Source organism: Arenibacter nanhaiticus, from assembly GCF_900141935.1.
Taxonomy (GTDB): domain Bacteria; phylum Bacteroidota; class Bacteroidia; order Flavobacteriales; family Flavobacteriaceae; genus Arenibacter; species Arenibacter nanhaiticus.
Genome location: NZ_FQYX01000001.1, coordinates 62,457 through 119,824 on the forward strand (window position 1 = coordinate 62,457; position 57,368 = coordinate 119,824).

60 protein-coding genes and 1 pseudogene (2 of these 61 cut by a window edge) are annotated in these 57,368 nt (G+C 39.0%); 42 read left to right on the plus strand and 19 right to left on the minus strand.

Translation table 11 applies throughout. The features are described 5' to 3' along the window. From BUA16_RS00215 to purD, 8 genes are all read left to right on the plus strand, one after another. Positions 1-261 carry the final stretch of a hypothetical protein gene (locus BUA16_RS00215; RefSeq protein WP_072762630.1) on the plus strand. Its footprint begins 717 nt before the window's first position, so the window shows 261 of its 978 coding nt (coding positions 718-978); the start codon falls outside the window, past its left edge; it ends in the stop codon at positions 259-261. 5 nt (positions 262-266) lie between these two features. Further along, on the plus strand, positions 267-1,535 hold the full coding sequence (locus BUA16_RS18310) for a hypothetical protein (RefSeq protein WP_143150418.1): 1,269 nt from the start codon (positions 267-269) through the stop codon (positions 1,533-1,535). Then, the gene (locus tag BUA16_RS00230) at positions 1,528-2,835 is read left to right on the plus strand and encodes an O-antigen ligase family protein (protein ID WP_072762633.1); all 1,308 of its coding nucleotides are present in this window, start codon (positions 1,528-1,530) and stop codon (positions 2,833-2,835) included. The genes BUA16_RS18310 and BUA16_RS00230 overlap by 8 nt, the downstream gene beginning before the upstream one ends. A gap of 7 nt (positions 2,836-2,842) precedes the next feature. Continuing rightward, positions 2,843-3,901, plus strand: coding sequence for a glycosyltransferase (locus BUA16_RS00235; protein WP_072762634.1), 1,059 nt, complete (start codon positions 2,843-2,845; stop codon positions 3,899-3,901). Then, entirely contained in the window at positions 3,888-4,658 is a 771-nt protein-coding gene (locus BUA16_RS00240; protein ID WP_072762635.1) for a glycosyltransferase, read from the plus strand. The genes BUA16_RS00235 and BUA16_RS00240 overlap by 14 nt, the downstream gene beginning before the upstream one ends. Positions 4,659-4,701: 43 nt before the next feature. After that, a complete protein-coding gene (locus tag BUA16_RS00245; protein WP_072762636.1) occupies positions 4,702-6,054 on the plus strand; it encodes an exopolysaccharide biosynthesis polyprenyl glycosylphosphotransferase in 1,353 nt (450 codons plus the stop codon). 133 nt (positions 6,055-6,187) lie between these two features. Next, positions 6,188-7,165: a UDP-glucuronic acid decarboxylase family protein gene (locus tag BUA16_RS00250; protein WP_072762637.1), complete on the plus strand. Its 978-nt coding sequence runs from the start codon at positions 6,188-6,190 to the stop codon at positions 7,163-7,165. A 46-nt stretch (positions 7,166-7,211) separates the two neighbouring features. Then, positions 7,212-8,483, plus strand: a complete 1,272-nt coding sequence (purD, locus tag BUA16_RS00255) for a phosphoribosylamine--glycine ligase (protein WP_072762638.1) — start codon at positions 7,212-7,214, stop codon at positions 8,481-8,483. A gap of 196 nt (positions 8,484-8,679) precedes the next feature. Here purD and BUA16_RS00260 read toward each other — a convergent pair whose 3' ends face one another. The 8 genes from BUA16_RS00260 to BUA16_RS00295 are packed head-to-tail and all read right to left on the minus strand — an operon-like array spanning position 8,680 to position 16,160. Next, entirely contained in the window at positions 8,680-9,495 is an 816-nt protein-coding gene (locus BUA16_RS00260) for a TauD/TfdA family dioxygenase (protein ID WP_072762639.1), read from the minus strand. Between the two features lie 4 nt (positions 9,496-9,499). Then, a complete protein-coding gene (locus tag BUA16_RS00265) occupies positions 9,500-10,504 on the minus strand; it encodes a glycosyltransferase family 2 protein (RefSeq protein WP_072762640.1) in 1,005 nt (334 codons plus the stop codon). Position 10,505: 1 nt separating this feature from the next. Continuing rightward, positions 10,506-11,387, minus strand: a complete 882-nt coding sequence (locus BUA16_RS00270; RefSeq protein ID WP_072762641.1) for a phytanoyl-CoA dioxygenase family protein — start codon at positions 11,385-11,387, stop codon at positions 10,506-10,508. A 5-nt stretch (positions 11,388-11,392) separates the two neighbouring features. Beyond that, a complete protein-coding gene (locus tag BUA16_RS00275) occupies positions 11,393-12,607 on the minus strand; it encodes a hypothetical protein (RefSeq protein WP_218616746.1) in 1,215 nt (404 codons plus the stop codon). Beyond that, positions 12,607-13,341: a WbqC family protein gene (locus BUA16_RS00280; protein ID WP_072762643.1), complete on the minus strand. Its 735-nt coding sequence runs from the start codon at positions 13,339-13,341 to the stop codon at positions 12,607-12,609. Before BUA16_RS00280 ends, BUA16_RS00275 begins: the two co-directional genes overlap by 1 nt. 2 nt (positions 13,342-13,343) lie before the next feature. Beyond that, positions 13,344-14,792, minus strand: coding sequence for a lipopolysaccharide biosynthesis protein (locus BUA16_RS00285; RefSeq protein ID WP_072762644.1), 1,449 nt, complete (start codon positions 14,790-14,792; stop codon positions 13,344-13,346). 2 nt (positions 14,793-14,794) lie between these two features. Then, the gene (locus tag BUA16_RS00290) at positions 14,795-15,892 is read right to left on the minus strand and encodes a DegT/DnrJ/EryC1/StrS family aminotransferase (protein ID WP_072762645.1); all 1,098 of its coding nucleotides are present in this window, start codon (positions 15,890-15,892) and stop codon (positions 14,795-14,797) included. A gap of 10 nt (positions 15,893-15,902) precedes the next feature. Further along, positions 15,903-16,160 carry a hypothetical protein gene (locus BUA16_RS00295; RefSeq protein ID WP_072762646.1) on the minus strand — a complete coding sequence of 86 codons (258 nt, stop codon included), beginning with the start codon at positions 16,158-16,160 and terminating at the stop codon, positions 15,903-15,905. 419 nt (positions 16,161-16,579) lie between these two features. Here BUA16_RS00295 and BUA16_RS18315 point away from each other — a divergent pair, with 419 nt between their 5' ends. From BUA16_RS18315 to BUA16_RS00330, 7 genes are all read left to right on the plus strand, one after another. Then, positions 16,580-16,846, plus strand: coding sequence for an ISAon1 family transposase N-terminal region protein (locus BUA16_RS18315; protein WP_143150419.1), 267 nt, complete (start codon positions 16,580-16,582; stop codon positions 16,844-16,846). A gap of 558 nt (positions 16,847-17,404) precedes the next feature. Continuing rightward, positions 17,405-17,659, plus strand: a complete 255-nt coding sequence (locus BUA16_RS00305; protein ID WP_072762647.1) for a type II toxin-antitoxin system Phd/YefM family antitoxin — start codon at positions 17,405-17,407, stop codon at positions 17,657-17,659. 2 nt (positions 17,660-17,661) lie between these two features. Then, a complete protein-coding gene (locus BUA16_RS00310) occupies positions 17,662-17,919 on the plus strand; it encodes a Txe/YoeB family addiction module toxin (RefSeq protein ID WP_072762648.1) in 258 nt (85 codons plus the stop codon). Positions 17,920-18,475: 556 nt separating this feature from the next. After that, complete coding sequence (locus BUA16_RS00315) at positions 18,476-19,177, plus strand: TIGR04282 family arsenosugar biosynthesis glycosyltransferase (RefSeq protein WP_072762649.1); 702 nt, start codon at positions 18,476-18,478, stop codon at positions 19,175-19,177. A 193-nt stretch (positions 19,178-19,370) separates the two neighbouring features. Further along, entirely contained in the window at positions 19,371-19,706 is a 336-nt protein-coding gene (locus tag BUA16_RS00320; protein WP_072762650.1) for an arsenosugar biosynthesis-associated peroxidase-like protein, read from the plus strand. A 131-nt stretch (positions 19,707-19,837) separates the two neighbouring features. Then, a complete protein-coding gene (arsS, locus tag BUA16_RS00325; RefSeq protein WP_072762651.1) occupies positions 19,838-20,893 on the plus strand; it encodes an arsenosugar biosynthesis radical SAM (seleno)protein ArsS in 1,056 nt (351 codons plus the stop codon). Between the two features lie 428 nt (positions 20,894-21,321). Next, the gene (locus BUA16_RS00330; RefSeq protein ID WP_072762652.1) at positions 21,322-21,936 is read left to right on the plus strand and encodes a TetR/AcrR family transcriptional regulator; all 615 of its coding nucleotides are present in this window, start codon (positions 21,322-21,324) and stop codon (positions 21,934-21,936) included. 12 nt (positions 21,937-21,948) lie between these two features. Here the strand turns inward: BUA16_RS00330 and BUA16_RS00335 are convergent, their stop codons facing one another. The 3 genes from BUA16_RS00335 to BUA16_RS00345 are packed head-to-tail and all read right to left on the minus strand — an operon-like array spanning position 21,949 to position 24,574. Next, on the minus strand, positions 21,949-22,950 hold the full coding sequence (locus BUA16_RS00335) for a glycosyltransferase family 9 protein (protein WP_072762828.1): 1,002 nt from the start codon (positions 22,948-22,950) through the stop codon (positions 21,949-21,951). Between the two features lie 49 nt (positions 22,951-22,999). Then, a complete protein-coding gene (locus tag BUA16_RS00340; RefSeq protein ID WP_072762653.1) occupies positions 23,000-23,602 on the minus strand; it encodes a DUF4254 domain-containing protein in 603 nt (200 codons plus the stop codon). Between the two features lie 39 nt (positions 23,603-23,641). After that, a complete protein-coding gene (locus BUA16_RS00345) occupies positions 23,642-24,574 on the minus strand; it encodes a DUF6427 family protein (RefSeq protein ID WP_072762654.1) in 933 nt (310 codons plus the stop codon). A gap of 39 nt (positions 24,575-24,613) precedes the next feature. On the opposite strand from BUA16_RS00345, the gene BUA16_RS00350 reads away from it, so the two are divergent. The 6 genes from BUA16_RS00350 (at position 24,614) to BUA16_RS00375 (ending at position 29,979) form a co-directional block, all read left to right on the plus strand. Further along, the gene (locus BUA16_RS00350; protein WP_072762655.1) at positions 24,614-24,835 is read left to right on the plus strand and encodes a DUF6341 family protein; all 222 of its coding nucleotides are present in this window, start codon (positions 24,614-24,616) and stop codon (positions 24,833-24,835) included. Positions 24,836-25,332: 497 nt separating this feature from the next. Next, entirely contained in the window at positions 25,333-25,911 is a 579-nt protein-coding gene (locus BUA16_RS00355; RefSeq protein ID WP_072762656.1) for a TetR/AcrR family transcriptional regulator, read from the plus strand. Positions 25,912-25,968: 57 nt separating this feature from the next. After that, positions 25,969-26,964 (plus strand): NADP-dependent oxidoreductase, encoded by a 996-nt coding sequence (locus BUA16_RS00360; RefSeq protein ID WP_072762657.1) that lies wholly within the window; start codon positions 25,969-25,971, stop codon positions 26,962-26,964. A 25-nt stretch (positions 26,965-26,989) separates the two neighbouring features. Then, on the plus strand, positions 26,990-28,150 hold the full coding sequence (locus BUA16_RS00365; protein WP_072762658.1) for an iron-containing alcohol dehydrogenase: 1,161 nt from the start codon (positions 26,990-26,992) through the stop codon (positions 28,148-28,150). A gap of 58 nt (positions 28,151-28,208) precedes the next feature. Beyond that, a complete protein-coding gene (locus BUA16_RS00370; protein ID WP_072762659.1) occupies positions 28,209-28,892 on the plus strand; it encodes a type 1 glutamine amidotransferase domain-containing protein in 684 nt (227 codons plus the stop codon). Positions 28,893-29,193: 301 nt separating this feature from the next. After that, a complete protein-coding gene (locus tag BUA16_RS00375) occupies positions 29,194-29,979 on the plus strand; it encodes a patatin-like phospholipase family protein (RefSeq protein ID WP_072762660.1) in 786 nt (261 codons plus the stop codon). A gap of 57 nt (positions 29,980-30,036) precedes the next feature. Here BUA16_RS00375 and BUA16_RS00380 read toward each other — a convergent pair whose 3' ends face one another. Beyond that, positions 30,037-31,086: a ferredoxin--NADP reductase gene (locus tag BUA16_RS00380; protein ID WP_072762661.1), complete on the minus strand. Its 1,050-nt coding sequence runs from the start codon at positions 31,084-31,086 to the stop codon at positions 30,037-30,039. A 222-nt stretch (positions 31,087-31,308) separates the two neighbouring features. Between BUA16_RS00380 and BUA16_RS00385 the strand changes: the two genes are divergently transcribed. Both BUA16_RS00385 and BUA16_RS00390 read left to right on the plus strand, forming a co-directional pair. Beyond that, positions 31,309-32,781 (plus strand): DUF5687 family protein, encoded by a 1,473-nt coding sequence (locus BUA16_RS00385; protein ID WP_072762662.1) that lies wholly within the window; start codon positions 31,309-31,311, stop codon positions 32,779-32,781. Positions 32,782-32,801: 20 nt separating this feature from the next. Beyond that, on the plus strand, positions 32,802-33,497 hold the full coding sequence (locus tag BUA16_RS00390; RefSeq protein WP_072762663.1) for an ABC transporter ATP-binding protein: 696 nt from the start codon (positions 32,802-32,804) through the stop codon (positions 33,495-33,497). A gap of 321 nt (positions 33,498-33,818) precedes the next feature. Here BUA16_RS00390 and BUA16_RS00395 read toward each other — a convergent pair whose 3' ends face one another. The 3 genes from BUA16_RS00395 to BUA16_RS00405 form a co-directional block, all read right to left on the minus strand. Beyond that, positions 33,819-34,175: a transposase gene (locus BUA16_RS00395; RefSeq protein WP_245795490.1), complete on the minus strand. Its 357-nt coding sequence runs from the start codon at positions 34,173-34,175 to the stop codon at positions 33,819-33,821. 85 nt (positions 34,176-34,260) lie between these two features. Continuing rightward, complete coding sequence (locus tag BUA16_RS00400; protein ID WP_072762664.1) at positions 34,261-34,740, minus strand: helix-turn-helix domain-containing protein; 480 nt, start codon at positions 34,738-34,740, stop codon at positions 34,261-34,263. 99 nt (positions 34,741-34,839) lie between these two features. Next, positions 34,840-36,690 carry a hypothetical protein gene (locus BUA16_RS00405; RefSeq protein ID WP_072762665.1) on the minus strand — a complete coding sequence of 617 codons (1,851 nt, stop codon included), beginning with the start codon at positions 36,688-36,690 and terminating at the stop codon, positions 34,840-34,842. A gap of 176 nt (positions 36,691-36,866) precedes the next feature. On the opposite strand from BUA16_RS00405, the pseudogene BUA16_RS18320 reads away from it, so the two are divergent. The 17 genes and pseudogenes from BUA16_RS18320 to BUA16_RS00485 form a co-directional block, all read left to right on the plus strand. Further along, positions 36,867-37,028: pseudogene (locus BUA16_RS18320) on the plus strand (ABC transporter ATP-binding protein); the annotation flags it as partial. Between the two features lie 442 nt (positions 37,029-37,470). After that, complete coding sequence (porW, locus tag BUA16_RS00410) at positions 37,471-40,005, plus strand: type IX secretion system periplasmic lipoprotein PorW/SprE (RefSeq protein ID WP_072762666.1); 2,535 nt, start codon at positions 37,471-37,473, stop codon at positions 40,003-40,005. Positions 40,006-40,024: 19 nt separating this feature from the next. Continuing rightward, the gene (locus BUA16_RS00415; protein ID WP_072762667.1) at positions 40,025-40,444 is read left to right on the plus strand and encodes a bactofilin family protein; all 420 of its coding nucleotides are present in this window, start codon (positions 40,025-40,027) and stop codon (positions 40,442-40,444) included. After that, the gene (locus tag BUA16_RS00420; RefSeq protein WP_072762668.1) at positions 40,422-40,661 is read left to right on the plus strand and encodes an AtpZ/AtpI family protein; all 240 of its coding nucleotides are present in this window, start codon (positions 40,422-40,424) and stop codon (positions 40,659-40,661) included. Before BUA16_RS00415 ends, BUA16_RS00420 begins: the two co-directional genes overlap by 23 nt. Then, positions 40,661-41,041: a DUF6168 family protein gene (locus tag BUA16_RS00425; RefSeq protein WP_084668377.1), complete on the plus strand. Its 381-nt coding sequence runs from the start codon at positions 40,661-40,663 to the stop codon at positions 41,039-41,041. The genes BUA16_RS00420 and BUA16_RS00425 overlap by 1 nt, the downstream gene beginning before the upstream one ends. A 94-nt stretch (positions 41,042-41,135) precedes the next feature. Further along, a complete protein-coding gene (atpB, locus tag BUA16_RS00430; protein ID WP_072762669.1) occupies positions 41,136-42,245 on the plus strand; it encodes a F0F1 ATP synthase subunit A in 1,110 nt (369 codons plus the stop codon). Between the two features lie 50 nt (positions 42,246-42,295). Further along, positions 42,296-42,490 carry an ATP synthase F0 subunit C gene (atpE, locus tag BUA16_RS00435; RefSeq protein WP_072762670.1) on the plus strand — a complete coding sequence of 65 codons (195 nt, stop codon included), beginning with the start codon at positions 42,296-42,298 and terminating at the stop codon, positions 42,488-42,490. Between the two features lie 91 nt (positions 42,491-42,581). Continuing rightward, positions 42,582-43,082, plus strand: a complete 501-nt coding sequence (locus BUA16_RS00440; RefSeq protein WP_072762671.1) for a F0F1 ATP synthase subunit B — start codon at positions 42,582-42,584, stop codon at positions 43,080-43,082. 9 nt (positions 43,083-43,091) lie between these two features. After that, on the plus strand, positions 43,092-43,631 hold the full coding sequence (gene atpH, locus BUA16_RS00445; RefSeq protein WP_072762672.1) for an ATP synthase F1 subunit delta: 540 nt from the start codon (positions 43,092-43,094) through the stop codon (positions 43,629-43,631). Positions 43,632-43,690: 59 nt separating this feature from the next. Beyond that, positions 43,691-45,268, plus strand: a complete 1,578-nt coding sequence (atpA, locus tag BUA16_RS00450; protein WP_072762673.1) for a F0F1 ATP synthase subunit alpha — start codon at positions 43,691-43,693, stop codon at positions 45,266-45,268. 105 nt (positions 45,269-45,373) lie between these two features. Further along, entirely contained in the window at positions 45,374-46,234 is an 861-nt protein-coding gene (gene atpG, locus BUA16_RS00455) for an ATP synthase F1 subunit gamma (RefSeq protein ID WP_072762674.1), read from the plus strand. A 237-nt stretch (positions 46,235-46,471) separates the two neighbouring features. Beyond that, a complete protein-coding gene (locus BUA16_RS00460) occupies positions 46,472-47,932 on the plus strand; it encodes a lipopolysaccharide biosynthesis protein (RefSeq protein WP_072762675.1) in 1,461 nt (486 codons plus the stop codon). Positions 47,933-48,038: 106 nt separating this feature from the next. Beyond that, on the plus strand, positions 48,039-48,473 hold the full coding sequence (gene dut / locus BUA16_RS00465) for a dUTP diphosphatase (protein ID WP_072762676.1): 435 nt from the start codon (positions 48,039-48,041) through the stop codon (positions 48,471-48,473). A 99-nt stretch (positions 48,474-48,572) separates the two neighbouring features. Further along, positions 48,573-49,505: a tetratricopeptide repeat protein gene (locus tag BUA16_RS00470; protein WP_143150420.1), complete on the plus strand. Its 933-nt coding sequence runs from the start codon at positions 48,573-48,575 to the stop codon at positions 49,503-49,505. A gap of 4 nt (positions 49,506-49,509) precedes the next feature. Further along, positions 49,510-50,295 (plus strand): lipoprotein insertase outer membrane protein LolB1, encoded by a 786-nt coding sequence (locus BUA16_RS00475; RefSeq protein ID WP_072762678.1) that lies wholly within the window; start codon positions 49,510-49,512, stop codon positions 50,293-50,295. Position 50,296: 1 nt separating this feature from the next. Continuing rightward, positions 50,297-51,550 carry a murein hydrolase activator EnvC family protein gene (locus tag BUA16_RS00480; RefSeq protein ID WP_072762679.1) on the plus strand — a complete coding sequence of 418 codons (1,254 nt, stop codon included), beginning with the start codon at positions 50,297-50,299 and terminating at the stop codon, positions 51,548-51,550. A gap of 20 nt (positions 51,551-51,570) precedes the next feature. Further along, on the plus strand, positions 51,571-52,407 hold the full coding sequence (locus BUA16_RS00485; protein ID WP_072762680.1) for an aldo/keto reductase: 837 nt from the start codon (positions 51,571-51,573) through the stop codon (positions 52,405-52,407). A gap of 32 nt (positions 52,408-52,439) precedes the next feature. Here BUA16_RS00485 and BUA16_RS00490 read toward each other — a convergent pair whose 3' ends face one another. Then, complete coding sequence (locus BUA16_RS00490; protein ID WP_072762681.1) at positions 52,440-52,952, minus strand: acyl-CoA thioesterase; 513 nt, start codon at positions 52,950-52,952, stop codon at positions 52,440-52,442. Between the two features lie 58 nt (positions 52,953-53,010). Continuing rightward, a complete protein-coding gene (locus tag BUA16_RS00495; protein WP_072762682.1) occupies positions 53,011-53,958 on the minus strand; it encodes an HU domain-containing protein in 948 nt (315 codons plus the stop codon). A 103-nt stretch (positions 53,959-54,061) separates the two neighbouring features. On the opposite strand from BUA16_RS00495, the gene dprA reads away from it, so the two are divergent. Further along, positions 54,062-55,165 carry a DNA-processing protein DprA gene (gene dprA / locus BUA16_RS00500; protein WP_072762683.1) on the plus strand — a complete coding sequence of 368 codons (1,104 nt, stop codon included), beginning with the start codon at positions 54,062-54,064 and terminating at the stop codon, positions 55,163-55,165. Positions 55,166-55,381: 216 nt separating this feature from the next. Here dprA and trpS read toward each other — a convergent pair whose 3' ends face one another. Continuing rightward, the gene (gene trpS, locus BUA16_RS00505) at positions 55,382-56,350 is read right to left on the minus strand and encodes a tryptophan--tRNA ligase (RefSeq protein WP_072762830.1); all 969 of its coding nucleotides are present in this window, start codon (positions 56,348-56,350) and stop codon (positions 55,382-55,384) included. 73 nt (positions 56,351-56,423) lie between these two features. Between trpS and BUA16_RS00510 the strand changes: the two genes are divergently transcribed. Next, entirely contained in the window at positions 56,424-57,188 is a 765-nt protein-coding gene (locus BUA16_RS00510) for a lysophospholipid acyltransferase family protein (RefSeq protein ID WP_072762684.1), read from the plus strand. A gap of 38 nt (positions 57,189-57,226) precedes the next feature. On the opposite strand, the gene BUA16_RS00515 is transcribed toward BUA16_RS00510, so the two are convergent. Further along, on the minus strand, positions 57,227-57,368 hold the 3' portion of the coding sequence (locus BUA16_RS00515; protein ID WP_072762685.1) for a hypothetical protein. Its footprint extends 1,322 nt past the window's final position; the window shows 142 of its 1,464 coding nt (coding positions 1,323-1,464); its start codon lies beyond the right edge, outside the window; its stop codon occupies positions 57,227-57,229.

Genomic DNA, 57,368 nt, shown 5'->3' on the forward strand with positions numbered 1-57,368 from the left:
GAATCGTATCCACCAACAAAGGATTATATTAAATTAAACAAGCTTAGAAACAAATATAATCAAGTAAAGAATGACTTTAAAGGTAATTTGCATCCCACAATGAATGCCCAATTAATGAAAGAAAGAGGGAGTGTTTCAATGGATGAGTACTTTAGAGTATACCAGAAAAATATAGTTAATACAAACAACGTTAAATTATATGTAAATAGTGATAAATCAATTTTATCTGAATTTATAGAAGTATTTGATTTTAAGAAATAAGAAATATGCTTTTAAACATAAAACTAAAAGATGTTGATTTTATATTTATTTTGTTTCTTTTATTAGTAACACAATCGAATATTCAGTTAAAATTAGTGGGAATATTTCTTATTTTAATTCTCAGAATAAATGCAATTCAAAAGATTAATTTCTTCGGTATATTTTATTTAGTATTATTGTTATTCCATTTAAGTTTTGGGTTGATTACTCTACTGAGTACGGGCATAGATTACTTAGCTTCTTACATTTTAGTTTTTTTATTTTGGTCCCTTTCCTTAATTATTTATACACAGTTAGCGTATTTTGTCAAGAATAATTCACTAAAAAAAATTAGTCTTACCCTTAATGTGTTTTTTTTAATTTGTGTTTTCGTTATTGTTCTTCAATATATCTTTACAGCAATTAATTTACAATCCATCAATCCATACAGTGTATCTCCTGCTGCAGGAGATAAAATGATGTCTATTTTTAGCAACTCTTCGGTGAGCATGATTATAATGTCATTCTTTTTTCTAAAGTATCTTTTTGAAAATAAATGGTTTTTAGGATCAATTTCATTTATATGTTTGATAATGGCTACATATATGAGTGGAACAGTGTTGTTTTTAGGATCAATATTTTTAGGAATATTTTTCTTTTCAAAGATTGATATAAAATACAAGCTATATTTTATTATAATAACTTTTTTATTTATTGCAACCTTCTCTTTTATTTCTCCAGCAAACATAGATTATGCCATGGGATATATAAATAGAATATGGAATAATGGAAATGATACACCATTTAAAATAAAATCGTTTTTCCAAACATTTGAATATTGGACTTCATCCATTAGATCTTTTGTTTTTGGGGCGGGAGGCGGTAACTTTTCTTCTAGAGTTGCATTTATAACATCAGGAGATTATGTTGGTTGGTTCCCAGACATATTAAGTTATATATCCGAAGAATTTAAACAATATCATTTAGGGATTTGGACTCATGATTTTAACAATCCATGGGATAATCGTAATAATACGGCAAATCAACCATTTTCATTTTATAATCAGATAATCGGTGAATATGGTTTAATTGGTGTCTTAATCTTTATTTGTTTCTATTTAGGGTTTATCCTCAAAAAATGGCCTATTCTAACTTATTCTAAATTTTTACTATTAGCTCTAACTGGATATTTTCTATTAGATTACTGGTTTGAATACTTTTCAGTTATCATAATTTTTGAATTGTTTTTATTGATAGATATAAAACATAACACTAAAAACTCTTATAATGAGTGATTTTCGAACCATTAATTTTAAAAATCTTCTGAAGTCAAATTCAGTGTTAGAGAATATTAATTACGGAAAAATACTATTGTATTCGTTTGCGGTATCAATATACTTGCCCATGATTTTTACTAATATTATTTCTATAATATTAGTGGTCTATTGCTTTTTTAAGTTTAATAAGGTTGGTTTAAAAACTGTTATTAAGGATAAATTTGTCACGTTATTTCTTTTGTTCTTTTTGATTCTTGCGTTCGGTTTTTTATACAATATTCCGGTAGTTGGCGTTTTTAAAGGCATGGAAAAGAAGTTGTCATTTCTTGTGCTGCCAATTACCATTGGTTTGATAGGCATTAAAAGAAAAGATATAGAAATAATTTTTATGTTGTTTTTTTACGCAGGTATCCTCGTTACCACCTTCGCTTTTTTCAAAGTTTTTCTATCCCCTTTGGAACCGTTAGAATTTAAAAACTTTATTAATCATGAATTGTCGAATAAAGTGGGTCTTCATGCAACATATTTAAGCATGTTTTTAGTACTCTCTTTGGCTTATCCTTTATTATATTTAAAATCTCTTAAAAATAATAATATTAAAATTTCAATATATTGTTTATCAATTGTATGTGTTGTTTATATATTGTTTCTTGGGGTTAGAATAGTTTGGCTGACACTAGTTTTACTTTTAATTTTAAGTGGATTCTATTTAATTAGAAAGTCAGTATTTTCTAAAAAAAATATTTTTATAGCTTCCATCACTGTAATTATTATTCCATTATTAATTTTTATGGTCAACCCGTTGAGAGAAAGGTTAAAAGAAATGGTTAATTACAATAATGAATATAATACCAAAGAAGTTTGGGGAGGAAGAGGAATACGTATTATGATTTGGGAGAGCGGTTTTCAATTATTCAAAAAGCAACCTTTATTGGGTTACGGATCTTCTAATGCAGTTCAGACTGAATTAGAAACTGTTTATAAAGAAAATAATCTCGGCCCATTATTATATATGATGGAAAAAAATGGCAAAACCTTTAATCCACATAACCAATTTTTGTCAGAGGTTTTAAAGCATGGGATTCTGATAGGCTTCTATTATCCATTTGTCCTAATTTTTCTGGGAAAAGGGTATTATGAGAACAACTCTATAGTTGGATTCTTATTTTTATTAATAACCTTTGGTGTTTCTTTAACTGAAACAATTTTGGAACTAAATAAAGGAATAGTGTTTTTCTCATTTTTTGCTTCTATTCTTTACTTTAGCTATAAACACAATCTTAATCCAAAGAGCTCAAGCAGAGTAGGCCTTGAATAATAGTAGTATGAAAAATTTATATTTTATATTTCCCATAACTGGCCCAAATAACGGTGTTAAGGTTATTTCCAATCATATTAAACGCTCAATTTTTAATAATAATCCAATTTCGGTTCGTACCATAAATACCGCCCAAGCAGAAGATTTTTCAAATTTTGGAAAATTTAGTACTAAAAAGGTTTTTCATTTCTTTAAACTTTTTAAAAGTCTTTTTATAATTGAGAGGGAGGATATGGTTTATGTTAATGTAACCCCAAGTGGGTTTGCCTTTTACCGGGATCTTATAATTCTTTTCTTATGTAGCTTTAGAACTACTAATATAACGGCTCATATACATGCAAATGGGCTTGAGAAAAAAGTAAAAATATATAATAAGTTTTTATTTGCTAAACTTAAGATTATAGTTATAAATGTAGATCAAAAGGGTAAACTAGATAGTTTGAAACTTAATACGTTTTTAGTTCCTAATTCACTCCCAGATTATTTTGAAAATACTCCAATACGACCTTTACAGGAAGCTGGGATAAAATTGATTTACCTTTCAAATATTTCCAAACCAAAGGGTATAGAAAGACTTATAAAGATAGCTGAAGTAATATCTTCTAAAAAATTAGATTGTATTTTAAATGTCTTTGGAGGTGCTTTATCAGAAACAGAAAAATGTACAATTAAAGATCTCGATTTGAAATATGATTTTTTAAATTATCATGGCCCAATTCTTGATGAAAGGGAAAAATATGATAATCTATTAAAAAATGATGCATTATTATTTTTGAGTGACGAAAATTATGAAGTTTATCCTTTGGTTTATATAGAGTCGCTCATGAGTGGTTTACCCATATTAACAACCAAACAAATTGTATCAGACAACTTCAGTAAAATTGGGGTGGCAGATATTTTAAATGAAAACACTGATAATTTTGAGGCAATCATAACAAATTATCTTGAAGATCCACAACAATTTCACAATCGAAAGATAAAATCAAGAGATGCTTATAAGCAAAATTACTCCTACAACAATTTTATACAACAAATAGAAAAAATTATTTTGCATGACAAAAATTAATGAGATAAGTATTTTGGTAGTGACCCATAATCACTCGGATTATATAGATAAATTAATAAATTCTTTGGAGAAATTTGGGTATAATAACGTATACTTTTGTGATGCAAAATCAAATGATAATACATATGAAAAGCTAATCAATAGTTCTTTTAAGAAAAATGTATTGAAAAAGGATGTTTTAGAAGGGTTTTCTAAGAACAATAATGACTTAATAAGACACTTTAATTTACAATCGAAATATTTTCTTCTTTTAAATCCAGACACTTATTTTGATGTCGATTTTTTAAAGGTTCTTAAGTCAGAAATGGAATCTAATGAGGGAATAGGAATTGTGACTCCATTAATGAAATATCCTAATGGTGATTTACAAATAACTTGGAAACATTTTCCAAATTTTTATAATGTTTTAAAGAAAAGATTAGGGATTTTAAAAGCAAAATTTGAAAGCCAAATGGAAGGCCCGGAAATTGATTGGTGCTTAGGAGCATGCATGTTGATATCAAATCGCCTATTGAAGGAGAGAAATACATTATTGGATGAACGCTATAGATTATATTGTGAAGATATAGACATTTGTTTCGAAGCTTTCGATAAAAATATGAAAGTTATTGGTTTATCAAATACGTATATTTACCACAACCTAAACGAGAGTAGCTCTAAAAATATATTTAGCAAGTATAATCTTTGGAACATATCCAGTATTGTTAAATTTATTTTAAAATGGAATTGGAAATATTTAAAGAGAGTATATGTATAAAAGAATTCCTCGTTTTTAAGAATATTAATAGGTAATATTTACTATGTTTTCCAAAAAACACCGCTATTCCGGTTTTATTACGCCCATTTCGTATGGGATAGATTTGTTGGTTATCAACCTGTTTGCCTTGGTGTTGCCCATTAATTTTCAGTACCCAATTCTTTTCCATGGGTATATAACCTTGGCTTGGTTTATCATTTCCTTTAAAAACGACTTTTACGAGGTGTACCGCTATACCAAGGTGACCTATATTGTAAAGTTGCTATTAACCCAATTTGTTTTCTTTTTTCTGGTGCTCTATGCTTTTATAGGCTTCTTTAAACAGCCCAATATGAGCCGTTTGGGCTTGGCAGAATATTTCCTCTGTGTTTTTGGCAGTATTTTTCTACTAAAGCTCCTTAATTATATACTATTGATGCAGTACCGTAAGGAGGTAAAGGGAAATATGAGGAATGTAGTGGTCATTGGTAAAAACAAGAAAACAGACCAATTGATCGAGGTTTTTTACCAACGCAGGGAGTTTGGTTACCAGTTTATGAAGCAATTCTGTGCAGAGGACAAAAATTTTGACATTAGAAAGTGTTTTGAATATATCCTGGACAACAATGTGGACGAGATATACTGTTCGGTGGCCGAGTTAAAGAACAGCCAGTTGAACCTCTTCATAAACTTTGCCGATAACAACCTAAAAACCCTGAAATTTATTCCGGACAACAAGAATATATTTACCAAAAAGCTCACCTTTGAGTACTACGATTATATTCCTGTACTTTCTCTTCGCGATATTCCCTTGCATCAGCCCCTGAATTCGGCCTTAAAAAGAGTTTTCGATATACTGTTCTCCCTTTTTGTGATTGTATTTCTACTCTCATGGTTGGCCCCTATAGTGGCTATTTTTATCCGTTGGGAATCTAAGGGACCTATTTATTTTAGACAGAAGCGAAACGGGGTAGACAATAAGGAGTTCTACTGTTATAAATTCCGCTCCATGGCTCCCAATGCCGATGCCGATAGCCAAATGGCGAGCAAAAACGATATGCGGATTACCAAGGTTGGCCGCTTTATGCGCAAAACCAGTATAGATGAATTGCCGCAGTTTTACAATGTACTCTTTGGCAATATGTCGGTTGTAGGGCCAAGGCCCCATATGGTGAAGCATACCAACGAATATGCCCATAGGGTAGACAAGTATATGGTGCGCCATTTTGTAAAACCGGGTATTACCGGTTTGGCACAGGTGAAGGGCTATAGAGGAGAGATAGAAACAGATGCCGATATTTTTAACCGTACCAAGTTTGATATCTTTTATATCGAAAACTGGTCTATATTCCTAGATCTTAAAATTATCCTTCAAACGGTGATCAATGCGGTCTCTGGTGAGGAAAAAGCGTATTAAGTAGGTACCCTCTTGTATAACGGCCCTATTTTGTATCTTTAAGACTTGAAAAATAAATAGGAGACACACCTTTTTAGGATGCTCACCCAAAAGATAGTAGTCCTAGGCAGGAGAATTGCTAAAACATATACATTTGAAAAAAGTACTCATCACCGGGGCAGCCGGATTTTTAGGATCGCATCTGTGCGATCGGTTTATAAAAGAAGGGTTTTATGTGATTGCCATGGATAACCTGATCACCGGCGATCTAAAAAATATAGAACACCTATTTCCCCTTAAGAATTTTGAGTTCCAGCACCACGATGTGACCAAGTTTGTGCACATTCCAGGGGAGCTCGACTATATTCTACATTTTGCCTCTCCCGCCAGTCCTATCGACTATTTAAAAATTCCGATAGAAACCCTAAAGGTAGGATCCTTGGGTACCCTGAACTTATTGGGGGTAGCCAAAGAGAAAAAGGCGCGGATATTGGTGGCCTCTACCTCGGAGGTGTATGGCGATCCGCTGGTACATCCGCAAAAAGAAACCTATAACGGTAACGTGAGTCCGATTGGACCGCGTGGCGTCTATGACGAGGCCAAGCGCTTTATGGAGTCGATTACCATGGCCTATCACCGCTTTCATGGGGTAGATACCCGTATCGTTCGTATTTTTAACACCTATGGCTCTAGAATGCGCTTAAACGATGGGCGAGTGGTACCCGCCTTTATGGGACAGGCGCTAAGAGGAGAAGACCTGACCGTATTTGGTGATGGCTCCCAAACGCGCTCTTTCTGTTATATAGACGACCAGGTAGAAGGTATTTACCGTTTGTTGATGAGCGATTATACCGAACCCATCAATATTGGAAATCCACACGAAACCACTATTAAAGAATTTGCCGAGGAGATCATAAAACTCACCGGAACAGATCAGAAAATCATCTATAAATCATTGCCGCAAGACGACCCTTTACAGCGGGAACCCGATATTAGCCTGGCCAAGAAAATCTTGGGCTGGGAGCCTAAAGTGTCGCGTGCCGAAGGGCTGAAAAAGGTATATGAGTATTTTAAATCCCTTTCTCCCGAGGAACTTCAGAAAAAAGAACACAGGGATTTCTCTAGCTTATAATGGATATTTCCATTGCAAACCGTATTTTTGAACAAATTTTTGAAGCATGAACATCCTTATTCTTGGTGCCGGTGGGCGCGAACATACCATAGCATGGAAACTGAAACAAAGTCCAAAACTATCCAATCTTTTTGTAGCTCCCGGTAATGCAGGAACGGCAGCAATTGCTACCAACCTACCGATAGGGGTAAACGATTTTGAGGCTATTAAAAAAGCGGTACTGTCCGAAGGCATTACTATGGTGGTCGTAGGCCCAGAAGATCCGTTGGTGAACGGGGTACACGATTTTTTCCTGAACGATGAAGCCCTAAAAGATATCCCGGTGATAGGACCTCAAAAATTAGCGGCTACTTTGGAAGGATCCAAGCAGTTTGCCAAAGAATTTATGATGCGTCATAACATTCCAACGGCTGCCTATGAAAGTTTTACTGCCGAGACCCTGGAAAAGGGATATACCTTTTTAGAAAGTTTACAACCGCCTTACGTATTGAAAGCCGATGGTTTGGCCGCCGGAAAAGGGGTACTGATCCTTCAGGACCTACAAGAGGCTAAGGACGAATTGAAAACTATGTTGGTCGATGCCAAATTTGGCAACGCTAGTACTACCGTGGTGATAGAGGAGTTCTTGGACGGTATAGAGCTTAGTTGTTTTGTACTGACCGATGGTGAAGGTTATAAGGTATTACCAACTGCCAAGGATTACAAACGAATAGGAGAGGGCGATACCGGACTGAATACAGGGGGTATGGGGGCTATTTCTCCAGTTCCTTTCGCCGATAAGGCATTTATGGACAAGGTAAACGAGCGTATCGTAAAACCTACCGTAGAAGGCTTTAAAAAGGACAATATGCCGTATAAGGGATTTGTCTTTATAGGGCTTATAAAAGTTGGTGACGACCCAAAAGTGATAGAATACAACGTCCGTATGGGCGATCCGGAGACCGAAGTGGTGATCCCAAGGATTAAAAACGATTTGGTAGAAGTTTTTCAGGCCGTGGGCAACCAGACCTTGGACAGCATAGAGCTAGAAATAGACGAGCGTACCGCAACCACCGTTATGATGGTATCTGGCGGCTACCCAGGAGCCTATGTAAACGGCAAGGAAATCACCGGATTTGATACTGTTGAGGACGCCGTGGTTTTCCATGCCGGGACGAAACTAGAAGATGGAAAAGTAGTGACCAATGGAGGTAGGGTCATGGCCGTTACCGCCTATGGATCTGACTTTAGAGAGGCGCTAAAAACCTCGTATAAAAATATAGAGAAAGTACATTTCGATGCCATGTACTTCCGTAAGGACCTTGGTTTCGATCTATAGTTAGAAACCTCATTGCCCTTAGGGGATATATATTTAAAAAGGCTGTCGGGAACGATAGCCTTTTTTTTTATTGATGACCGCTAGGGAGCGGAAATCTCGGTTCGATTTGTGCCAGCTACTTTCTATTTTAAAGGGGATCAATATGCTGCAGTAGATCTACCGCGGAACTAGTGTCCGTTTTTACCGGATTAAGCATTTATTTACTATTTTTATTCATCCTGATCCTTATTAGATGTCTTTTGTCATCGGAAAACTCGCTTCTTCCATGCAACATTGTTTTATTATTAATAAAGATTAAATCTTTAGGTTCTAAATAAAAATATTGAGTAAAATAATTGTTAAGAATTACTTCTTTTAAAATTTGATAGGCTTCAATTTGTGCTGTAGAACAAATGGCTTCTTTGTGCATTAAAGCTTTTTCAAAGGTATCTACTCTAAAGCGAATTTCATTTTCTCTTAATATTGGTCCATAGTTGAATTCAACCTTATCTTCTTTACTTTTTTTAAACACATTAGGAACTATAAAAGGATAATCTGTTGAAGAAAGTATTTCTATTAACTCCTTATTATTCTCTAATGCAGTAAGCGTTTTTAATATATTTTTTAAACTTAAAAGAGACGAAACTCCACCACCACATTCCGCTTTTTTCAAGGTCAACAAACCAAAATAATCTTCGGGGTAAAAACTATATTGACTATCCGTATGAAGTTCTGCTTCATGACTGTGTTCTGAATAAGTCTTTATAAAACTTTTAGATTTAGATTCTGATTTAATATCCCAAATGATTTTATTATTGCCATCATGAGAAATAGGTGTGCCAATTAATTGAGATAATTCGAGAAATTTTTGACCCGCTTCTTCAACATTATCTGTATCCACATTAAAATTCTGAATAACAATGTAACCTACAGCATCAAGGTCTTTTTTTATTCGGACAGCTAAATCAAAATAATTTAAATTTGAATCTTTATAGTCTAAATAATTGATATTTTGTATTAAAGTATTGGTCATAATCTTAGAGTCGGTATGATTTAAGATATAAAAACTCTTTAATTATTTGGTACGATGAATAGTTCACTTCCTTGCCATACAACAAACTTTTTTTCAGGTAGTTTAATTTTATCTTTTGCTCTTTTGTAAGGTGAGAAACAAAGTAGGACAAGTATAAATAGGAAGCATTTTTTTTAATTTCTAGATTGGATTTTTTCGTTTTATAATAGTTCATTAAATATTGCAACCCATCAATGGCAAGCTTGGTTTTCGCTTCTAATGTAATGGGACTAAAAATACCTTGGTCATGCCTTCTATACACTGCTGGCTTAACATCGTATAAAAACTTTGCAGCACCGAATTCGGCTAACTTTCCTCTTAATATAAAATCGCCACATACAATATTTTTCATATCCTCATCAAACAACTTGATAAGGTTATTTCTATACAAGAGTGATGCGGTATGTATCGAAACTTTTAACAAATCGTCTGCCTTAATAGTTCTATCGCTCTTGTAGTTAAAAACAAGGTGTTCTTTGGATGTTTCCTGATCTATAACTTTTGTATTATGAAAACAAGCTACAAATTGTTCATTGTTCTCCAAAAATTCGACTCTTTTTTGGAGTGAGTTTTCATCCATCAGATAGTCATCTCCTTCAATAGTTGTTAGGTACTTTCCCTTAGCTGAAAAATTTGCAAAAACACTATTAAAGGTTCCAGAAGGTTTTCCGTTTATAGCAATATTGTTTGCTCTGGAATTTAATAAAAGCCTAATTTTATCTGGATATTTATCAGCATATTCCTTGCAAATTTCTCTAGTGCCATCAGATGATTCATCCTCGGCAATTAATATTTCAAAATCAAAATTCGTTTTCTGTTTTAATAATGAATCTAGACAGATTGCTATATACTTTGCATGATTGTATGTTACTACCTTAATAGTAGCCAAAGGCTCTTTTCCCGCACGTTTGTTTACATATTCTATAACAGGGCTTTTTTCATATGCTGTTTTAAAAGTCTTTAAATCCATATTAAAATTTAAAAATTTTAGGAAATATTTTTTTATCGGAATAATTAGGGTTTCCGTCCGAATCTTTTTCACAAATTTGATCGTAGCCAATCACAATAAGATCTCCGTTATCCTTATATGCCTTTTGGTATTGGTTAGATTTATCCTGAAAATGCATTGCTAAGGCCATACGGTTCTTATTGCTTATGTTCGGATAACTGGCGTGAATGGTGTTACAATTATGAAAACTTACCTGCCCTTTCTTTAAAACCATAGCCGATTTAATATGGTTAGATTTGTTTTTTGACAAATAATTTTCAAAAGCGCTAAGGTCTTGGTTGTTAAATGAGAAAAAAGATTTTAATTCTTTTTCATCTTTCCATTGATTACTTTGGTCAATATGTAAAAGGGGCCCCATATCTATAGTAACGTCTTGCAGAGGGATCCAAGCTGTTAGCATGTTTTGTGAAGTACAAGTTGGCCAATAGGCTTTATCTGAATGCCAACCAACAACTCCTTCTTTTTTTGCATTTGTAGGCAATTTGTTGATCAAAGAATCTGCAAACAAACGAATTTCATCTGTGCGAGCTAATTTTGCAGCAGTTGCCGTTATAAGCTGATGAAAACCTAAGGCCTGCAATTCTTTTTTTTGGAGCGTTACAAATTCATTATTTCTAATCACCGCTGTATCATCAAAAATATCATCTGCAATCCCTGTAAATTCAGAAAGATTGTAATCTTTTAAACCATTGTAAAAATCTTTTGCACCTTTTTTTGCCTTGTCTATAATTTCTTCAGGCAGTATAAAATTACCAACAAACCAACCTTTCTTTTCATATTCTAAAATCTGATCTTCAGTAGGCAACATTTCCATTTCTGCTGCTGATATTTTTTTTGCGTGCATATTTTCTATGGTATATAATTGGCAATTTCACCTATATTTCCTATTTCTTGATCTAGAATTAAACCGGTTGCCTTTCTATGATCTACTTTATTAGTAACCGGATGCGATGAAGTTCTAAAATCTCCAAATCCAAAATAATGGTCATCAAAAAACAAGGCTGTGCCGGTTACAAAATCATGAAAGACTTCGCCGTTAATGGTTCCTTTGATTGTTTTTTGAGGAATCCATTTTTGCAAAATAAAATCTTTTAAATCGGGACTTTCAAAAAGGGCATCCCATTCTTCTAATGGAGTTACTAATCCTGCATAAATCTGTTGACTTTTACCTAAAGCTCTGTGCTTTATAATCCATTCGTTTTTATTTTCTTTGGCGTTTTTCCAGACATCTTCGGCTTCATTTGCAGTATAAGTTGGAATATAAAACTTCTCAAAAAAGGATATTTCTTCTTGTGTTAAAACCTTATTTTGTAATTCCTTTTTACCTAATACAGAAAAAAATCTTTTATCGTGTATTAAAAACACCGTTCTAAAATCATTTATAAGATTAGCCGAGATTAATTTCTTTAAGCTGTCTTTAGAAAAAGATAAAATTTCATCAAAGGAAAGTTCACTTACAACCCATGCCTTTTCTAATTTATCAAAATTTTGATCTATTTCTGTATACAAAACTTCGTTAACTTCTAGCCCCGTTCTTTTTAGAATATCTGTATATAATTTTGATTCATTTCGTACATCTTCTCCTTTTAAAATACAAATAGAAGTTACTTCTTTTAAGTACTTATTTAGATGTTTATAAATAGGCGAATACTGATCTTTTAGTTTTACATTCTGCAAGCTTATAGGCTTAGTTTCTCTTGCCACAGCATCCATTAAGCCAGATAAAAACACCCCATTTAAAGGAAAACGACAGGTGATTTCTATTAGCTTAACTTGATTGTTGGTATCGTAAACAAAATCCGTTCTATATGTCCCTATGTTATATTCTTTTTGATTAAAAACATCCAATACTTTTTCAACTCCTGCACATACTGGCATTAAATGTTTATAGTTCTTATAACCTATTACAAACTCCTTTATAAGTTTATACATTATTTTTTGAAGTTTACCAACATCTGCATTATGAGCAGCACTGATTACAATAGGTTCGTCAAAAATCCATTGTTGATAATAATCCTTTTTGCCTTTGATAAATTCTTGAACTGATTTTTCTAAAGTCATCACTATATTAAGCTATAGTTTTTAATCAACTTCTTTGTACCATCTTTTCCATTATGCATTAACACATCAATAATGGAGAGGTGTGGTACAAACTCCATATTAAACTGATTGTATGAATATTCTTTTGGGTTGATAAAAAAAAGCGAGAGGTTATGCTTCGTAAAATAGGCTTTATCGTAAAGTTCGATTCCACCAGCAGCATTAATATACGTATGTGCTTTTTGTTGCTTACAGATTTCAACAATTCTTAAAGACTTAACTTCTTCTTTTATAATTTCATCATTTAACAACCTAGCTTCAAGCTTTAAAAATGCTTCATTTTTTGATTTTATATTGGTTTTAAGATCTAGATAACTACAAATTTCTTTGATAATAGCACTGTTGTAATCATGTAACGAGCTTGTATTGGTCTGTATACACTTTTCAATTAGCGGATAAACCTCTTTAAAATACGCTGCTTTTTTGTAGTTAAAATAGATCGACTTTAACAACGGTCTTTTCCAGTTGGTACCATTTATTTCAATTTCGCTTATAGTTTTATAAGAACATTTTTTAATTACTGGAATTTTAATCTCAACAGCTAGTTTACGTCCTTTATCTAAAATTCTATTTTTTGTAATCCATGATTTTTTTCGAAACGCTACATGCTCATATAAAATAAATTCATCTGATGCGTCTATCAACTGAAAATATCCTATATAAGGAAAAAAATAAGCTTGCATTATTCCAATTTTCATTTCTAATTACGCTTTAAAATTAGTTTACCTAAACCTTTAACCTCAACTAAAGATTTACTTTTAAACAAAATTGCTAAGGTTAAATAGCAAACCAACGTAAAAACCACCCCAACCATTAATTGAAAAATGATGTGTAGACTGTCTGATTGTAAAAGTGCATAAGTACCTAAAAAATAAGATACACTGGCAAATATGACTATTGGAAACATATCTAATAATTGATCTAACGTACTGTAATCTATCAATTTTTTTCCGTAGTATGTATTCACAAATAAACCTAAAATAGAGCTGCCTATATTAGCATATAACAATCCAAAAATCCCCCAAAAATACCCAATAGCTAATGAAACACAAACAAGTAGTACCTTAATTACCTCTAGTTTTAAAAACAAATCTGTTCGGTTAAAAATCTTAAAAATATTTAGATTACAAATATGTATTGGAATTAGGATTCCTGTTATTGCTAATAATTGAAAATACGGAACTGCCGGTAGCCATTTTTCGGTAAATAATATGAGAAACAAAGGTTTGGCTACCACTATTAACGCAACCATTAATGGGGTTACAATAAAAAACATACTCCTTATAATTTTGGCGTAAAGCCTACCTACTTTTTCTTTATCGTCCTGGATTTTTGAGAGCAAAGGAAATGTTACACTAGAAACAACAGTACTCAATAAATGAACAGGGTAATTTCTAAAACTTTTTGAATGGTTAAAATGACCCAAAGTTTTTATGGAAAAATGTTTTCCGATAATAAACGAATAAGCTTCCCGCATTGCAGCATCCATTATGGAAGAAATCATTAGTTTGTAACCAAAATTTAAATGCTTTTTCAGTACTTTAAAAGAAAAACCTACTTGTGGTGTCCAACTAGAAAACATCCAATAAAAAAGCACTTTAAAAACCAAGGTTGATAACTGCATGTAAACCAAACTCCATACTCCTTTGCCTAAATACGCACTTACTAACCCAACAATAGCACCGGTTATTACGGCAGGCCCGTTTAAGGCTGTTATTTTTTTAAAGGACATCTCCTTCATAAAAATACTATACTGTATATAAAAAAAAGCAGAAATAATAAAACTTAGCCCATAAACCCTAATTAAGGGAACTATAAGATCATTATTAAAATATCTAGATAAAATCGGAGCTGTAAAAAATAAAATAGGATAAAGTAAAAGACTTATAATCAAATTACCATAAAAAACGGCATTGTAATCTGAGGAGGTCGCTTTATTATCTCTAATAATAGAATTCCCCATTCCTCCCTCAATAATAGCATTTCCTAAACTTATAAAAATTGTAATTATACCCAAAAGGCCAAAGTCATTTGGAGTTAAAATACGCGCAAGGAAAATTGTTACAATAAAGGTAATTCCCTTTAAAAGTACATTATCTACAAAGGACCAAATAAGTCCCTTTTTTAATAAGTTTTGTAGTACACTCACTCTTAATAGCTGATAACTGCACTGTCCTTAATAGCCTTGCAAATTATTCGCCCTATTCTTTCCACTTCTATAAGAGCCAACTCATTGTACAAGGGAAGACAAAGAACTCTTCTAGAGACGTCTTCGGCAATAGGAAGCTTTACTTGCGCCACATAAGGTAAAGACTCTGAAAGTAGTGGATAAAAATATCTTCTGGGGATTATATTTTCTTTTAAAAGTGATTCAATACAAACTTCTAATTCCATTTCAGAATTAAAAATAACTGGGTAATAAGCGTACGAAATAGAAGCATTATCTGCCCACAACTGTTTTTTTATAGAGCCACCTAAAATACTGTCATAAAGAAGACTTATCTTTTTCCTGTTTTCCCAATTTTCTTCAATATATTTAAGGTTTACCAAACCCATAGCCGCGTGGAACTCAGAATTTTTTCCGTTAATTCCTAAATTGGCAAAAGAAACAGCACTCTTAAAACCAAAGTTAATCATCAGTCTTAATTCCTTTAATAGTTTTTTGTCTTTGGTAACAATAAACCCCCCTTCTGTAGTGTGGTATATTTTTGTTGCGTGTGTACTACAAATAGAAATATCTCCAAATTCAAAAATTGACTTACCTTCAATTTTTACTCCAAAGGCATGTGCTCCATCATAAATAACTTTAAGATTGTGTTTTTTGGCAATTTTTTCAATTTCAACAACATCACAAGGGTTTCCAAAAACATGTGTTGCAACAATAGCAACTGTTTTTGGTGTAATGGCTGCTTCTATTTTTGAAGCATCGATATTTAGCGTATCAGCATCAATATCAACAAAGACTGGTTTATTATTTTCCCAAACAATGCTGCTTGTTGTTGCTACAAAAGAGAAGGGAGTAGTAATAATTTCACCTTCAAGGCAAAGTGCTTTTATAGCTAATTGTAAGGCCATGGTGCCATTCACAACAAGCAATAAATTTGAAACTGATAATTCTTTTATCAATTCACTTTCTAATCTTTCTACTAAAGGGCCAGAATTGGTAAGCCAATGTGATTCCCAAATAATGGAAATCATTTTTTCATATTCTTCCTTTGGAGGGAGAAAGGGTTTTGTTATTGGAATCATTAGTTAATGATCATTTATTTAAATTATTTAAATCTATAAAATCGGTATCACCGTTTTTATCACTTAATAAGATATCAAATCGGGGACCTGTTTTAAAAGCTCTCCTTTTTAAAAAAAATAATTTATACAGTGCTAGAATAGGAATGTTATGATAATTTAAATTTATAGTCTTTCCGTCGTATATGATTTTTGCAGCCCCTTGTGAAGAAAATACGAATTCATGCTGAATAGAAATGGTATCGTTTACCCAATTTATATGTAAGTCCAAAAATTACTCTTATTTTTTTCTTTTGCTTCTAAACTATGTAACTACTAAAGTTTACCCCTGCTTTTACACTATATTTTTCATCCTGTGGATAAGTAGTAAAAGGTAAACCAAGGTCTTCAATATTTATAAATAAAGATCATATCCATTTTATTATATCTTAAAAATGGGAAACAAAGATACCCGTAATAATTAAACTTAAGTGCCTATTTGATATGTTTTTTGACGTACAAGAGCTTAAGGATCAATGTCAAAATTTCTATTTTTTTTGTGTTCGAAAACTAGACAGTTAACCCAGCTTAATGCTGCCTCTCTATTGGCTCTTGTTTTTCCCGAAGGGTTATTGGAATATTTTTATGCTTTAAACTATCATAGTACTCCAAAAAATAAGAAGGCATACACGGAAAAACTTACTATTTACCTTGCAGAAAAAAAGGACGATTTTGGAGCAATACAAGGACCGTGTTTGTAAAGCTTGTGGGTTTGTCGAGCCACGAATAATCGATGATTTTCCTATCAGGAGCAGGCTGGTAAGCTTACGTGTCCGGGGTCGTAGATGGGAAGGCGAGACGGACAAAGGGACCATAAAGATTAGCCGTGATTGGGATACCATCATTTCACAGGGAGCTCGTTTGACCGCTGAGTTTGCTGCTTTTTTAAAAGTATTTGGTCACTACCAAGGCCAATGACTGCTAAACCATTGGCGGGTTTTATAAAGTCAACGGTAAAAACTACCACAACAGTTTCGGGCTTACTTAAGCGAGTTCAAACAATGGGAGGATAAGAAACTGATTTCAAAACTCCGCGTCGCCTCGCGCCATTTCCACCGCGCCAGCTGGCCCCTCGCAGTAAATCCAAGTCGTTGGATTTTTTCGTGCGGTCCTATTGTTCACTTGAAAGTTATCACTCATCATAACTTGATAACAAGATACCTTCATAACAAATTTCATGTACTTCGCCGATTACTGTTCACCGTTCACTGGTTACTTTTTTTCATTAAAACCTGAATACTGAATATTTCGGTTCAAATAGTGCCAATGTTGGCTGAGCCCTGAAATAATCTCGGTTCGTTTTGTGCCAGCTAGTTTCTATTTTAAAGGGGGTCAGCATGCTGTAGGTACCATCCACTACACCAAAAATTAATATAGGAACCCGTAAATGAGGACTTTAGGAGACGGTTGTAATAAAAAATAAATTGTAAAAACCATATTTTGTACATAAATTTGTACTTAATAAAATACAATATTATGCTACTAACAACTGTTTCAGAATTTAGAAAAGATATTAAAACTTACTTAGACCTAGTTGTAAAAAACTTTGAGACTTTGATTATAAATCGTGGAAAAGATTCCGGAATTGTAGTGATGTCCTTGCAAGAATACAATTCTTTAATGGCTACAAATCACGAACTGTCTTCTCGAAAGAATGAATTAAGATTAGATGCTGCAATTGACAAACTAAAAAACGGAAAGACTTTTAACAAAGACCTAATCGAAGATTAAAAATGAAGTATATATTCGTTGACGAGTCTTGGGAAGATTATTTGTATTGGCAAAAAACTGATAAGAAAAAGCTAAAGAAAATAAATGAACTTCTGAAAGACATCGCTCGGAACCCTTTTGATGGCATTGGAAAACCCGAACCGTTAAAACATAAATATGCTGGATTTTGGTCAAGCCGAATTGATAGTGAACATAGACTGATTTACCAATATAATGAATCAGAAATCTTAATTGCGAAATGCAGATTTCATTATGACTGAAAAAAGTTCTGCTGGCAGTCGAGTATGTAAAAATGTAGGAGCACACCAGGCCACCACACCAGCTGGCCCTTCACGACAAATGCAAATCGTTGCATTTTCTGTGCGGACCTCTGCGTATCAGGGTTACTAGCTGCGCTGACTTACTATCATATGACTAAAAATGTATTTGTTCAATATTTACCAAAAGTCATATTGGCCGGTAGGCGCGCACTTAAGCGGGGGAGGGACTGATTACTGGATATTTCGGTACAAATAGTGCCAATGTTGGCTGAGTATTGAAATTATTTCGGTTCGATTTGTGCCACATGGTCAAGTGGGATCTTCCAGATAGATTACAACCCAACAACATAACTTGATAACAAGATAACCTGATAACCAAATTCCGCGTTAGCGATTGCAGCGGCATCCTTTTTTAGACGGCTCAGCCGGCAAAAAAGATATAGCGGAAAGCGCGCCCCGATAGGGAACGCCCAAAAGGCAGTTGTAAGGAAAAACTTCCTGTGCCGACCAAGCCCTTAGCCTTATTTATTGTATTTTTACTAAAGAAGAAGTAATAATGCCCCGAACTGCCTTACATAGGACCGCCATTTTGGTTTTTGCCCATTCTTCCCAAGAGGAAATGAAGCATAAGCCCCTGCGGAACGGTGCCGTGATTTTTGAGGCATTGAGTCAACATACCCTGAAAACGGTAAAAAAAACGAATCTGCCCTATTTTCATTTTACGGAAAAGGAGCAACAAGGGGCTTGTTTTGGGGAACGCTTTGTACATGCCATTGCCTCCGTTTTTAACATGGGCTTTACCCAATTGATTACTATTGGGAACGATGCTCCCTTGCTTAGGGCATCGGATATAGTACGGGCGGCCAGGCAGGTAGAAGAAGGACATTTTGTGCTAGGGCCCTCCAAGGACGGTGGATTTTACCTAATGGGCCTACAGAAATCTTGTTTTAATGCTCATAACTTTTTAGCCTTGCCATGGCAGACCAAGGCGGTGTCCACACAAATTACGGCCCTCATTGCCGAGACAAAAACGACTGTTGTAAGGCTACGCCCTTTATTGGACGTAGATCGTTGGGACGATCTAAAACGCCTTATCCGGGAAGCTGCTAGTAGTGGTGCTAGTATAGTACAGCTGCTAATTTCCTTATTGCACACTAGCGGGAAGGCCATGTTCCACCGGCCTCAGGGGAAGGATACTATCTTTTTTAACCGATACTATAATAAAGGGTCTCCCAGGCAGGAAAGGGCCTTCTTATAGGAAGGTCACCGAATACTTTTTCGGGCGTACAACCACCTAAACATCCAATAGCATTACCAAAGGACTACCGCCTATTGTACAGGTATGTAGTTATTGTATTTCCTTGTTCTTAAAAAAACAAGGGGTACGTTTATGGAACAAAAACAGGGATAACATCCTTTAATTATATACCTATTTAATACATATTTATAACATGGCAGACACTTATTACGATCCGGCAGATTTACGAAAATTCGGTAAAATCTCTGAATGGAGCGAGGAACTGGGGAGCAAATTTTTTGACTATTACGGAAAAGTATTTGAGGAAGGGGCGCTTAGTGCCCGCGAAAAATCGTTGATTGCCCTAGCAGTGGCGCACGTGGTAAAATGTCCCTATTGCATAGATGCCTATACTAAGGACGGCTTGCAAAGAGGCATTACCAAGGAAGAGATGATGGAATCTGTACACGTAGGAGCGGCTATTGAGAGCGGGGCTACCTTGGTACACGGGGTACAAATGATGAAGAAGTACGATAAGCTGTCTATGTAAAAGATAGCTTCCAGGGCCCGAGAGCTTATTTTTTTGGGCCTGGGAATTACCAGCAACAGCAACACGGCCATTAGGGACATCCCTTTTGGCATTCCCCGAAAAGGGGCCTATAATAATTGAATACTAGTAGCATGTCGACAAAATCACTAAAGGCAAGGCACGATGTCCTTGCTCAGAGCAATAAACAATTGGAAATCCTAAACGGGGGCCTTTTTGAGGAGGGAGAACTTCCCTTTTTTAAGGATAAGATCGATGCGATAGGGGCGTATCCGCTACGGCCTAAGAAATTGGAAATCCTTCAAATTAACGTGGGCTATATGTGCAACCAGGTTTGTGAGCACTGCCATGTCGATGCCGGTCCGGACCGTAAGGAGATCATGACCCGCGAAACTATGGAGCTGTGTTTGGAGGTGATCCGCAATACTGGGGCCCATACCTTGGATCTTACCGGAGGGGCACCAGAGATGAATCCGGACTTTAGGTGGTTTGTAGAACAGGCGGCCGAAGCCGGTATCAAGGATTTTATCGTCCGTTCTAACCTGACCATCATAAGGGCCAATAAGAAGTATTACGACCTGCCACAGTTCTTTAAAAAACACAATATTCACGTCATCTCCTCCATGCCGCACTACACTCGTGGGAAAACCGATAAGCAACGTGGGGACGGGGTTTTTGACAGTTCTATTAAAGCATTGCAGGAATTAAATGCCGTAGGTTACGGGATGCCCGATAGCGATTTAAGGCTCGATCTGGTCTATAATCCCTCCGGAGCTTTTTTACCAGGGAACCAGGCCGCCTTGGAAGCCGATTTTAAAAAGGCGTTGAAACAAGATTTTGATATCGATTTCCATAAGCTTTTTGCCATTACCAACCTGCCTATAGCCCGTTTTCTGGACTATTTGCTGGCTTCCGGAAACTATGAGGACTATATGTACTCCTTGGTAGAGGCGTATAACCCCTCGGCCGTGGCCGGCGTGATGTGTACCAATACCATCTCGGTAAGTTGGGACGGATGGCTGTACGACTGCGATTTTAACCAAATGCTGGGTCTTAAAGTGGCCAGTAAGGTTAAGCACCTAAAAGATTACAATGAGGAGGTGCTAAACGACCGGGACATTGTTATATCACAACATTGTTACGGCTGTACCGCCGGTGCCGGTAGTAGTTGCCAAGGTACCGTGGCATAGAGAAGCATCCTGTTTCTTGTGATAGACCAGTTTCGGAAATCTGCCTGTATTGGCATTTTCGCTACTGGTTTATAACTCCTTTGTTTTTTCGGGGATCGTTCTTTTGTGTGTTTTCTTCAGTAATTCTAGGGTGTGGGGCAGTGTTTGTTGCTATCGGTATGTGTGCTTGCGCTATTTCTAAAGCAACCGACAGCCTTGCTATGGCCCTTGGCGCTTTTTCTTCTTATTATTGTGGGCTTACGGTAGCCTTTAATCGGTTTTACGAACCGACCAATGTGTCGGTCATCCTTACTTTTTGTGCATAAAAACTTTCGATTTGTGTTGATTGTCGAATAACATGAACTTTATAGCGATAAATCTGATCGATGCGATTATTATAGCGTTACTATAGGGAGACTTCTTGGTCTTTTACCCCAAAATATAACTAAATGGAAAGAAACCTAAAACGCATGGCCACCATGCATCGGATGCAAGCCAAAGGATTAGAAATGTTTTATCAGAATGGTTATTTCAACACCAGTATAGACGATATCCTAAAAGAACTCTCCCTGTCCAAGGGGGGCTTTTATTATCATTTTAGTTCCAAGGAAGAATATTTTATCAGCATCGTACAGCAGTTGTTGTTCAGAAAAGTGTACAGTCAGCTTGTAGCGCCCATAGTAGGGAAGGAAGATCCCTTGCATACCATCGCAGATTGTATTGATAAATCCTTGGAAACAGCGGAACTCAATTTCCTTGATTACGGTTTTGAACTAGGCAATTTTATCAATGAGTTTAACGGGAAACATCCCGAAGTTATGAATGCCTTAAACGATATTCTCAAAGTATGGGAGGTATGTCTTGTCAGTATCCTACAAAAGGGGAAAACCGATGGTTTTGTCAGTAGGCATGCCGATAGCGAGGCCATCGCAAGCTTTATCATCTCTTCCTATATGGGTGTCAGGACCCTAATGGTCGATGGCAAGGCCAAAAACCTACGGTATAAATATATGTCCCAATTGAGACATTATTTTAAACTGATGGAACACAACGAAAGGGTGTAAGCTAATCACTGCTTAGTTCCCGCCTAAAATATGTTGAATTTTTTGCACTACCGCCTCTGGTGCTATGGTCTGCATAGCGTTTTCATAGCCTGGGGGAAACTTATTGCCGTATACCGAAGTCGGTATCAAGGGGTATTGCATTCTATCGGCCATCAGGGCATGTTCTAAAGGTTGCCCAAAAGGGTAGAATCCGGCATAGGGATGGGTCACTCCCCATAGGGTAAGGGTCGGCAGTCCAAACATGGCCGCCATATGCGCATTGCCGCTATCCATGGCCAACATTAGATCTAGCTGTGAAATAAGCGCCAGTTCCTCTTCAAAAGAGATTTTCCCCACCATATTAAGGCAGTTTGGGTAGGCTTCTTCCCATTTTTGCAATTCTTCGCCCTCTTTTTTTCCACCGCCAAAAAGGAGTATTCTATAGGCACTGGTAGCATTCAATTGGCGTACCACTTCTTGCATAAGTGCTATGGGATACATTTTTCCTTCAAAGGCGGCAAAGGGGGCTATCCCGATCCATGGTTGGGTAGGCGCCTGAATCAGCTTCCTAGTGCTCTCTTGCAAAGGGCGTTTTGCCGGTAGGCTTACAGCTTCCAAATCTAGCGGATATCCGAGACGCGCAAACACTTCTGAATAGCGTTGGTGTGTGGTCGTCAGCGGTTTAAAAACCTTGTGGGTAGCCGCCGTCAGGGCTTTTTTATCGGCCCTTCCCTTGTCAACTTGTTCAAAGGGAAGGCCGCTAAATGTAAAATAAGTTTTTAGAATATTGCTGCGCAGTACATTGTGCAGGTCGGCAACGGCATCAATGCCGAGATCTTTAAGCGACTGGTACAATTTCCAAAGGCCCAATACCCCTTTGTGCTGTCCCTTTACATCGGCTTCATATACCGTCACATTGGGTATCTGAGCAAACATGGGCGCAAAAAAGGCACGGGTAAGTACCGTTATTTTCACTTCAGGGTACTGTTGTACCAGGGCAGCGAGTACCGGTACGGTCATAGCCACATCGCCCATGGCCGATAGGCGAATGACCAATATATGGGAGGGCTTGTGTTGGATACGCTTATTTTTGCCCACGAAGGACCGGATTTAATTCGTCGTCGTTGTACATTTTCATCTGCTTGTAAACCTTCATATACTTGGCCCCAGCTTCAATATCGGTCAATAACTGGTCTATGGCCGTAGAAAGGTCTTTTCGCTGTTCCAACAAAACGTTCAGCTTTTCACTACACTTTGCAATATGGGCTTCAGAAGCGTCGCTCCTGTCAACCTCCTCCTGCATATGGTACACTTTTAAGGCCAATATGGAAAGACGGTCAATGGCCCAAGCCGGACTTTCGGTATTGATGGTAGCGTTGTCCTGTTTTTTTACAGCTTTGTATTTGTTTAAAAAATAACTGTCAATATACTCTACCAAATCGGTCCTGTCTTGGTTACTGGCATCGATCTGTCGTTTTAGTTTTAACGCGGCTACCGGATCTATTTGCGGATCTCTAATAATATCCTCATAGTGCCATTGTACTGTGTCAATCCAGTTTTTTCGATACAACAAATGAGCAATATCATCTTGTGGATATGGGTTTTCAAAAGGCTGATTCACATCGTCCTTGATATGGTATTTTTGAATGCTTTCCTGAAATATTTTAAAGGCAAAATCACTGAACATAAGGGTACATTTTAGCGGTAAAGATACCGTTTATTTATTTTATAAGGAAGCCGTCACAAAAACAACAAAGGAGAGAATGATGGCGGCCCATAAGACCATTTCCCTTATTTTCTTCTTCTTTATCCCTTCTACGTAATTGGCAATGAAGACGACCCCCGGAAAAAAGGTAAGCATAATAGGCTTCACCTCTTGGGACGATTTTAGGACCTTTATCATTAGTCCCGTTAAGAACCACAGTACAATCAATCGCAACAATACCAGTTTTCCTACCCCTACGTTGCTCAATTTTATAAAGCCCAAAACGGCCAGTAATAGAGAAAGAAATACATAGGTCCCAAAACGGAAACTGTGTCTTAGTTCTAAAAAGTACTCTTGATCGAAGTGAAAATCGAGTTGGTAATGGCCAAGCATAAAATCCATATTGTCCGTGAGAACAAGGTAGGCCATGGTAATCAGGATATGGGCAATAACGGCTACGAGGGGCACCAGCCAATTCCGGATGTTTTTAGCCTCATAAAAGTAAATGGCTATATACACTACAAGGAGGTAAAGAATGGCCCAATCGTAAAACAAACTGGCCATCATAATCCAAAAAGAGGCGTCAAAAATCTTGAGTTTCAGGTTTTTCAGCGATTTAAAACTCAGCAACCTACGGATGGCCAACAACAAAAAGAAACTGGCAATAATAGCGTTGTGGTCGGCAAGCGTTGCCGGGAAAATAACCACCAATAGGGTATAGAAGAGGATGGCCAAGGAATTGCCACCGGTGATTTTGTTTTTTTTCAGAATAAAATTTACCAGAAAAATACTGAGCATTAAAAGTCCTAGGATACCGGCCTGCCCCAAGAACTTTTGGGGCTCAAAAGTGCTTTGTAACCATGAAAAATGTACGTACCAATAAAAGACAAATAGAAAAACCAGTAGAATTATATAATTTATTGGTTTAGTTTTTCCAAAAAAGCTTGATATCATCCTAAGATTTTATATTTTTGCTTGGTAAATATAATTAAGATGACATCATTTTTTAAAGCGATCGAGGATTTATTTGTAAATGTGCTATTTGCTCCTTTGGATGCCATGCGTTTTATGGATAGTTGGTGGGGTGCCAATGCCATTAACTGGATTTTCATGATTATCGGTGCAGTAGCCATGGTTTACTGGATGTTGGAATTGAAAAAATACAACGATAAAGGCGAGGAAGATCAGGATACCTCTGCCCATTCTTACCTATAAGAAGGGAAACAAGGGTGCTGCTCTTCGGGAAAGGACGGATTTCTAATCTTTCCTCCTTTCGAGACAGTTTTCGGCTCAAAAAATATATACTATGAAAGGACGGCTATGGCTGTCCTTTTTTTGTTTCAGGATATTTAAAATTTGGTTGTTTTGGGCGTTCCCCTATCGGGTCGCGCTTTCCGCTATATCTTTTTTGCCGGCTGGGCCGTCTAAAAAAGGATGCCGCTGCAATCCCTAACGCGGATTCATATTGCAATTAATCTAATTCCCCCTCGATTCTGAATAGCCCCCTGGATTCATCCAGGAGGGAGGGGATAAAGCCATTTTCCCTTCTCTGTTAATTTTTTTTGCAATCTCAAAGCAAAAAGGGGCCTTTTTATGTTAGTATTATCATAAACCCCCTCTTCCTTTCTTAGAAGACTGTTAAAGTCGGTCTAAAAAAGAATGAACGTTCATTTTGTACCTATCTTTGTTCTTGTAAACGAAACAATACGCCAATGGCCATACGACAAAAGAGTACCGAAAAACGCACAGCCCTATTACAGGCCACCCTAAACTTGGTAAACGACAACGGCTTTCATGCTGCCCCCATGTCCAAAATAGCAAAGCTGGCGGGAGTATCGCCAGCAACCATTTACCTGTATTTTGAAAACAAGCAAGATTTAATAAACAATCTGTATATATCCGTAAAAGCAACCTTTAGCACCCATGCCTTTAAGGATTATAAGGAGGGGATGACGGTTGCCGAAGGCTTTAAAAATATATGGTACAATATTGCCGATTACAAACTTACCCAGGCAGAAGAGGCCTATTTTTTGTCGCAGTGCGACAATACCACCATGATCGATGAAGAAACCCGCCAAGAAGGGCTAAAGCATTTGCAACCCTTATTGGATTTATGGAAAAGGGGACAAGAAGAAGGCCTCCTTAAAAATACATCCTTGTACCAGCTCTACGCTTTTTCTATCTATCCATTGGCGTTTTTAATGACCATGCAAAAAAGGGGACTGTACCAATGGGATACCCAAAACCTGGATATTGTCTTCCAATCGGCCTGGGACAGTATAAAAAAATAAGAGTGGCCCTATCAATGGAGCTATTAAAAACAACAACAACAATTTAAAACATACCACATGAACAAGACTATAGTATTAGATAAGAGACCAATAGGGAAGCCAAAGATGTCGGACTTTAAGATCACGGACCAGGAGATGCCCAAGGAGAGAGCAGGCGAACTGCTGTTAAAAACCACTTATATTTCTGTAGATCCTTATTTACGGGGAAGGATGAGCGATGCCAAATCCTATATCGATCCTTTTAAATTAAACGAGCCCATCAGTTCGGGTATCGTGGCCGAAGTAATTAGTGCTACCAATGATCTGTATAGTAAGGGCGACTTTGTTTCGGGGATGTTGGAATGGAAGGAGTATCAAACGGCCAATGCCAATGCCGTTTATAAGGTCGATGGCGAAAAAGCACCCTTATCGGCCTATTTGGGAATTTTAGGAATGACGGGCCTCACCGCCTACTTGGGCCTACACCAAATTGGAGCCCCTAAAAAAGGGGAGACCTTGGTGGTATCAGGAGCTGCCGGGGCCGTCGGTAGTGTCGTGGGGCAGATAGGAAAAATATTGGGGTTAAGAGTGGTCGGAATTGCTGGGACCGATGAAAAGGTAGCCATGCTAAAAGAAGATTTTGGCTTCGACGAAGGAATCAACTACAACACGACCGAGAATATGGCCAAAGCTATTGCTGCTGCATGTCCGAAAGGGGTAGATATCTATTTTGACAACGTCGGGGGTGAAATCTCGGATGGGGTAATCGTGAATATCAACAAATTTGCCCGTATGGTGATCTGTGGGGCCATTTCCCTATACAACGAAACACAAATGCCAGTGGGGCCAAGGGTACAGCCGTTCTTGGTAAAAAACAGTGCCCTGATGCAAGGCTTTATCGTGAGCAATTATGCCGATAAATTCCCTGAAGCCATCGCACAATTGGCCAGCTGGTTGGGAGAAGGGAAATTAACCTATAAAGAAACCATCGTAGATGGTTTTGAGAATACCCCTCAGGCCTTTATGGACCTTTTCGTAGGAAGGAACAAGGGGAAAATGATCGTAAAAGTATAATCAACAACTAAAAACAACAACGCAGATGAACAATTTTCAATATAAAAATCCAACTAAAATCCTATTCGGAAAAGGGGAGATCGCCAATCTTTCCAAAGAAATTCCCCAAAATGCCAAGGTATTGCTGCTGTACGGTGGGGGAAGCATTAAAAAGAACGGAATTTACGAGCAGGTAACAGCGGCGCTTGATGGCGTTGAGGTGGTGCCCTTTGGCGGCATCCCGGCCAATCCGGAATACGAGGTATTAATGGAAGCCCTAGGGGTGATCAAGTCGCAAGAAATCGACTTCTTATTGGCCGTTGGGGGTGGTTCTGTCATCGACGGGACAAAATTTTTAGCGGCTGCGGCCCTGTATGAAGGCGATACGCCATGGGAGCTGCTAACGGCAGGGAAGCCAGTAGCCAAGGGAATGCCCTTTGGAGCGGTGTTGACCCTTCCCGCTACGGGATCGGAAATGAATTCCAATTCGGTCATTACCAGAAAAGAAACCCAAGAAAAATTGGCCATGAGCGGGGCGGGGATTTTCCCCGTATTCTCTGTCTTAGATCCACAAGTGATACGTTCTATTCCAGAACGTCAGTTGGCCAACGGTATCGCCGATGCCTTTACCCATGTTTTGGAACAGTATATGACCTATCCTATAGGGGCCTTGCTACAAGATAGAATGGCCGAAAGTGTCTTGCAGACCTTATTAGAAGTAGCGCCTGCCATCCTTAAGGATCCAACGGACTATCAGGCAGCGTCCAATTTTATGTGGAGCTGTACCATGGCCTTGAACGGACTATTGCCATTGGGCGTGCCTACCGATTGGGCAGTGCATGCGATGGGGCACGAGTTAACCGCAATGTACGGCATAGACCACGCCAGAACCTTGGCGATTATGGCGCCTAGTCACTACCGTTTTAATTTTGAAACCAAGAAAGAGAAGTTGGCACAGTTTGCAGAACGCGTTTGGGGAATAACCCAAGGGAATGTCGATGAAAAAGCCCATGCTGCCATAGACAAGACCGAAGCTTTTTTCCATGAATTGGGAATTGCGACCAAGCTTTCACAATATACAGACGACTTTCAGGGGACGGCAGAAACCATTGAAAAGCGCTTTACCGACCGCGGATGGTTGGGCTTAGGGGAACACCAGTCCCTAAAACCTTCCGATGTGGCCCAGATAGTGACTATGGCCTATTAAAAGAAGGAAGTACTAGCGCTAAAGCACATTGAAGTTCAACTAAAAACAACAACAAAAGATGAAAATATTATTCGTACTAACCTCCCACGATACCTTGGGAGATACCGGAAAGAAAACAGGATTTTGGATAGAAGAGTTTGCCAATCCATATTATAAATTATTAGATCAGGGAGCCAATATTGTATTGGCCAGCCCTAAAGGGGGAAAAGCCCCTATAGACCCTAGTAGTGATACCCCAGAGGCCAGTACCGAAGACACGGAACGCTTTAAAAAAGATGCGGTAGCTCAGGAAAAAATCAATAATACCAAGAAATTGGATACGATCGATCAGGCCGATTTTGATGCTGTTTTTTATCCAGGCGGGCATGGGCCCTTGTGGGATTTGGCAGAAGACAAGGTATCGGTACAACTGATAGAATCCTTTAACAGGGCCGAAAAACCAATTGGCTTTGTCTGTCACGCACCTGCTGCCTTGCGCCATGTGAAGGGCACCGATGGAGAAGCATTGGTAAAAGGGAAAAAAGTAACCGGATTTTCGAATACCGAAGAGGCCGCGGTACAATTGACCGATGTAGTTCCCTTTTTGGTAGAAGACATGCTAAAAGAACAGGGCGGTACCTATAGTAAGGTCGCCGATTGGCAGCCCCATGCCCTAAAAGACGGAAATTTGGTTACCGGGCAAAATCCGGCATCCTCGGCCCTGGTGGCCGATGAGCTCCTAAAGATGTTGAAGAGTAAATAAAGTAGTCTTTTTAATAGCAACGTCTAAAGCCTGTTCTTGATATGATAGAACAGGCTTTTTTTGATGTGTTACAATTAGGACACTGTCAGTAAGGTTGACGAATAAGGTGGGACCATGGTTTCTATAGGCAAAAGAACCTTTAAAGTTTTTTTAACTGAGAAGAAGGAATAAAAGTTTAAATTCAGCCTAAAAAATAGGCGGAGTCTAATTTGAAAAAGGTAAATTTAAAGATGAAGGTTGCCCTAATTCCTTTAGGGCGCCCGTAAGGGAGTACCGACATATATTAATAATAACAAAAAGAATGAATTTATCGGAGGTAGAAAACAAATCTTTGGGTTTGGTATTATCTGGGGGAGGGGTAAAAGGGATGGCGCATATAGGCGTTATACAGGCCCTTAATGAATTTGGTCTCAAAGCCCATACTATTTCAGGAAGCAGTGTAGGGGCATTGATAGGGGCCTTATATGCCAATAATAATTCGGTATCGGACATGCTTACCTTTTTTAAGGAAACCCCATTGTTCCGATATAACTTTATGACCATTTTAAAACCTGGACTTATAGATACCGAACGGTATTTTGAGTTGTTTTTAAAATACTTCCCCGAGGATTCTTTTGAAAAGTTAGATCGGAAACTGCATGTGATCACCACGGATCTGCAACAAGGCGATCAGCGGGTGTTTTCGCAAGGAGAACTTATTCTGCCCTTGTTGGCTTCTGCCGCACTACCACCAGTTTTTAGTCCGGTCGAAATAGAGGGACAGTTATATGCCGATGGAGGTATTATGAACAACTTTCCCTACGATGAGGTAGTGGGAGAGACCAATTTTATCATCGGCAGTAATGTTTCTGGAATCAACCAAATAGGGAAAGAAGGTATCAAATCGTCCTTACAGTTGGCGAACAGAACAACGGCCTTGATGATATACGCTACGAATAGGGAAAAAATAAATAAATGCGATCTTATTTTTGAGCCTCGGGAACTCGAACAGATTGGGGTGCTCGATAAAAAGGGGATCGAAAAAGCCTATGATATTGGCTATGAACACGCCGTTATGAAGATTAGGGATCGATTTATAAATCGTTGATCATAAAAAAACCACGCGAAAAGCGTGGTTTTTTTGATTTTAGCTCAAGGCTTCCACCTAAACGTCATCGTAGTCTACTTTTAAAGTAGGGGTCGTAGGGTGTGCTTGGCAGGTAAGGATCAATCCTTCGGCAATTTCACTGTCCGTTAAGATCTGATTTTTCACCATTTCTGCCTGCCCTTCGGTAACCCTGGCAATACAACTACTGCATACACCACCTTGGCAAGAGTAGGGGGCATCTATATTTTCTTTAAGAACCGCATCGAGGACGATGGCCTTTTTATCCATAGAAAAAGAAAACTCCTCGTCATCGACCACTACGGATACCTGTGTTAGTCCCTCCAAGTTTACCGGTAGTTCGTCCTTGATCTCGGTAGCGGTAAACAGTTCAAAATGTATTTTCTCGGCAGGAACATCCTCTTCTTTTAGGGTATCGCTTACCAAATTGATCATGGCCTCTGGACCGCACAAAAAGTAATCGTCAAAGACGGTGTCCTTGTGTTTGTTCTTTAGGGTATAGTTCACCGTAGAAACATCGATACGACCAAAAAGAGAATTTTCTTCCCTTTCTTGGCTGCAGATAAAGTTTATAAAAAATCGATTGGCATATTCTAACTGAAGTTTTACCAATTCTGTATAAAACATGGTCTCTTTATAGGATTTGTTCCCATAAACCAATACAAATTTACTCTTAGGGTTGCTGGCCAAAACCGTTCTGGCAATACTAATAATGGGGGTAATACCACTACCGGCAGCAAAAGCCGCTATGTTTTTAGCTTTATCGGTAGGCTTAAAAACAAACCTTCCTTCTGGGGGCATTACTTCCAATACATCTCCTGCTTTGATCTTTGTATTGGCATAATCCGAAAAGCCGCCTTTGTCTACTTTTTTTACTCCAATGGTAATGGCCCCAGCAGTAGGAGAAGAACTAATAGAGTAGGCTCTTCGCAATTCCTTGCCTTTAAGTTCTTTTTTGATGGTTATATATTGTCCAGAAGTAAATGCAAAGGTCTGTGCCAGGTCTTTTGGAATGGTAAATGTAATTGCTACTGCATCGTCCGTTAAAGGCTTTACGTGCTGTACCGTAAGGGAATGAAAATCTGCCATATTAAAAATTTGCCGTAAAATTACGGAAAGCTAGGACGATACAAAATGAGATTGCGAAAAAAACACCTAATATTCTCGTGCATAAGAAAGTTGTGTATAGGTTTAAAGGAAAAAATCGAAGTCTGGACGGTAATTTTACCAATGGAAACCTTAAAAATGTTTACATTGTTGTAACAAAAAGTAGGCTTACCATACCAATTCAAAGCAAATCCCTTTTACCTTATGCTAAAACACTTTCTTACTTTAGAATGGAAATCTTTTTTTAGGGCGGCTTCTTTTAAGGCCAATCTGCTGATCAAAATTTTTATGGTTTTTGGGGCCCTTTATTTTATGGCCGTTTTCCTTGCCTTGGGAGTAGGGGCTTTTTATATCATAGAAAAAGCAGGCTGGGGCGACCCCTTGGAAATAGTAAACCAATTTATGATCTACTATTTGGTGGGCGATCTCTATATTAGGTATATGCTGCAAAAGATGCCGATTACCAATATAAAGCCCTTGTTGTATCTCCCTATAAAAAAACAGCAGGTAGTGCATTATTCCCTGGGAAAAACGCTGGTTTCTTTTTTTAACTGGTCCCATGCTTTTTTCTTTATTCCTTTTTCCATTGTCTTGTTGATAGAAGGCTATGCCCCCCTTGGCGTTATAGGATGGCATTTGGCCATGATGGCCCTTATTTTTAGCAATAACTTCATCAACGTTTTACTGAACAATAAAGATCGCTTGCTCTATGGCCTCCTTGGCCTGGCCATTGTTTTGGGCATATCGCAATATTACGGGCTGTTCAATATAACGGACTATACGGCTCCCTTCTTTCATATGCTGTTCCAACAACCATGGACGGCCTTGTTGCCGGCAGCCATCCTTGTTTTTCTTTATATTTTCTCTTTTCGGTATTTTAAGAAATACATGTTTTTAGATGCCGGTCTGGCCGGTAAAAAGTCCACTGCCAAAACAGAAGACTATGCTTGGTTGAACCGCTTTGGGAATCTGGGCACCTTTTTAAAGAACGATATTAAACTCATCCGAAGGAACAAACGTTCCAAAACGTCGGTAATCATGAGCTTCTTCTTTATTTTTTATGGCTTGTTATTTTTTACGGGCAGTATAGAAACCTATGACGCTCCTGTTTGGAAAATATTTGCCGGGATATTTGTCTCGGGTGGCTTTCTCTTTAGTTTTGGGCAGTTTGTACCTAGTTGGGACAGCGCTTATTATCCTTTAATGATGAGCCAAAACATACAGTACAAGGAATACCTGTCTTCTAAATGGTATTTAATGTGTATTGCCACGGTCATTACGACCATCTTGGCTTCTTTTTATCTCTATTTAGGAAGGGACGCTTATTTGGCGGTCTTAGTGGGGGCTATTTACAATATTGGCGTCAATTCGTACCTGGTCCTTTGGGGCGGGGCCTATATAAAAACGCCTATAGACCTAGGTTCCAACAAAAAGGCTTTTGGCGATAAACAGTCCTTTAATTCCAAAACCCTCTTACTGACCTTGCCCAAACTTATTTTGCCCTTAGGAGTATACGCCCTTGGGCACTATTTAATAAGTCCGGCTGCAGGCTATGTTTTTGTTGCCTTGAGCGGTTGTATTGGCTTTGCCTTTAAAAATGCCGTGTTTGCCAGAATAGAGAAGATTTATAAAAAAGAAAAATATAAAACCTTGGCCGCCTACAAGCAAAAAGCCTAGGGAATTTAATAGCTATAGTTATGATCACTACCCAAAATTTAACCAAAACCTACGGTGAAGCCACCGTGTTAAACATAGAACATTTAGAAATCCCCAAAGGGCAGAGTTTTGGGCTGGTGGGGAACAACGGTGCCGGAAAGACCACCTTTTTTAGTTTGTTGCTCGATTTGATTGAGCCGACAACCGGCCATATCAGTAACCATGGAATACAAGTAAATAGCAGTGAAGCCTGGAAACCCTTTACATCGGCCTTTATAGATGAAACTTTTTTGATTGGTTACCTGACCCCGGAGGAGTATTTTTATTTTATTGGGGAATTAAGAGGGCGAAACAAAGCCGATGTCGATGCCTTATTGGCCGGGTTTGAGGATTTTTTCCATGGGGAAATTCTAGGGCAGAAAAAATATTTGCGCGACCTCTCCAAAGGAAATCAGAAGAAGGTGGGGATTGTAGCCTCTTTTATTGGAGATCCGGAAGTCATAATTTTAGACGAACCTTTTGCTAATTTAGACCCAACCACCCAAATAAGGCTCAAGGGAATTATTAAAAATATGGCCGCGGAAAAGGAGGTCACCATTTTAGTGTCTAGCCACGACCTTATTCATGTGACCGAAGTCTGCGAGCGCATTGTAGTACTGGATAAGGGCCAAATAGTAAAAGACATTGAAACCGAAGCAGAGACCTTGAAGGAGCTCGAAGTTTTCTTTGGTGGATAAGGGATGAGAGGCCGGTTATGACAAAAAGATCCTCCAAATGTTTTTTTGGAGTTCTTACGGTGGAATAGGAAAGAAACTGCCAACTATCTTTGCTGATAAACTGCCGTTTGACAGCTATTTTGCAGAAGAAACGTACTGTACACAACTGGGGAAGCTAGTTGATAAGGTTGCAATAGGTTTTGGCCCTAGAATTAAATAATAATTATAAGTTAAAACAAGCCTTAAATGTGTTTATATAAAACTCAGAATGCACAATATTGATTACGGTCTCGTTGTTAATTTCTGTTTTAACAGTATGATTTAGCCACTCCTTAAGTTCCTTTAAGTTTCCAAACGTTTTGTTTTTAAATATTGCCAAACCTTTCCGAACGGGTTTAGTTCCGGGGTATATGGCGGTATTCTTATAGGCTTAATGTTGTCAGGGATATTTATATTTTTAGTAGAATGAAAGCCTGGATTGTCTATTACTACAATTTTTAGCTCCTCTGGTCTATATAATGAAAACTCTTTGCGGTAAGCTTCAAAAATAAGCGTATCAACACCTTCTACCTCCCAAGTAAAATGGCTTCCGTCCATTGGGGAATAGCTTCCGTACAAATATGTGTTTTTAAAAGCTTGTTGGTAATTCACTATGGGTTTCACTCCCTTGGCAGTAAGTGCCGTGCCTACATGGGGCATCAGCCCAAACCGACTTTCATCTTGAAAATAAAGGTTAGCCGATCTGTAGTCTTTATTAAGGCTTAATCTTAATTGCTCTAAGGTATTAGGGTGTTTTTTTGAAGACCTCTAGGGCCTGTTGGTCTTTTTTTAATGTGATTTTCTTGGTTTTAAAGTGGCGTATCAAATAGGCTCTTAAGGTTTGGTATTTAATGTCTTGGCCATGGTGTTCCTTGGCCCAGTAAACAGCATGCCAATAGCCCAGAAGTGGATCTTTAGAGTCATTTACTTTGGCTTCCAGCGCCTTGTGGAGACGTTCACTTTTGACACCCTTATAGTTTCCACCACTTTGAAGTGTTGTCAAGGAATCAAAACCAAATTTTTTATACTGTTTTATCCAGGTCTTTAGTGTTGAATGTCCTACACCGATAAATTCTGCTAAATCTGCTTGACGCTTAAATTTGTCTTTTTTTAAGAGTATAAGACTTTGGATCCGTTGGCGAACCTTAAAAGAGGTATTAGTCTTAAAGGTTTTTTCCAAAGTTTCTACACGCTCTTCTATCTCTATTTTTGATGTTATTCCCATGACCGATCGATTGTTTACGGATGGCACTATACTGGCAATATTAAAAGGGAGCGTCTCGTTAGACGCCCCCTTTTGGTTTGTGATTATATTTTTAAAACATTAGTCCGTCTGAACCGTATTTCCATTTTCCTCTAAGATACTCTTATCCGTCAAGCCTTGCGCCGTGGGAGTTGTGGCAGGGGTTTGCCTAAGATTTATGGATTTGCCTGTTAAAGCAGGGCTGATGGAGGCCAATTTTTCCAAAAGACCATTTACACTTACTACATCTAGCCCGTTATAATCAAATGATATGGAATTTTCCTGAACTGAGGTTAAACTTGGAAGTTCTAGGGTGGTCAAAGCAGAATTTTTTTGAATTTTTAATTCCCCATCAATTGTTTCCAACAAAGAAATATCAAGCGACGTCAAAGCAACATTTCTTTCAACGCTAAAATCACTATCAACAGTTCTTAACTTGGCTAGATTTAAGACGCTCAAAGCATCCTCTTTATTGATATCGACCGATCCTGCCGATTCTAACGATGGAAATTCAAGGCTTGTCAACTGATTGCCCCAAATAAAAAGACGACTTGTAGTTTCCAACTTCGGAATTTCAAGGGTGCTCATAGCATCATTATCTGTGATAAAAACACTGTCATCCAGAGTTTTCAATTTCGAAAGATTAATATCCTTCAATGCGGGATTCTCCTTAATAATAACCCTTCCACTAATTGTTTCCAACAAAGGTAAATCTACCGCGGTCAATTCTTCATTATTGCTAATGTTGATAACATCTTCTAACGTCCTCAACATAGGAAATTTAATACCCTTCAAAGCGGAGGTCTCCTGAACGTTAAGCGAGCCTAGTATTTCTAGTTCAGGAAAATTAAAACTGGTTAAGGTATTATTTCCTTTTATCGATAGACTACCTTCCAGTGTTTTTAACATTGGAAAATTAAAACTGGTTAAGTTGTTGTTGTTCCTTATCAATAGATAATTTTTCAGTGTTTTTAATTTTGGAAAATTTAACCTGGTCAAAGTTTTATGGGTGCTAATAGTAATAAACCCGTTCACTATTTCCAACTTTGGAAGATCTATATTGGGTAAAGTGTTATTATTTACAATAAAAAGAGAATTGTATACAGTTTTCAATTCCGGAAGATCTATTTTGGGCAAAGCGTTATTATTTACAATAAAAAGAGAATTGTATATAGTTTTCAATTCCGGAAGATTTAACCTGGACAAAGAGTTAAGTGTAAAAAACCGTAAACTATGTTTCACTATTTCCAACTTTGGAAGATTTATACTTGCTAAAGCGTTATTATTTCCAATAATAAGGCGCTCTAAGGTTTTCAACAATGGAGCATTTACACTTGTCAAAGTATCATTATTCTCAATATAAAAAGGGTTGCTTACCTCTTCCAGCTTCGGAAAATCGATACTCGTTAAACTTGTATTATTCACAATCTTTGCATCAGTGTACACCCGATCGCCATAACTTCGCTCTCCAGAGCCCACTCTTGCCAAGTTTCCGAGGGATATTGTTTTCAATAAATTGTTATCCCTAATAGAAAAATGGTCGTACACATCTGTTACTGTTGGTAGTTCCACTGAGGCTAGCGCTGTATTGCGCTCAATAACCAGACCTACTAATCTTAGGTCTTGGGTTACCGCACTAAAGTCTGCCGTAGTTAGTTGAGTGGTATTTACAATTTTAATATACTGGGTGTCACTACCAAAATCTTCAAGAATAATTTGACTGGCTTCTGCATCGGTGATGTTACCAGTTAGGACTATATAGGTTCTACCAGAATTATCCACGCCATCTTTGCCATCAGCTCCATCTTTGCCATCTGAGCCGTCTTGACCAATAGAACCGTCTATCCCATTCTTTGTACAACTATTAAAAGAAAATGAGATAAATAAAGCCAATAGGATTGAGAATGTAATTTTAATAAAGTTTGTTTGCATACTATTAATTAGATGATTTTTATTAAAGTGCAAACATATAATTTTATAGGATTACACTTACTAATGAGGAGGATTTATTGAATACAAAAAAATACTGGTAATAGGGGTGTTTTTCTTGAAACTTAATACCAATTCGGACTTACCCTTCACATAGTTGTTTAACCTAATAAAATATGGCCGCGGAAAAGGAGGTCACCATTTTAGTGTCTAGCCACGACCTTATTCGTGTGACCGAAGTCTGCGAGCGCATTGTAGTACTGGGCAAGGGGCAGTTGGTAAATGACATTAAAACCGAAGCAGAGACCTTGAAGGAGCTCGAAGTTTTCTTTGGTGGATAGCGGCAATAGGGGTGCGCATTAAAAGGGAGCGATGACTGTCATTGTTTGCAGTGTTTTGCGTTAGGGAGCGCGGCGGCATCCCCGCAGCGGAGCAAGGGATATAGCCAAGGGCCCGCCCGACGAAGGAGGGAACGCCCAAAGAAAAATGCTCCCACTTGAAATTTGACCATGATTTGTGGTTAAAACCAATCTCAAAAACGCTTTAAACGGCTTTCTTTTGAGATAAAACGAATACAAACCTGCACTTTACCTTAAAAAAAATATCTAATTATGTATTAAAAAAATCTGCTTCCAAAAGTCCTAACACCTTGTTTTTCTGAGCAACAGCCTTTGTTTTGCTCCCTACGGCGGGCAAAGAAGTCAAAATATTTGTACATTACCCCCCAATAGCATAATAATTATGCAGTTTTTTAGTTAAGGATACATACGAAGACATACTATTTTGAAACTCCGCCATACTCTTATAGCACTACCCCTTTTAGGAGGAATCCTTTTTAACGCCTGTTCTACTAAAAAGGACACCTTTGTAAATCGCAATTGGCATGCGATGAATACCAAGTACAATACTTTGTACAACGGAAATCTTGCCTTTGAAGAAGGACGCCAAGGGCTTAACGATACTTACCGGGACAATTATTGGGAGATACTGCCCGTAGAGCGGATGGAGGTGACCGATGATATAAAATTAGATTCGGAAGACAACAATCCCAACTTTATCATTGCCGAAGAGAAGGCTGCCAAAGCCATACAGAAGCACAGTATGATGATAAAGGATACCGAACACAACCCCCAAACCGACGAAGCTTTTCTACTGCTGGGGAAGGCGCGGTATTTTGATCAGCGATACATTCCTGCCCTGGAGGCTTTTAATTATATATTAAACCGATATACCTATAGCGATAAGCTGAATGAAGCGGTGATATGGCGCGAAAAAGTGAATATACGCCTCGAAAATGAGGAGATAGCCCTAGAAAATCTTAAGCGCCTTTTAAAGTTGTACCGCCTTAAGGATCAGGAGTATGCCGATGCCCGTGCTATGATGGGGCAGGCCTATATTAATTTAAAAGTAGTAGATACTGCTATTCAGCAGTTAAAAATAGCATCGGCCTATACCCGAAAAAATCCGGAAAAAGGACGGTACTATTATATTATAGGGCAATTGTACAATCAGTTGGGGAAAAAGGACAGTGCCAATATGGCCTTTGATCAGGTAATAGCCCTAAACAGGAGTTCGCCCCGAGTGTATAAGGTGAATGCTGAACTTCAGAAAATCCAGAATACCGTAATTACCGAAGAAAATAAGGAAGCGGTATTTGAGTTTCTTTCGGAAATGGAAGAAAACAGGGAAAACAGGCCTTTTTTAAATAAAATCTACCATCAATTGGCCCAATACCACTTGGGCGATGGGTCCGATAGTTTGGCCTTGGACTATTTTAACAAATCCTTGCGGGCTACCGAGCGGATGCCACAGTTAAATGCGCTGAATTACGAGGCAATGGCCCTATACAATTTTGAGGACAATAACTATAAGGTGGCGGGCGCCTACTATGACAGCGTTCTGTTGAACCTTCCTGAAAACACCAATAAATATAGGGTGGTCAAAAAGAAATTGGACAATCTGCAAGACGTTATAAAATACGAGGATATTGCCAAAGATACCGATAGTATCATTAGCCTTTATGAAATGCCCTTAACGGCTAGGGAGACCTATTTTAAGGACTATATTGCCCAATTAAGGGCAGCGAAGGAGGAAGCACAAAAGGGGAAGGATAAACTTATAAATACAGGGGTGGCCTCCTTTGGCAATGCCAAAGGGGGTAAAGACAGCCAAGGGAAATTTTATTTCTACAATGTTACCGCCCTTGGCTATGGAAAAACCGATTTTAAGTCCAGATGGGGGAACCGTGTTTTGGAAGACGATTGGCGATGGTCTACTAAAACCAAGGTGCAGGCGCAATATGCCGATACGCCCATGGACCGGGCAGAGGCTCCTTTGGCCGCGACGGACGAGCAGCAATACAATCTAGATTTTTACTTGGAAAGCATTCCACAAGAAGAGGCTATTATCGATAGCCTTCGCAGGGAGCGCAATTTCGCCAACTATCAATTGGGGTTGATTTATAAAGAAAAATTTAAAGAAAATCATTTGGCTGCTGCCAAGCTCGAGGCCGTCCTAAAATCGGCTCCCGAAGAGCGCCTTATCATTCCGTCTAAATACAACCTGTACAAAATTTACGAGGAGGAGGGGAGTCCGCTTGTAGTATCCATGAAGAACGATATAATAGCGAATCATCCCGAATCGCGCTATGCCGAAATCCTCATCAATCCACAGGCGATATTACAGGGCAGTGTAGAGAGTCCCGATGCCAAATACGGTGAATTGTACAAGATGTTCCAAAATCAGGAATATGTGGCAGTCATTGCCCAGGCCGAGGAAAATATCGCCAAATATACCGGTGACCCCATAGTGCCAAAATTGGAGATGCTAAAGGCAAATGCCATAGGAAGGGTCATGGGGTACGAAGATTTTAAGGAAGCTTTGAATTTTGTAGCGCTGAACTATCCTAACCATCCCGAAGGCAAAAAGGCCCAGGCCATGGTAAACGATCTCTTGCCAAGATTGTCGAATACGGATTTTATAAGGGCGTCCGAAGAAGGGAGTAGGGGAAATTGGAAGTTGGTTTTTCCTATGAAAATAAAGGACAATGCCAAGGCTTTGAAGCTGAAGGCGCTGTTAGAAAAATCGATGAAGGATTTAAAATACACCCATAAGATTTCCAAAGACATTTATACTATTGAGGATCAGTTTGTAATCGTCCATGGCTTTTTGTCCGAAGAGTATGCTCTGGGATATGCCGAACTGTTAAAAAACAACAAGGACTATCTAGTCAATGATGAGAATTTCGTAATTTTATCGACCAATTATAAAATAGTTCAAATCCATAAAAATCTGCAGGCCTACAGGGCGCAGCAATAATCCCCAAAATCATACAGTAATGTTTTCAGACAACAAAAAACCTCGTTTATCACCAGAGATCGGTGGGCAACCGAACAGAATTGAGAAAAACACCAAAATTAAAGGCGATATTATTTCCGAAGCCGATTTTAGGATCGATGGAAAATTGGACGGGAACCTGAAAACTTCCGGAAAAGTAGTGATCGGTGTCGATGGTTATATTCAAGGGAAAGTAGAATGTGTAAATGCCGATATAGAAGGCAGTTTTAACGGAGAGCTTTTGGTGAGCGAACTTTTGACCTTAAAGGAGTCTGCCGTGATAGAAGGGGCTGTTACCGTCGCTAAATTGGCCATAGAGCCCGGGGCGACCTTTAATGCTACCTGTACCATGAAGGGCAAGGAATCGCTCAGCAATAACAAAAAGCAGATCTTCAAGAATGAAAAAGAAAAAGTCTCCTGATACCTCTAAAAAAATAAGCAAGTTTATTCAGTTTACCGGTTTGTCCTTTCAAATCGGTATTACTATTTATTTGGGGAATTGGTTAGGGACGTGGTTGGACGAAAAATACCAAACGGACAACCAATTGTATACGAATATTTGTACCTTGGCCGCTATTTTTCTGGCTATGGGCTCGGCTATAGTCCAGGTAATTCGGATTTCCAAAAAAGAAGAGTAATGGTAAAGAGATTATTGAGTTTTTTATGGGTGGCGATTGCCGTCTTTGTGATTGGTTTTTTACTTCATAATTATTTGTTGCAACACTGGAATGTAAGTCTGCGCTACAATTTGTTTTCGGTATACCTGTTTCATTTTGTGGCTAGTTCTGTAGTGTATTTATTACTGGAATTTGTCTATTCGTATGTGCCCGACCAAGTTGGGTACGGATTTTTAATGGGTGTTTTTATAAAGATCGGAGTCTTTGTACTCGTTTTTCAGACCCCTATTTTCTACACCGAGGACATGCCGTTATACGAGCGTTTGCCTTTGGTATTGCCGCTTTTTATGTTTTTGGGAGTAGAAGTTTGGAGTATTGCAAAATTATTGAATTTAAAATAGGGTTTTTATAAATTAACAAAATCGACTCAGAAAAGGCATAGATATTATAAATATATTGAATACCTTTGCCGAAATTTTTGAGAGCATAAAAGCTATGTTGGTAAAAAGTAAATGGTTAAGCAAGAGACCCACAAAACTCTTCGCATTGGTATTAGGATTGTTTTTTTCATTGTCTACATATGCAGGCGGAAAAAAGGGTGATCCCATTGATACCCAAGAGGAAATTAGTGCATATATCATGCATCACCTTCAGGATTCCCATGATTTCACACTCTACAGTAGTGCGAAAACAGGAAAACATTACGGCTTTCCATTGCCGGTAATTCTCTGGACAAGTGAAGGTTTGGTGACATTTATGTCGTCGGAGTTTCAACATGATGACAATGGTGAGGTAATCGTTGAGAAGAACGGTTTGAAGTTTGCCAAGATCCACACTAAAATTTATGAGTTGAATCCTGGGGAGGATGTTGTTGTTTTTGACGACAAGCATCATGCCACGAACGCTGTAAGGCCTTTGGATTTGTCCATTACCAAGTCTGTTGTCGGGATGTTGTTAACGGCGGTCTTGATGTTCTTAGGGTTTGTTTCCTTGGCAAGAGGGTACAAGAAAGGACCTATTCCAACTGGTGTAGCCAGAGGGTTGGAGCCGTTGGTGATCTACGTACGAGATGAAATTGCCAGGCCCAATATTGGGGATAAGAAGTACAGACAGTTTATGGGCTTTTTATTGACCGTGTTTTTCTTTATATGGACTTTGAACCTATTGGGGTTGACGCCGCTAGGGTTTAACGTGACGGGGAATATTGCCGTAACTTTTTGTTTGGCCTTATGTACGTTCTTGATTACACAGTTCAAGGCCAACAAGGATTATTGGAAACATATTTTCTGGATGCCAGGAGTTCCTGTTCCAATGAAGCTTATTCTAATTCCGATTGAACTGTTGGGAACTTTGACAAGACCGTTTTCGCTTATGATTCGTTTGTTCGCGAATATGTCTGCAGGTCACATTGTAGTGATGAGTCTTATATCGGTGATGATTACTTTGAAAGTAGTTATGGGGCCGGTTGCCTCTACAGGGCTATCTTTTGTACTGTCGTTGTTTTTGACAATTCTTGAGATTTTAATAGCCTTTTTGCAGGCGTTTATCTTTACCATGTTGTCTGCGGTATTTATCGGGATGGCGGTACAGGATCACGAGCATTAATAAATAAGAGTATTACAATTTTCGTTTAATTATATTTAATTCAATTCATTATGACAATTCCAAATTTAGTAGGAGCAGGTTTAATCGTTTTCGGAGCTGGAATCGGTTTAGGAAAAATTGGTAGTTCAGCTATGGAGGCGATCGCTCGTCAACCAGAAGCTGCTGGAAAGATCCAAACTGCTATGATTATTATTGGAGCACTTTTGGAAGGTTTGGCATTCGGTGCCTTATTCTTAGGGAAGTAATCTTTTTGAACAGACATCTTTTTGCAACGGTTGGTTGCAAAAAGATGTTCTTTTAACGAAAACGAATTTAGAAAAATAAATACTATATAAAATGGATCAATTATTAAACGATTTTTCACCAGGGCTGTTTACAATGCAGTTAGTGATTTTGCTGGTTTTAATATTTTTGATGGCAAAGTTTGCCTGGAGACCTATCTTGGATGCCTTAAATGAAAGAGAAGAGGGGATCAGTGAAGCTTTGGCAGCTGCTGAGGAAGCGCGTAAGGAGATGCAAAACTTACAGGCTGACAATGAAAAAATGATCAAAGAAGCCCGTGCAGAACGTGAAGCGATGATTAGGGAGGCACGTGAAATGAAGGAGAAGATTATTGCCGATGCAAAGGAAACTGCGCAATTTGAAGGGGATAAAATGATTAAGCAGGCACAGTTGGCGATCGAAGCAGAGAAGAAAGCTGCTTTTGCAGAGCTTAAAAGTGAAGTAGCTAGTATTTCATTGGGAATAGCCGAGAAAATGATCAAAGGACAATTGTCTACCGAAAACAAGCAATTAGAGTTGGTAGAAGAATTGATGGCAGATATTAAGCTTAACTAAACTAAAGATATGAACGAATCTAGAGCAGCCGTCCGTTATGCCAAAGCTATTTTGGACTTGGCAGTGGACAACAAGGCAACGGATGCGGTAGAAAAGGATATGCGTTCTGTAGTCAGTACTCTTACTGATAGTGCCGAACTTCGTGAGTTATTGGCGAATCCTGTAGTAAAATCTCATTTAAAGAAAGTAGTTCTTTTAGATGTTTTTAAAGGGAGTAATGCTATTACCGAAGGCTTGATCAATGTTTTGGTAGAGAACAAAAGAATAGGGTTGCTAAATATGGTGGCCGAGAAGTTCATTCTTTTAAACGAAGCGCGCAAAGGACAGGGAGTGGCGTATGTGACGACCGCCGTAGCGTTAACACCAGCATTGGAAAAGAAGATTATAAAGCAGGTTGTGGAAATGACCGGCAATGAATCTACTTTAGAGAATACAATAGATGAAAGCATTATTGGTGGTTTCATCTTACGAGTAGGCGATTTACAGTACGATGCCAGTATCGCACATAAATTGAGTAGCTTAAAACGAGAATTTACAAATAGTCTATAAATAATTTTTTTGGCCAAAAGTCCATTTAGGTCTTTGTCCTAATCTTATATCTATAACAAATGGCAGGAGTAAAAGCCGCTGAAGTTTCAGCAATATTAAAAAATCAATTATCAGGATACGAAGCCTCCGCTTCCTTAAACGAAGTCGGTACGGTTTTACAAGTAGGTGATGGTATCGCTAGAGTTTACGGACTATCGAACGTAGAGTATGGCGAATTGGTAGAGTTCGAGGGGGGTCTTCAAGGGATCGTTCTTAACTTAGAAGAAGATAATGTTGGTGTGGTATTGTTGAGCCCTTCTAGAGATGTTAAAGAAGGTTCAGTGGTAAAACGTACACAATCTATTGCCTCTATAAAAGTAGGTGAAGGTATTGTAGGACGTGTTGTTGATACTCTTGGATCACCAATTGACGGGAAAGGACCTATCGAAGGTAAAGTATACGATATGCCATTGGAGCGTAAGGCGCCAGGGGTTATCTATCGTCAGCCGGTAAACGAGCCCTTGCAAACGGGAATTAAAGCGATCGATGCCATGATCCCTGTAGGTAGAGGACAGCGTGAGCTTGTGATTGGTGACCGTCAAACAGGTAAGACCACTGTTTGTATCGATACCATCCTAAACCAAAAAGAATTTTACGATGCTGGGGAACCAGTGTATTGTATCTATGTTGCTATTGGGCAAAAAGCCTCTACAGTAGCAAACATCGCAAAAACATTAGAAGATAACGGTGCTTTGGCATATACTACAATTGTAGCGGCCAATGCTTCCGATCCTGCAGCAATGCAGGTATATGCTCCTTTCGCCGGTGCGGCCATCGGAGAGTATTTTAGAGATACAGGACGTCCTGCACTTATTATCTATGACGATTTATCCAAACAAGCGGTAGCTTACCGTGAGGTTTCTTTGTTGTTAAGAAGACCACCGGGACGTGAGGCCTACCCTGGAGACGTTTTCTTCCTTCACTCTAGATTGTTGGAGCGTGCGGCAAAAGTGATCGCTGATGATACCATTGCCAAGGATATGAACGATTTGCCAGACAACTTGAAGCCAATCGTAAAAGGTGGCGGATCTTTAACGGCATTGCCAATTATAGAAACACAAGCGGGTGACGTTTCTGCTTATATCCCAACCAACGTAATTTCTATTACCGACGGTCAGATTTTCTTGGAGCAAGATTTGTTCAACCAAGGGGTGCGTCCAGCAATTAACGTAGGTATATCGGTATCTCGTGTTGGTGGTAACGCTCAGATTAAATCGATGAAAAAGGTAGCAGGTACCTTAAAACTAGATCAGGCGCAGTTCCGAGAATTGGAGGCATTTGCTAAGTTTGGTTCCGATTTGGATGCAGCAACTTTAAACGTAATTGAAAAAGGTCGTAGAAACGTTGAGATCCTGAAGCAGGCACAAAACGATCCTTTTACAGTAGAAGATCAGGTAGCTATTATCTACGCAGGAGCTAAGAACTTGTTGAGAAATGTTCCTGTAGAAAAAGTAAAGGAGTTTGAAAAGGATTTCTTGGAATACCTAAATGCAAAACACAGAGATGTGTTGGACACTCTAAAGGCTGGAAAGTTAACGGACGAAGTTATAGAGACGATCTCTGCGGTTTGTAAAGAGTTAGCAGCGAAGTATAATTAAAGCATAGGCTACTCCCCGAGGGGAGTAGCTACTTGTAGCTTTTATATTTTATATCAATGTTAATCAGTTCCTTTCGATTCGAAAGGATGTAGGATAGGAAAAAAAATGGCAAACTTAAAAGAAATACGTAATAGGATTGCATCGGTATCTTCGACCATGCAGATCACCAGTGCCATGAAAATGGTATCGGCTGCAAAATTGAAGAAGGCACAGGATGCCATTACCGCTATGCGTCCTTATTCTGATAAACTATCGGAACTTTTACAAGGGTTGAGCTCCTCTATGGAAGCTGAATCTGGAAATCAATATTCCGAAGTCCGTGAAATCAACAAAGTATTGGTAGTGGTCGTAACCTCTAACCGTGGTTTGTGTGGTGCCTTTAATACCAATGTGATCAAACAAAGTACGGCCTTGATCGGAGGTAAATACGCCGGCAAGGAAGTGGACATTATGGCCATAGGGAAAAAAGGGGACGATATCTTAGGTAAAAAATACAATGTTATCGCCAACCATAGCGATATATTTGATGATCTTACTTTTGATAATGTTGCTGCTATTGCCGAAGATTTAATGAAGCTGTTTACAGATGGGACCTATGACAAAATTGAAATTGTTTACAACAAGTTCAAGAATGCCGCTACCCAGATTGTAATGACCGAGCAATTTTTACCAATTGTTCCCATGGAAGGTGAGGCCGATTTAAATGGTGACTATCTTTTTGAACCTTCTAAGGTCGAAATTATAGAGCAATTGATACCAAAGTCTCTTAAGACTCAATTGTACAAGGGTATTCGCGATTCTTTTGCTAGTGAACACGGGGCTCGTATGACCGCCATGCACAAGGCAACCGATAACGCAACAGAACTTAGAGATCAGTTGAAACTTACTTATAACAAAGCAAGACAAGCTGCTATTACTAACGAAATCTTGGAAATCGTTGGTGGGGCAGAAGCTTTGAACAACTAATATATAGAGGGTATAAGCTTGTTGTGCTAAGCAACAGTCTTTTATTTTCAAGAGAATATAAAATTAACCTCACAGCAATGTGGGGTTTTTTTATGCCCGCACTTTTTAGGAAGTGGCCTTTTATGGTTAAAAATTCTTCAAATAGGATAACTTTCACCCCGTCTAGGTGCCAAACCTCAAAAGGTACTTTGTGGTGAGGGTATTAATAACTACTTTTAAAGCTTAATTTCAGAATTCTTGAACCCCTTAAAAAAACTTTTTAAGCATACCTTTATTTACGGTATGGCAACGGTACTGCCCCGTATGCTTAGCTTTCTTTTATTGCCCTTGTATACGGAGGTACTGGAAACTGCCGGTTTTGGGGAGGTAAGCATTATATTTTCCTGGTTTGCCATCTTTAATGTTGTTTTGGCATACGGAATGGAAACGGCCTTTTTTAGGTTTTATAGCAATGCCGTAGATAAGGCCAAGGTGGTCAGCACCTCTTTGATCACCATTGGCAGTTCTACATTCTTGTTCTTATTGTTGGCCCTGAGTTTTCAGGATTCTATGGCCAAGCTGACGAATATCGATGCCAAGTACATACAGTATGCCATCTATATTTTAGCCTTGGATGCCTTGGTGATTATTCCTTTTGCATGGCTAAGGGCCAATGAAGCACCAATGCGGTATGCCCTGGTTAAAATGGCCAATGTTGTTTTAAACTTTGGGCTAAACATCCTGTTTTTATTGGTGTTGCCAAAAATGGCGGTACCAGGTTCCGATGCGGTCTGGAATATGCTGTACCGTCCCGATTTTGAAATCTCCTATATATTTATTGCCAATCTTATCGCAAGTGGATCGAGCTTGCTATTGATGTCCGATGTTTATTTTAAAAGCTCGTATCGCTTTGACAGGCTAATGTGGAAGAAAATGATGAAGTATGCCTTTCCGGTATTGATAGCAGGCTTGGCCTATTCTGTCAATGAGGTCTTTGACAAGATAATGTTGTCTTACCTATTGCCAGCAAATATAGCCGATAGCGAAATTGGCAAGTATGCCGGTTGTTATCGATTGGCTATGTTTATGACCTTGTTTGCTACCGCCTTTAGGATGGGAATAGAACCTTTTTTCTTTAGTCACTCCTCTGCTGAAAATCCGCAAAGGACCTATGCGCAAATCACCAACTATTTTGTTGTCTTTGGCAGTATTATCTTATTAGGGGTGGTCGTTTTTGCCGATACCTTAAAAGTACTATTGGTGCGCAATGAAGATTATTGGGAGGCCATGCCGGTTGTGCCCATGATCGTTTTGGCTAGTTTCTGTTTGGGCATCTACCATAACTTATCTGTTTGGTACAAGGTAACGGACAGAACTAAAGTTGGGGCCTATATCTCTATTGTGGGCGCTGTGCTGACGATTATTATTAATTACGCCTTTATTCCCCTGTATGGGTATATGGCCTCGGCAGTAGCCACCCTAGTGGCCTATGCCGTGATGATGCTGCTTTCTTTCAGTATTGGTCAGCGGTATTACCCCATACCGTACGACCTGCGTAAAATATTGTTTTACCTGTTGGTATCCATTGGTTTTTCCGTGCTATCCTTTTATGTGTTTGATCGGAATTTAATCGTAGGTATTGTACTTTTGTTGCTGTATTTAGGATTGGTCTATTCACAGGAGCGGGTAAAACTAAAACAGCTTTTTGTGAAAAAATAACAGTTGCGGTTCTAAAGGATATGAGGTCATAAATATTTATATGGCACTAGAATTGCGGAAGAGAATATAGTATTGAATAAGCGCTTACAAACAAAATTATACCATTATGCAAATTAAGATTATCAACAAATCTGCTCACCCATTACCGAGTTATGAAACTTTGGCTTCGGCGGGCATGGATTTGAGGGCCAATTTAGAAGGGCCAATTGTACTGGCTCCCTTAGCAAGGGCTATTGTAAAAACGGGACTTTTTATTGAGCTTCCGGTAGGAACAGAAGCCCAGGTGCGCCCAAGGAGCGGATTAGCGGCTAAAAAAGGCGTTACCGTATTGAATGCTCCCGGAACCATCGATGCGGATTACAGAGGCGAAATTGGCGTTATTTTAGTTAACTTGTCCAATGAAGCCTTTACGGTAGAAAACGGAGAGCGTATAGCGCAATTGGTTATTGCCAAGCACGAACGTGCAGAATGGATAAACGCAGACCAATTGTCCGAAACCTCAAGGGGTGAAGGCGGCTTTGGTAGTACTGGCGTAAAATAATATAATTCTTAGGAAAAAAAAGGGGAAGCGATGGTTCGTTTTGGTCGCTTCCCTTATTTCTGCTTAGGACTTTGGGGATAGCGATCAATTTTTATGGGTATGAAAAACACACTGTACTTAGTTGTTTTTATTCTTGGATTATGGTTAATCCCGGCAACGGCTTATGCCCAAGAAAAAGAATTACAGGAAGAAGAAAGTGCGGCAGTTTCCCTAGAAGACTATTCGGATGAATTTCAAGAAAGCTTTTTTGAAGGCTTAAAGCAAAAGGGGATAGAAAACTACGATAGGGCTATTGTCCATTTCCTGGAATGCAAACGTCTAGCCCCTCAAAATGTCGATGTAGACCACGAATTGGCGAAGGCGTATATTTCCTTAAAACAATTTGTTTTGGCACAAGACCATGCCACGGCCGCCGTGAAAGGAGAACCCGAGAACTATTGGTTTTTAAATACCCTCCAGCAGGCACTGGAAAGTCAGGGCTACTCATTGCAATACCTCGCTTCCGAAATTCCGTTAAAAAACCCTAAACTTCGCCAAAATATGGTGCTGCTGTACTATAAAAACCAACAGTACGAAGAGGCGTTGCAACTACTAGATGGTATAACGGCATCACCATTTGTGGCGGAAATGCGTTTTAAAATTAAAGAATCCATACAGCAAAGAGACGAGCAGGCGAAGGAGCAAGAAACGGTAATAGACAGTACCCCACAAGACGATCCATATGAAAACTATAGCGCTACAATGGCCGAACTCTTGGCCCAAAACAATTTTGAGGAATTAGAAAAGATCAGTGCCGAGGCGTTGGAAGTCTTTCCGGCTCAGGCATACTTCTATTATGTGCATGGAATGGCCTTGCAGAAGAACAAAAAATACAAACAGGCCATCGCTATTTTGGAATCCGGATTGGATTATTTGATAGACGATATGCCGCTGGCCAATAAAATATATAAGGAATTGGCAGATGCCTATAGGACTTTAGGAGATTCTTCGAAGTCAAATATGTATCTTAGTAAAATTAAATCGGGCTTATAATTATATGAAGAATAGGATACAAAAGGTGCAAAAATGGGCTGTATTATACATTTTTGTGATCATGGCGGTGTCATGTAAATCGACGAAAATCAGTTCAGATGGTACTGTAGACGAAAATATGAGTGCCAAAGCGGTGATCAGGAACCATTATTATAGTCACCTAAGTTTTAAGACACTGAGCGGTAGAATTAAGGTAGATTATTCCGATGGGCATGGCTCTCAAGGGGTGAATGTAAGCATACGGATGGAAAAGGACAAGGCCATATGGCTGAGTGCTCCTCTAGGGGTTGTGAAGGCGTTTATAACACCAAAACGGGTCTCTTTTTACAATAAATTGGACAACGAATATTTTGACGGGGATTTTTCCTATCTGAGCAAGCTCTTAGGCACCGATATTGACTTCGAAAAAATACAAAGCCTACTTTTGGGCGAGGCACTGGTAGATTTAAGGGATGACAAGTATGCCGTTGCTATTAAAGAAGGCAACTACGAATTAAAGCCACAAAAGGTGGCCGACTTATTAAAGACCTTGTTTGTGGTAGAGCCCCGAAATTTTAAAATGGCGTCTCAATTAGTAGCACAGCCATTAAAAAACAGGATGCTAGCCATAGAATATAAAAATTATCAGAAAATAAGCAATTGGGTATTGCCCAACCATATCCTAATTACCGCTATGGAAGGGGATAAGACCAATAAAATAGACATTCAATATCGTAATATGGAGTTTAATAGGGACTTAAATTTCAATTACAACATACCCAATGGTTACAAACAAATTGTTTTAAAGTAAGATGAAAATTAAATCACTGCCTTTAAAATTTACGGTATTGTTGGTAATCGTTTTGGCGAGCTTTAAGGGGTATGGCCAAACAACGGAGCAAAAGGCCCTGGAAGCAAAAAGGGAACAGCTTCAGAAAGAGATTACCCAAATAAACCGTTTGCTGTTAAATGAAAAAAAGGAAAAGGGGAATGTAATAGGGCAGATGGAAGCCATGGATCAAAAAATTAATGTGCGTCAGCAATTGATCCGGGTAACCAATCAGCAATCCAATCTGTTAAATAGACAGATCAATACCAATATTAGAAACATCAGTAAATTACGGAGCGAATTGGAAGCTTTGAAAGAAGAATACGCCAATTTGATTCAAAAGTCCTATCAGAACAAATCCCAACAGAGCAGGTTGATGTTTTTGTTGTCGGCCGAAAATTTTCAGCAGGGATTTAAGCGGTTTCAATACATGAAACAATATACCCAGTACCGAAAGGAACAAGGGGAGCAAATTGTTCTAAAAACCGATGAACTTACCAAGTTAAATCAAGATCTTACCGTTCAGCGCAAGCAAAAAGACCGTCTGATTGCCGAAAATACAAAGGTCAAGAACGAATTGTTTAAAGAGCTTGCGGCCCAAAAGGAATTGCTGCAGACCATACGCAAGAACGAATCAAAATACACCGCTACCATCGCTAAGAAAAAGAAGGAAGCCAAACGGATCGATCAGCAGATCGAAAAATTGATCCGTGAGGCTATTGCGGCTTCCAATAAGAAGGCGGCCAAGAGTAGTAGTTCCACCGCTACCGCAGCTAGCAGTAGTAGTAAGTTTGTATTGACCCCGGAAGCCGCTATCGTGGCCAATAATTTTACAGCTAACAAGGGCAAGCTTATTTGGCCGGTAGAAAAGGGCATAAAAAGTCAAGGTTTCGGTGTGTATAAAGATGCTGTATATCCTGGAATTAAACACGAAAGTAACGGGGTAATCATCGCCACCGAGGAAGGCGCCAAAGCAAGGGCAATCTTTGAAGGGGAAGTCATTGCCGTAATTGCCGTTCCCGGCGGAAATAAGGGGGTGCAGATTAAGCACGGTAACTTTATAAGTACCTATTACAATTTATCTACGCTATACGTAAAAAAGGGTGACAAGGTAAAGGCCAAAACAGCTTTGGGCACTATTTATACCAATCGGTTTAGCGGGGAAACCCGACTGAAGTTCTACCTCCATAGAGATACGGCTAAATTAAACCCCGAAGAATGGGTCTATCAATTATAATAATGTAAAAAGTTTGAGTGATGAAGACTATAACAGATTTAAAAGGGAGCGTTACTTTATCTAACGGGGTAGCCATGCCTTATTTGGGCCTAGGAGTGTATTTGTCGGAAGAAGGGAAAGAAGTCGTCAATTCGGTCAAATGGGCCTTAGAGGCGGGCTATAGACATATAGATACTGCGTCGATCTATAAAAATGAAACTGGGGTAGGCAAAGGTATTAAAGAAAGCGGTGTTCCGCGTGAAGAGGTATTTTTGGTCAGTAAGGTCTGGAATTCCGATCATGGCTACGACAGCACCATACAGGCCTTTGAGAATAGTTTAAAACGGCTGGGGACCGATTATCTGGACCTGTATTTAATTCATTGGCCGGTAAAAGGAAAATATAAGGAAACCTGGAGGGCCCTAGAGGATTTATACAAGCAAAAACGCATCCGGGCCATAGGGGTGAGCAACTTTTTACAGCATCATTTAGAAGACCTTATGGACCAGGCCGAAATTGTTCCCATGGTAAACCAAATGGAATGCCATCCTTACCTGGTGCAACAGGATTTAATAGACTTCTGCCGAAAAAACACCATTCAGTATGAATGTTGGTCGCCTTTGATGCAGGGAAAAATATTTGAGTTGGACGTGATGAAAACCTTGGCTCAGAAATATGGGAAAACAATTGCCCAGATCGTTGTGCGCTGGGATTTACAAAAGGGATTGGTGACCATTCCGAAATCAACTAAAAAAGACAGAATAATAGCCAATGCCAATGTATTCGATTTTGAGCTGTCTCAAGACGATGTACAGCTATTAAACCAACTGGAAAGAAGCGAACGATTTGGACCCGACCCGGATAATTTTGATTTCTAGGTCGGTAAAACATCCCAATAAAAATAAGCGTATCAGTCTACAAACAACGCCTTTAGTTCTGTAGCGTCATGGGGTTTCATTTTCCCAGCCAATACCAAACTGAGCTGTTTGCGTCTCAGGGCGGCATTAAAGCGATCTATTTCCAAGGCGGTTTCTGGCTTTAATTCGGGCACACGGGTAGGTTTACCGGTATCGTCCACGGCCACGAAGGTATAAATAGCCTCGTTTACCTTAGATCTCTCGCCGTTAAAACGGTCTTCCATCCACACATCTATATAAATCTCCATAGAGGTGTTGAAAGCTCTGGAAACAGCCGCCTCGACCGTCACAACACTCCCGACAGGTACCGCTTGGTTAAAAGCCACGTGGTTTACGGAAGCCGTAACGGTAATACGCCTGCTATGTCTTCTGGCGGCAATACTGGCAGCTCTGTCCATACGGGCCAATAATTCTCCGCCAAACAAATTGTTCAAAGGGTTTGTTTCGCTAGGAAGGACCATATCGGTCATTAAAGTACGAGATTCACTTGGGGTTTTAGGCTCCATTAAATTTAATTTTAGCAAAGATACATTGCCGATAATAAGCTAAGAAATAGTATGGGGATTATTTTACGGTAAGCAGCCAAGCCTCACTAGATTCGGTGCGTTTTATCTTATTTAGATAATTGATGGCTTTGTTTGCGTCGGTAAAACTTCCGTAGGCCACCATGTGTAAACCGTAGTCGTTCACACCTACATAGGTAGCATTATAACCTTTAGCCTTTAACTGAAGGGCTTTCTTTTCGGCGTTTTCCTGTACTCTAAAGGCACCCGCAATAATTTGGTGTACCGTAACTTTTTTCTCAGTGGCGATATTTAAGGATACCGCAGGCAATTCTAAAGGGGCGGTGTTAAAGAAAGTCGCCTCTTGTATGTTTTTAGAAACTTGCTCTTGAGCATTTTGTCTTACCAATTGCTGGTTGTCCAAGGTATCGTTATAAAGTCTATACCCTGTAAACCCTGTTGCAACGGCCAGTAAAATAACGGCAGCATATTTCAAATAAGGTCTGATACCAGATTCTTTCCTGGATTCAGGAGTAATCATAAAAGGAATTTTCTCTTCCAAGGTTTCAACTTCCTCTTTAAGCACCTCTCTGGCTACAGGAGCCGTCACAAAAGACGATAGTCCAAAAGAAGAGGTCAGGTAATTTACCTGGTTTAAAGGCTGAAACTGAATTTTGGCCTCCTTGTTGAGCCATAATTCTCCAATGTTGGCAAGAAGCAATCGCTCACCTTGCGCTAAGGTAGCTTTCCACTGCTGAACGACCAGAAGCACTCGCTTAAGCATCTCGTCATAAGAGGTTTTTTCGGCTTCGGCCATAAAGGAAACCAATAGGCCATCATTGGTAGAAAGCTGTCCGTTAAAAGAAACTATCTTGGAAGGAGGATGAAATTCATGATTGGTCTCATGAATGATAGCAGATTTCATTTGGGTAAGAAAAGCACCAAATTCCGGTACCACTACACAGTTATACCTGTAAAGAAGCTCTGTTATATACTGTTCTGTCCTCATAACACAAAGATTGTAAAAATTATACAAGTTCAAAACTCTTAAGCTTACTTTTTATTAACATTATATTTTGTGTATTTTGTAAGGAAATAAACAATAGGTGCAAATGTCTAAAGATGAATTGATTGCGGTGTTGAGGTTACAGGGGATTCCGAATATTGGCGATATTACGGCAAAGAAACTTATTACGCATTGTGGCAGTGCAATGGCAATATTTGAGGATAATTACGAACAACTCTTAAAGATAGATGGCATAGGATCTCATACTTTAAAGGGGTTAAGGGATGGGGCATACCTTGAATTGGCCGAGTCGGAATATGAATTTATCCAAAGAGAAAACATAGCCTATTCTTATTTTACGGACCCGGAATATCCTAAAAATTTAAAGCATTGTATCGATAGTCCGCTATTGCTGTTCAGGATGGGGAATATTGCCCTGGAAAACAAAAAAATGATCAGTGTGGTGGGGACTAGGAATATGACCAGTTACGGCCAGGCATTTATAGAGGAGTTTATTGCTGCCTTGGCGCCCTTGGATCCGGTGATTGTCAGCGGATTTGCCTATGGGGTCGATATCTGCGCACAAAAGGCCGCCATCAAACACGGACTGCAAACCATAGGGTGTTTGGCGCATGGCCTCAACCAGATATATCCCATGGTACACGGTAAATATGTAAACGAGGTAAATAAAAATGGAGGGTTTTTTACCGAGTTTAGAAGTAATAGCCATCCGGAAAGAGAGAATTTCTTAAGGAGAAACCGAATAATTGCGGGGCTGAGCGAGGCTACCATCGTCATAGAGTCTGCCGATAAAGGGGGGAGTTTGGTGACGGCAGATTGTGCACATAGCTACAACAGAGAGGTGTTTGCCGTCCCGGGCAGGGCGAACGATAAATATAGCCTGGGTTGCAATACGCTGATTAAACAACAAAAGGCACAGATGTTGACCTCGGCCGCCGATCTTGTTTATATGCTGGGCTGGGAAGTAGAAAAGCCGGCGGATAAAGGAGTGCAAAAACAATTGTTCGTTGAAATGGACGCTACCGAGAATAGTATTTATAAGTATCTGCAGACCCATGGGAAGCAAATGCTCGACAGCATCGCCCTAGAATGCCAACTGCCTATTTTTAAGACCTCTTCTACCTTGTTCAATATGGAAATGAAAGGGGTTGTAAGGCCCTTGCCAGGAAAACTCTTTGAGGCTATTTAATGCTTCATTAAAAGAAGCGCCAGGATGTTTATACCCATTGGTTTAAAACAAAAGGGAGCCCAAAAGCATCGGTTCGGAATCAAGCAAGTACTGATTGGTATAATCTTATAAAGCCTTAATTATAGGAGGGTCTAAGGGACTTCGGCCGACAATAACGGATATAAAAAAACCTGACAGTAAGTGCTACTGCCAGGGGATTTATTTTTATTAGGGCGATTAGTACCCTACTTTTATACGTACGCGTTGTAGTACTTCGTCGGCTACTTTTTTAGCTTTTTCAGCGCCTATGGTAAGGGCTGCATCTACCTCATCTAAGTTCTCCATATAGTAATTGTACTTTTCGCGGGCATCGGCAAATTTTTCTACAATTAGCTCGTACAAGGCTTGTTTTGCATGACCGTAACCATAGTTGCCACCCAGGTAATTGGCGCGCATTTCTTCGATCTGACTCTCGGAAGCCAATATTTTATAAATTGCAAAAACATTGTCCGTTTCTGGGTCCTTTGGTTCTTCCATTCCCTTGCTATCGGTTTGGATCCCCATAATTTGCTTGCGGAGTTTTTTGTCGGTTTGAAAGAGATTGATCAAGTTTCCTTTACTCTTGCTCATTTTTTCGCCGTCGGTACCGGGAACATACATGGTTTCTTCCTGTATTTTTCCCTCGGGCATCACAAAGGTCTCTCCCAATTGGGCGTGGAACCTAGACGCCACATCGCGGGTCATTTCTATATGCTGCAATTGATCTTTTCCGACCGGAACTATTTCGGCATCGTACAATAAGATGTCTGCCGCCATCAGCATGGGGTAACTAAAAAGTCCGGCGTTCACATCGCTTAAGCGATCGGCCTTGTCCTTAAAGGAATGGGCCAAGGTAAGACGTTGGTACGGAAAGAAACAACTAAGGTACCAACTAAGCTCCGTGGTCTGTGGTACATCGCTCTGGCGATAGAAGACCGTTTTATTGATATCCAAGCCAAAGGCCAGCCATGTAGCAGCAACAGCATAGGTGTTGGCGCGCAGCTCTTCCCCATTTTTTATTTGGGTAAGCGAATGCATGTCAGCAATAAATAAAAACGATTCGTTTTTCGGATCGTTGGCCATTGCTATGGCGGGCATAACTGCTCCTAAAATATTTCCTAAGTGCGGAGTGCCCGTACTTTGTATTCCTGTTAAGATTCTTGCCATTATTTTAGTTTCAAAGAAAGACAAAGGTAAAAGAAATCCTAAATTAGGTCCTAAATTTGTTACTTTTGATTTCATGTTTTTATTCCTAAAGAAAATCGGTTTTACGCTCTATCGAATTTGGTTTTATATTTTGGTAGCCATCCCCATTTTAGTGATGTTTCCCTTTTTGGTGCTCTTCTGCTTGTCCGAAAGGACCTATCCGCAATTCTTTTGGATTGCTCGCAACATATGGGCCAACTGTATCCTTTATGGAATGGGCTGTGTGCCGCATATTAAAAGAGAACAGCCTTTTGTGAAAGGGGAGAGCTATATGTTGGTGGCCAACCACACCAGTATGTTAGATATTATGCTGATGTTAAAAATCAGTAAAAACCCCTTTGTCTTTATCGGAAAAAAGGAACTGGTAAAGATTCCCATATTCGGCTTCTTTTATAAACGGGTATGTATAATGGTCGATAGGGAGTGTAGTAAGAGTAGAACCGGAGTATATCGAAGGGCACAAAGACGACTGGACCAAGGCCTGAGTATTTGCATTTTTCCCGAAGGAGGGGTGCCCGAGGAACATATTGTCCTAGATCAGTTTAAGGACGGGGCTTTTAAAATGGCAGTAGCCCACAATATACCAGTAGTGCCTATTACCTTTTTCGACAATAAAAAACGCTTTTCTTTTAGCTTTTATAGTGGCGGGCCAGGGAAAATACGCGCTTTGGTACATCGCTTTATACCTACCGAGCATATTGAGGACCACAAAAGATCTCCGCTGAAAGAAGACACTAGAAGGGTAATCCTAGAAGCCTTGGAAAAAGATGCTAAGACTTATAAAGAGAAAACTGCCTAAACAGCAAATTCTTATCCTGATCGGATTTTTAGGGCGACTTAGAATTTGAAGCTAAATCCGCTATAGACCCCAAGGGAATAAGGATTAAAATTGCCCGAAGTATCCGAAAAGGTGTTTAATTGATACTTAAAAATGGGCTCTATATTAAACTTAAAAGCTTTCGAAAATTTATAGTTAAGG

What these genes read in the sequence shown, in the direction of transcription:
- BUA16_RS18310 (WP_143150418.1), top strand. Translation starts at nt 267, where the DNA reads ATGCTTTTAAACATAAAACTAAAAGATGTTGATTTTATATTTATTTTG.
- BUA16_RS00230 (WP_072762633.1), top strand. Translation starts at nt 1,528, where the DNA reads ATGAGTGATTTTCGAACCATTAATTTTAAAAATCTTCTGAAGTCAAAT.
- BUA16_RS00235 (WP_072762634.1), top strand. Translation starts at nt 2,843, where the DNA reads ATGAAAAATTTATATTTTATATTTCCCATAACTGGCCCAAATAACGGT.
- BUA16_RS00240 (WP_072762635.1), top strand. Translation starts at nt 3,888, where the DNA reads ATGACAAAAATTAATGAGATAAGTATTTTGGTAGTGACCCATAATCAC.
- BUA16_RS00245 (WP_072762636.1), top strand. Translation starts at nt 4,702, where the DNA reads ATGTTTTCCAAAAAACACCGCTATTCCGGTTTTATTACGCCCATTTCG.
- purD (WP_072762638.1), top strand. Translation starts at nt 7,212, where the DNA reads ATGAACATCCTTATTCTTGGTGCCGGTGGGCGCGAACATACCATAGCA.
- BUA16_RS00260 (WP_072762639.1), bottom strand. Translation starts at nt 9,495, where the DNA reads ATGACCAATACTTTAATACAAAATATCAATTATTTAGACTATAAAGAT.
- BUA16_RS00265 (WP_072762640.1), bottom strand. Translation starts at nt 10,504, where the DNA reads ATGGATTTAAAGACTTTTAAAACAGCATATGAAAAAAGCCCTGTTATA.
- BUA16_RS00270 (WP_072762641.1), bottom strand. Translation starts at nt 11,387, where the DNA reads ATGCACGCAAAAAAAATATCAGCAGCAGAAATGGAAATGTTGCCTACT.
- BUA16_RS00280 (WP_072762643.1), bottom strand. Translation starts at nt 13,341, where the DNA reads ATGAAAATTGGAATAATGCAAGCTTATTTTTTTCCTTATATAGGATAT.
- BUA16_RS00290 (WP_072762645.1), bottom strand. Translation starts at nt 15,892, where the DNA reads ATGATTCCAATAACAAAACCCTTTCTCCCTCCAAAGGAAGAATATGAA.
- BUA16_RS00305 (WP_072762647.1), top strand. Translation starts at nt 17,405, where the DNA reads ATGCTACTAACAACTGTTTCAGAATTTAGAAAAGATATTAAAACTTAC.
- BUA16_RS00310 (WP_072762648.1), top strand. Translation starts at nt 17,662, where the DNA reads ATGAAGTATATATTCGTTGACGAGTCTTGGGAAGATTATTTGTATTGG.
- BUA16_RS00315 (WP_072762649.1), top strand. Translation starts at nt 18,476, where the DNA reads ATGCCCCGAACTGCCTTACATAGGACCGCCATTTTGGTTTTTGCCCAT.
- BUA16_RS00320 (WP_072762650.1), top strand. Translation starts at nt 19,371, where the DNA reads ATGGCAGACACTTATTACGATCCGGCAGATTTACGAAAATTCGGTAAA.
- arsS (WP_072762651.1), top strand. Translation starts at nt 19,838, where the DNA reads ATGTCGACAAAATCACTAAAGGCAAGGCACGATGTCCTTGCTCAGAGC.
- BUA16_RS00330 (WP_072762652.1), top strand. Translation starts at nt 21,322, where the DNA reads ATGGAAAGAAACCTAAAACGCATGGCCACCATGCATCGGATGCAAGCC.
- BUA16_RS00335 (WP_072762828.1), bottom strand. Translation starts at nt 22,950, where the DNA reads ATGGGCGATGTGGCTATGACCGTACCGGTACTCGCTGCCCTGGTACAA.
- BUA16_RS00340 (WP_072762653.1), bottom strand. Translation starts at nt 23,602, where the DNA reads ATGTTCAGTGATTTTGCCTTTAAAATATTTCAGGAAAGCATTCAAAAA.
- BUA16_RS00345 (WP_072762654.1), bottom strand. Translation starts at nt 24,574, where the DNA reads ATGATATCAAGCTTTTTTGGAAAAACTAAACCAATAAATTATATAATT.
- BUA16_RS00350 (WP_072762655.1), top strand. Translation starts at nt 24,614, where the DNA reads ATGACATCATTTTTTAAAGCGATCGAGGATTTATTTGTAAATGTGCTA.
- BUA16_RS00355 (WP_072762656.1), top strand. Translation starts at nt 25,333, where the DNA reads ATGGCCATACGACAAAAGAGTACCGAAAAACGCACAGCCCTATTACAG.
- BUA16_RS00360 (WP_072762657.1), top strand. Translation starts at nt 25,969, where the DNA reads ATGAACAAGACTATAGTATTAGATAAGAGACCAATAGGGAAGCCAAAG.
- BUA16_RS00365 (WP_072762658.1), top strand. Translation starts at nt 26,990, where the DNA reads ATGAACAATTTTCAATATAAAAATCCAACTAAAATCCTATTCGGAAAA.
- BUA16_RS00370 (WP_072762659.1), top strand. Translation starts at nt 28,209, where the DNA reads ATGAAAATATTATTCGTACTAACCTCCCACGATACCTTGGGAGATACC.
- BUA16_RS00375 (WP_072762660.1), top strand. Translation starts at nt 29,194, where the DNA reads ATGAATTTATCGGAGGTAGAAAACAAATCTTTGGGTTTGGTATTATCT.
- BUA16_RS00380 (WP_072762661.1), bottom strand. Translation starts at nt 31,086, where the DNA reads ATGGCAGATTTTCATTCCCTTACGGTACAGCACGTAAAGCCTTTAACG.
- BUA16_RS00385 (WP_072762662.1), top strand. Translation starts at nt 31,309, where the DNA reads ATGCTAAAACACTTTCTTACTTTAGAATGGAAATCTTTTTTTAGGGCG.
- BUA16_RS00390 (WP_072762663.1), top strand. Translation starts at nt 32,802, where the DNA reads ATGATCACTACCCAAAATTTAACCAAAACCTACGGTGAAGCCACCGTG.
- BUA16_RS00395 (WP_245795490.1), bottom strand. Translation starts at nt 34,175, where the DNA reads ATGCCCCATGTAGGCACGGCACTTACTGCCAAGGGAGTGAAACCCATA.
- BUA16_RS00400 (WP_072762664.1), bottom strand. Translation starts at nt 34,740, where the DNA reads ATGGGAATAACATCAAAAATAGAGATAGAAGAGCGTGTAGAAACTTTG.
- BUA16_RS00405 (WP_072762665.1), bottom strand. Translation starts at nt 36,690, where the DNA reads ATGCAAACAAACTTTATTAAAATTACATTCTCAATCCTATTGGCTTTA.
- BUA16_RS00415 (WP_072762667.1), top strand. Translation starts at nt 40,025, where the DNA reads ATGTTTTCAGACAACAAAAAACCTCGTTTATCACCAGAGATCGGTGGG.
- BUA16_RS00420 (WP_072762668.1), top strand. Translation starts at nt 40,422, where the DNA reads ATGAAAAAGAAAAAGTCTCCTGATACCTCTAAAAAAATAAGCAAGTTT.
- BUA16_RS00425 (WP_084668377.1), top strand. Translation starts at nt 40,661, where the DNA reads ATGGTAAAGAGATTATTGAGTTTTTTATGGGTGGCGATTGCCGTCTTT.
- atpB (WP_072762669.1), top strand. Translation starts at nt 41,136, where the DNA reads ATGTTGGTAAAAAGTAAATGGTTAAGCAAGAGACCCACAAAACTCTTC.
- atpE (WP_072762670.1), top strand. Translation starts at nt 42,296, where the DNA reads ATGACAATTCCAAATTTAGTAGGAGCAGGTTTAATCGTTTTCGGAGCT.
- BUA16_RS00440 (WP_072762671.1), top strand. Translation starts at nt 42,582, where the DNA reads ATGGATCAATTATTAAACGATTTTTCACCAGGGCTGTTTACAATGCAG.
- atpH (WP_072762672.1), top strand. Translation starts at nt 43,092, where the DNA reads ATGAACGAATCTAGAGCAGCCGTCCGTTATGCCAAAGCTATTTTGGAC.
- atpA (WP_072762673.1), top strand. Translation starts at nt 43,691, where the DNA reads ATGGCAGGAGTAAAAGCCGCTGAAGTTTCAGCAATATTAAAAAATCAA.
- atpG (WP_072762674.1), top strand. Translation starts at nt 45,374, where the DNA reads ATGGCAAACTTAAAAGAAATACGTAATAGGATTGCATCGGTATCTTCG.
- dut (WP_072762676.1), top strand. Translation starts at nt 48,039, where the DNA reads ATGCAAATTAAGATTATCAACAAATCTGCTCACCCATTACCGAGTTAT.
- BUA16_RS00470 (WP_143150420.1), top strand. Translation starts at nt 48,573, where the DNA reads ATGAAAAACACACTGTACTTAGTTGTTTTTATTCTTGGATTATGGTTA.
- BUA16_RS00475 (WP_072762678.1), top strand. Translation starts at nt 49,510, where the DNA reads ATGAAGAATAGGATACAAAAGGTGCAAAAATGGGCTGTATTATACATT.
- BUA16_RS00480 (WP_072762679.1), top strand. Translation starts at nt 50,297, where the DNA reads ATGAAAATTAAATCACTGCCTTTAAAATTTACGGTATTGTTGGTAATC.
- BUA16_RS00485 (WP_072762680.1), top strand. Translation starts at nt 51,571, where the DNA reads ATGAAGACTATAACAGATTTAAAAGGGAGCGTTACTTTATCTAACGGG.
- BUA16_RS00490 (WP_072762681.1), bottom strand. Translation starts at nt 52,952, where the DNA reads ATGGAGCCTAAAACCCCAAGTGAATCTCGTACTTTAATGACCGATATG.
- BUA16_RS00495 (WP_072762682.1), bottom strand. Translation starts at nt 53,958, where the DNA reads ATGAGGACAGAACAGTATATAACAGAGCTTCTTTACAGGTATAACTGT.
- dprA (WP_072762683.1), top strand. Translation starts at nt 54,062, where the DNA reads ATGTCTAAAGATGAATTGATTGCGGTGTTGAGGTTACAGGGGATTCCG.
- trpS (WP_072762830.1), bottom strand. Translation starts at nt 56,350, where the DNA reads ATGGCAAGAATCTTAACAGGAATACAAAGTACGGGCACTCCGCACTTA.
- BUA16_RS00510 (WP_072762684.1), top strand. Translation starts at nt 56,424, where the DNA reads ATGTTTTTATTCCTAAAGAAAATCGGTTTTACGCTCTATCGAATTTGG.